Origin of the sequence: Bradyrhizobium sp. SZCCHNS3002 (assembly GCF_032377435.1) — a bacterium.
In the GTDB taxonomy this organism is placed as follows: Bacteria; Pseudomonadota; Alphaproteobacteria; order Rhizobiales; family Xanthobacteraceae; genus Bradyrhizobium.
On record NZ_JAUHHY010000024.1, the window covers coordinates 1 to 56,972 of the forward strand.

A 56,972-nucleotide genomic window follows, 5' to 3' on the forward strand; every position below is an offset into this window, starting at 1 on the left:
CAGATCAAGGCGCAGATCGAGGAGACCACCTCGGACTACGACCGTGAGAAGCTGCAGGAGCGTCTGGCCAAGCTCGCGGGCGGCGTCGCGGTGATCCGCGTCGGCGGCGCGACCGAGGTCGAGGTCAAGGAGCGCAAGGATCGCGTGGATGACGCGATGCATGCGACGCGTGCGGCCGTCGAGGAAGGCATCCTGCCGGGCGGCGGCATTGCGCTGTTGCGCGCCAGGCAGGCCCTGAGCCGGGTGTTCAGGAGCAAGAGCGAGCCGGACAGCATTTCCGACCTCGCGATGTCTGACACGCACGATCTGGGACGCTTGCTTCGTAAGCAGTCCTTGTTGAACAACAGGCTCTTGAACGAGATCTTCGCATCCATCGAGAAGCTGCTGAATTCCGACAGTCCGTTCGTCTATCCGGATTTCTTCTTTCAGCGTGTCCATCGTTTGCAGCTTCCCGATTCGCTCGAAGCCGAATTGATCGACTATCTGACAGAAATGATTCTCAACCTCAGAGAAAGGCGCGAATCCGCTCGCCGTCATTCGCGGACGCGGGGAGCGGGCTGGCAATCTGCTCGGCAAAATCCGGACATCATGCATGGCTTTGGTATCGTCATGAAGGCGTTGGAAGCACCGGTGCGCCAGATTGCGGCAAATGCCGGAGCCGACGGCTCCGTCATCGTCGGCAGATTGTTGGAGCGGGATCAATATGCTTACGGGTATGACGCACAGTCCGACGACTACGGGAACATGATCAGCAAGGGAATCATCGATCCGACCAAGGTCGTGCGGACCGCCCTGCAGAACGCTGCCTCCGTTGCGGGCCTGCTGATTACGACCGAGGCGATGGTCGCCGAACTCCCCAGAGAGCAGGCGGCGGCTCCGGCCACGCCGTCCGGCGGCAGGATGAGCGGAATGGATTTCTGAGGCTCGCCCGAAACTCAGTTCGTTCGCGACGACGTCACGAAGAACTGACGCCGCTTACGCAAGATCGCGATCCCAGGGCGGCTCCGGCGCGAAGGCCGCCGCGAGGTGGTCGATGAAGGCGCGCACCTTGGCCGAGGGCGTGCGATCCGGCAGGTAGACGGCATGCACCGCCAGCAGGTCCGATGGCGGCACCTCGAGCGTCAGCGGCACCAGCCGTCCCGCGCGGATCTCGTCGCCGACGATGAAGGTTGGCTGGTAGATCACGCCTTGCCCGGCGAGCGCTGCCGCGAGCAGCGCATCGCCATTGTTGGCGCGCAGATTGCCGCTCACGGTGACATCGACCGCGGCCTTGCCACCCATGCGCCAGCGCGACGGGCCGGCCGCCGCCAGCGTGTAGCCGAGGCAGTTATGGCTGCCGAGATCGGCCGTGGTGCGCGGTGTCCCATGCGCGGCGAGATAGGACGGCGCGGCGCAGACCATCATCCGGCACGGCGCCAGCCGCCGCGCCACCAGACTGGAGTCCTTGAGCGTGCCGATCCGGATCGCGAGATCCCAGCCTTCCTCGATCAGGTCGACCAGCCGGTCATTGAGCCCAAGCTCGACGCTGACGCCGGGATAGAGCGCGGCGAAGCTGGCGAGCAGCGGCGCGATCTGGCGCGTGCCGAAGGCGAGCGGGACATTGAGCCGCAACAGCCCGCGCGGCTCGACGCGGTCGGCCGCGATCGCGCTTTCGGCCGCCTCGAAGTCGCCGAGCACGCGCTCGGCAAGGTCGAGATAGCGGCGTCCGGCCTCGGTGATGGTCAGCCGGCGCGTGGTGCGGTGAAACAGCTTGGTGCCGAGCCGCGTCTCCAGCGCCGCGAGGTGCTTTGTCACCATGGTCGGCGACATGCCGAGCAGGCGGGCCGCGCCCGACAGGCTTCCGGAACCGGCCACCTTCGAGAGCACCTCCAGTCCGGTCAGCCGGTCCAACACTGGATCATCTCACTCTTTGGGTGTGAACTGATTTTCCATTCTATCGGATTATCGTCTTTCGGGAAATGATCCATATGCTGGGGATCCCCACCGGAGGTTCCGATGATCGATTCCCGTACCGCGCCCTATGCCGCGCTCCTGCTCCGCCTCACCCTGGGCGGGCTGTTTCTGGCCCATGCCAGCCTCAAGCTGTTCGTGTTCACCCCGGCCGGCACTGCCAAGTTCTTCGGCAGCATCGGCCTGCCGCCCGAGCTGGCCTATCTGGTGATCACGGCCGAGATCCTGGCCGGCATCGCGCTGATCCTCGGCATCTACACCCGCTGGGTGGCGCTCGCCGCCGTGCCGATCCTGCTCGGCGCCATCTTCACCGTGCATGGCTCCGCCGGGTTCTTCTTCAACAATCCGAAGGGCGGCTGGGAGTATCCGGCGTTCTGGGCCGTGACCCTGGTGATCCAGGCCCTGCTCGGCGACGGCGCCTACGCGCTGGGCGGCCTGCGCAGCAGCCTCGCCGGCGGTCAGTTGCGCAGCGCGCATTGACGTTGGATTCGGCGACTGTCGCCACACCTTCGCTGTCATCCCCGCGAACGCGGGGATCCATAACCACAGGCGGAACTGGTCTGAGCACGACGGTCGATACTCAGCCTGCCTCAAACCTCGATCACGCGGTATGGGTTCCTGCGTTCGCGGGGACGACAGCTGTGGTTTTGGCGCGCTATCTTGACGACGTGTCAGCAGCCCGAGGAGAGATGACATGACCCTGCCCAGCATCTTCCTGTCGCATGGCTCGCCGATGCTGCCGCTCACGGACTCGGCGGCCCGTGACTTCCTCGTCGGCCTCGGCGGCAGCCTGCCGCGGCCGAAGGCGATTTTGGTGATCTCGGCGCATTGGGAGACCGACATCCCCGCCGTCAATGCGGTCGCCACCAACGAGACGATCTACGATTTCTACGGCTTTCCCCGTGAGCTCTATCAGTTGCGCTATCCCGCGCCGGGAGCGCCCGATCTCGCGCAGGCCGTCGCGGCGCGGTTGCAGGCGGCCGGGCTGCCGGTCGGCATCGACCGCGAGCGCGGGCTCGATCACGGCGCCTGGGTGCCGCTGCTCCTGATGTACCCGCAGGCCGACATTCCGGTGCTGCAGCTCTCGATCCAGACCGAGCGCGGGCCGGCACATCATCTCGCACTCGGCCGCGCGCTGGCCCCACTGCGCGATGAGGGCGTGCTGATCATCGGCAGCGGCAGCTTCACCCACAATCTCGGCGAATTTCGCAAGCGCCGGCTCGACATCGACGATCCCGCGCCGTCCTGGGTGGTCGACTTCGCCGACTGGGTGCACAAGGCCGCGATCGAAGGCCGCGTCGACGACCTCGTCGACTACCGCCGTCTCGCCCCGCATGCGCGCGACAATCATCCGACCGACGAGCACTTCCTGCCGCTGTTCGCTGCACTCGGCGCCGCGGGAGAGGGCGCCCGCGTCGAACGGCTGCACAACAGCGCCAATTACGGCGTGCTGCGCATGGACGTGTATGCGTTCCATGGCGCCGACGAGGTCAAGGCCGCGGCCTGAGCCGCTGACTTGTTAGTTCGATCTGCATCTGCCCGTCGGGCCAATTTGCCCGACGGGTTACTTTGTCGCAGGTGATTTCGCTTGTGTCGTCGGGCAAATCACCGCGATCCTCTCGCGCATCCCGCCTCACTCTGAAGGGGCGTTGCGCGCGATCGTCACGACACGCGAGGCGGGGAGCGGTGGCCGCGAGAGCTCGCAGCATGTCCTTGGCAGCATGTCCTGGATGTGCGGACGAACGATGCTCTGGCGGACGTGAAGTTGCAGGGTTCTGATACCTCGACGCTGGTATCACCGCGCAACGCGTGAAACGCGTTGTCGCGCATGGCGGCCAACAAGCCGAGCGCCAGGAAGCCTGCATATAAGCGTGAAGACCATCGCGCAGGGAGGGCCGGGCGATCTCGGCTGAACCTGTGGTACCTGCCGCCTGCATTTTTTGAGCAGGCGGGCCACGGGCGCGGCCGGCGCCCGGCCTTCCCTGCGCCCTTCTATTCGAGGAGGGTGAGTGAGCAAGCAAAGCTCGGGCGCAGATCGCGCTGCGGGGACGTGCAGCCATGATCCGGCGAAGCTCGCCACATACGCGGTGTCGTCCCGGCCTTGAGCCGGGACCCATAACCACCGGCGGGAATGAGACGCGCAACTGTCAGCCATGTCCCTCGTGAGATCGCGCGGTATGGGTCCCGGCGCCGCGTGCGCAATTGCGCACTAGGCCGGGACGACAGCGGGGGGCAGAGGAACAGTGCACCGCACACATGACCTCGCAGGTAGCTGACACCGCCGTCACCCGCGTAGAAAATCCTTGACCCGTTCGCACGCAAATGGCGAAGGATGCACCAGGGAGTGAAACACAACAATGCGCCTGCCGTTCTACTATGGCTGGGTCATCGTCGCCGTGACCTTCGTCACGATGGCCGTCGGGGTCAATGCGCGCACCGCGTTCTCGCTGTTCTATCCGCCTGTTCTCGCCGAATTCGGCTGGGACCGGGGTGTCACCGCCGGCGCGTTCTCGTTCGGCTTCGTTGCCTCGGGCATCGTCAGTCCGCTGATCGGACGGCTGATGGATCGCACCGGGCCGCGCGCGGTGATGGAACTCGGCGTTGCCCTGATGGCCGGCGGTCTGCTGCTGGCGCCACTGACCTCGCAGCCCTGGCATCTCTACATCACCATTGGGGTGATGGTCGGCGCCGGCAGCGTCTGCCTCGGCTATTCCGGCCAATCCTTGTTCCTGCCGAACTGGTTCATCCGCCGGCGCGGCCTGGCGATCGGCATCGCCTTCGCCGGCGTCGGCATCGGTTCGATGACGCTGCTCCCGTGGGTGCAGCACATGATCGCGCAGACCAACTGGCGCACCGCCTGCACCGCGATGGGCATCGTCGTGCTGGTCGTGCTGGCGCCGATCAATCTCCTGCTGCGCAAGAAGCCGGAGGAGATCGGGCTTTGTCCGGACGGCGATGTCGCGCCGCTCGCCAGCGCCGCCAAGCCGGTCTCCAACGTGGTCGACGCCGCCTGGGCCGGCATCGATTGGACGCTCTCGCGCGCGCTGCGAACGGGCCGGTTCTGGTGGCTCGCGCTCGGCTATTTCTTCGGCCTCTACGTCTGGTACGCGGTGCAGGTGCACCAGACGAAATACCTGCTCGAGATCGGTTTCAGCTCGAGCGTCGCGGTGTGGGCGCTCGGCGCGGTCAGCCTGCTCGGGATCCCGGGCCAGATCGCGCTCGGCCATCTGTCGGACCGCCTGGGGCGCGAGGCGGTGTGGGGATTGGGCTGTCTCGGCTTCGCGATCTGCTTCGCCGCGCTGATCGCGCTCAAGGCCGCGCCGTCGCTCATGCTGATCTACATCATGGTGGCGACGCAGGGCGCGCTCGGCTACGGCCTGACCTCGGTGATGGGCGCGGTCGCGCTGGAGATATTCCAGGGCGCGCATTTCGGCAGCATCTTCGGAACGCTGATGCTGATCGGGCTATGCGGCGGCGCAGCAGGGCCGTGGGTGACCGGCGTGCTGTATGACTACACCCTGAGTTATACGCCGGGCTTCGTGATAGCCTTCCTCGGCGCCTTCGTCTCGGCGGCGGCGATCTGGATCGCGGCCCCGCGCCGGGTCCGCCTCGTTGCCGGCCAGTTGCACAGGTTAAAGACGGCGGGGGCTGCGGCATGATCTGTGAACTGGCCGGTTGCCATCGCGGCGCGGGCGTGAGCTAATCGGCCAATCCAGGGAGAGGGACCCCATGAACGAGCATGTTCAGGCCGCCAAGGCCGCGCCGCTGTTCAATCCGCTGTCGCCGGAGTTCATCCGCGATCCCTATCCCTTCTATGCGCAGCTGCGCGACAACGACCCGATGCATGTGACGCCGTTCGGGGCGTTCCTCGCCAGCCGGCATGCGGAATCGAGCCTGGTGCTGCGCGACAAGCGCTTCGGCAAGGACTTCGTCGCGCGTTCGATCCGGCGCTACGGCCCTGACATCATGAACGAGCCGATCTTCCGCAGCATGAGCCATTGGATGCTGCAGCAGGATCCGCCGGATCACACGCGCTTGCGCGGCCTCGTGGTGAAGGCATTCACGGCCCGCCGCGTCGAGGACATGCGGCCACGGATCCAGGCGATCGTCGATTCGACGCTCGACGAGATCATCCCGCGCGGCCGGATGGACCTGATCGAGGACTTCGCGTTCAAGCTGCCGGTCACCGTGATCTGCGACATGCTCGGAATTCCCGAGGAGCACCGCGAAGCGTTCTACAAGAGTTCGCGCGAGGGCGGCCGGCTGCTCGAGCCGGTGCCGCTGTCGAAGGCCGAGATCGCCGAGGGCAATGCCGGCAACGCGGTATCGAAGGCGTATTTCCAGCACCTGTTCGAGCTGCGCCGGAAACATCCCGGCGACGACCTGACGACGCAGCTGCTGCAGGCCGAGGAGGACGGCGCCAAGCTCAGCAATGAGGAGCTCACCGCCAACATCATCCTGCTGTTCGGCGCCGGGCACGAGACCACGGTCAACCTGATCGGCAACGGCCTGCTGGCGCTGCACCGCAATCCGGACCAGCTGGCGCTGTTGAAGGCGCGGCCGGAGCTGATCACCAACGCGATCGAGGAGTTCCTGCGCTACGATTCCTCGGTGCAGCTCACCGGACGGGTGGCGCTCGAGGACATCGAGGATCTCGGCGGCCGCCGGATCCCCGCGGGCGAGAGCGTGCTGTGCCTGCTGGGCTCCGCCAACCGCGATCCTGCGGTCTATCCGGATCATCCGGAGCAGCTCGACATCACCAGGGCCAACGTGAAGCCGCTGTCGTTCGGTGGTGGCATCCACCATTGCCTGGGGGCGCAGCTCGCCCGCATCGAGGCCGAGATCGCGATCGGAACCCTGCTGCGCCGGCTGCCGGAGTTGAAGCTGGACGATCCCGACAACCCGGAATGGCGGCCGACCTTCGTGCTGCGCGGCCTGAAGCGGCTGCCGGCGCACTGGTAACCATCTTCGTTAACGGAATTGTGCAACGCCCCCGGAAATACCGACAGCGCTGTGACTTCGCCATACTTAATCCTATATGATGCAGCGCTCCGGTATCGATGCCAGTGGGCCGCGGCCGTATTGGCTTTAAGGTTGGGACGCCGGAGCGTTGTCCTTTGAGGGAGACCCCGTGCAGACGACCCTGCTCGGCTTGGCGATTGCCTTCATCCTTGCGCTCCTTGCTGCGCTGATCGGCCCGTACTTCGTCGACTGGAACCAGTTCCGGCCGCAGTTCGAGGCCGAGGCGGGCAAGATCGTTGGCGTGCCCGTGCGGGTCGCCGGTGCGCTGGACGCACGGCTGTTGCCGACGCCGACCTTGCGGCTGCGCCAGGTCACCTTCGGCGGCGCCAACGATCTCGGCAAGCTGCGCGCCGACAAGCTCGACGTCGAGCTCAGCCTCGGCGATCTGATGCGCGGCGAGTGGCGGGCGAACGAGCTCACCATCGGCGGCATGGCGGCCGATCTCGGGCTGGATGCCAAGGGCCAGGTCGACCTGCCGGCCGCGTCGGGCCGGTTCAATCTGGCGGCGCTCGCGATCGACCGGCTCAACCTCACCGGCCGAGTCGCCCTGCACGACGCCGCCAGCCGCTCGACGCTGGAGCTGACAGACATCGTCTTCTCCGGCGACGTGCGTTCGCTGGCCGGCTCGCTGCGCGGCGACGGCGCGGTGTCGATCCGCGGCGGCCGCTACCCGTTCCGGGTGTCGTCGAGCCAGGACAAGGACTCCAACGGCCTGCGCGTCCACCTCAACATCGACCCGGGCGAGCGTCCCGTGATGGCCGACATCGAAGGCCTCATCAGCTTTCCCAACCGCTCGCCGAAGTTCGAGGGCGCGCTGACCCTGTCGTCGCCCCCGAAGGAGCAGGGCGCCGACAACGACAAGCCCGCCCAGTCAGCGAAGGAGCCACCGGCGAAGCAGGCCCAACAGGCCAAGGCCCGTCCGCTGAGCCAGGCTGGCGCGACGCCTTGGCGCATCGCCACCAAGGTCGTCGGCGACCAGGCGTCGGCCAAGCTCGACCAGATCGAGGTCAGCTTTGGCCAGGAGGATCGCTCGCTGAAATTCGCGGGCAGCGGCGACATCCGTTTCGGCGCCGCCCCCGTGCTGAAAGCCTCACTGTCCGCACGCCAGCTCGATGCCGACAAGCTCCTGGCCGGCGGGGACGACATCAAGGACCGGCGGGCGATCGCGCCCGCGCTGGTGCTGCCGGCGCTGCGCAACTGGATTGCACAACTGCCGACCTTGCCGATGCCGGCCAACGTGCAGTTCGCGACCGAGCAGATCATGCTCTCCGGCCGTCCGGTACAGAACTTCACCGCCGACCTGCACAACGAACCTTCGGCATGGAGTCTCGAGAAGGTCGACCTGCGCGCGCCCGGCTCGACGCGGCTGACGTTCCGGACCATCGGCATCTCGACCTCGGTGACATCGGGCTTCACCGGCGCGCTCGATCTCGAATCGTCGGAGCCCGACACGCTGGTGGCCTGGCTGCAGGGCCGCAGCGACGGCAGCTATCGCACCCAGCGCCCGCTGCGGCTGCGCGGCGACCTCAACGTGGCGCCGGAGCGGGTCGCGATCGACAGCCTCAAGGCCGATATCGACGGCGGCTCCGTCGACGGACGCGTCGCTCTCGTCAACCGGCCAGCGGGGCCGGGCTCGCGTTTCGAGGCGGTGCTGAAGGGCGATCGGCTCGATCTCGACGCCGCGATGGCCGTGACCCGCTCGCTGATCGGCGTCACCGGCGAGTGGCCGGCGGAGGCCAGCGTGGCGCTCGACGTCGCCCGCGCCAAGCTCAGCGGCCAGGAGCTGCGTCCGCTCACCGCGCGCTTTTCCTATGATCCCAAGACCATCGCCATCGACCAGATCAAGTTCGGCCAGAGCAGCGGCGTGACGAGCGAGGGCTCCGGCCGGTTCGATCGCGCCGACGCAACCGGACGGCTGGTGGTGACCTCGATGGCCGGCTCGCTCAAGGAGATCACGGCGCTGGTGCAGCCGCTCGCGCCGCAGATCGCCGCCCGCTTCGATGCGCTCAGTATGCCGCCCGGCGCCGCCCGGCTGAAGCTCACGCTCGATCTCGCCAAGGACCCAGCCAACGCCGATCGGAGCCAGGCCAAGGCGGTGCTCGATCTCGACGCGCCACAATTGAAGGGCTCGGCGACGCTGACGGCCAAACCCTCGGCCGCGGCGCTGCGCAGCTTCGAGGTCGATGCGATCGATCGAACGGAGCTTGGAATCGAGAGCCGGGTGTCGTCGGAGCAGGGCAGCGCCGTGCTGGCGCTGCTCGGGCTCGATCGCGTGGCGGCGGCGGGCACAGGTCCGGCCCAGTTCGATGCCAGCGTGACCGGCGGCTGGCGGGCGCCGCTGCGGGTGAATGCCAAGCTCTCCGGCGCCGGTCTCGATGGCGATGCGCAAGGCACTGTCGATCCCTGGGGCGACACCGCAAAGGCCAACGTCAATCTGCGCCTGCGCAGCGCCAACCTGTCGCCCTTGTTTGGATTGAAGCCGCAGGATCCGGGCGCGCAGAACGTCCGCCTGTTCAGCCGTCTCGGTCTTTCCAACAATCGCCTGACGCTCGACGACATCGACAGCACGGTGGGTGGATCGCGGCTGCGCGGCCGGCTCGCGCTGGTGCTCGACGACGACAAGCAGATCGAGGGCGAGCTCGGGCTGGATGCGCTCGACGTGCCGCAAGTGGTATCGGTGCTGATCGGAGCGGCCGGGCGTGAGCCCGCCGAGCCTCTCGGCGCAGGTCTCTTGAAGGGGTGGCGCGGGCGTGTCTCGTTCCAGGCCCTCAGCGGCGCCATTCTGAATGGCATTGATCTGCATCCGCTGGGCGGCGCCATCAAGAGCGACGGCCAGTCGCTGACCATCGAGAACCTCAAGGGCAAGCTCGGCGGCGGCGACGTCGCCGCGACCATCGATGCGCGCTCCAACGCGAATGGTCTCGTCCTGAACGGCCGCGTCGAGCTCGCCGGCATCGACGGCAACGCGCTGCGCTATCACAGCCTGAAGATGCCGGCCGGCAAGGTCTCGGCCCAGATGACGCTCGCCGCCGAAGGACGCAGCGTGCAGGCACTGGTCAATGCGCTCTCGGGCAATGGCACGGTGACGCTCGACAATGCGGCGCTCCCCAATCTCGACCCGCGGGCGTTCGATGCGGCGTTGCGCGCGGCCGACGCCGGCCAGGTGAGCGACGACGGCAAGTTGCGGCAGGTGATCGAGCCGGTGCTGACGTCGGGGACGTTGCCGGTCGCGTCTGCTCAGATCCCCTTCATCATCCGCGACGGCCGGCTGCGGGTCGGCGCCACCACGCTCGACGCGCAAGGCGCCCGCGTCATCGTGTCCGGCGGCTTCGACATTCCGGCGGACAATGCCGACATTCGCGCCAGCCTGAGCGCCAACACGGTCGGCAATGCCAACAGCCGTCCGGAGATCCAGTTGTTCGTGGTCGGGACGTCCGAGGCGCTGACGCGCGCGGTCGACGTCACCTCGCTGTCGTCGTGGCTGGCGGTGCGTGCCATCGATCGTGAGACGCGGCGGCTGGATGCGATCGCGCGCGGCGAGGTGCCGCCGGCCTATCCGTCGTCGACGGCGTCGCTGCCCGGTGCACCCGAGGCTGGCCCGGCGGCACCGAGCGCGGCCGACGTGCCGCTGCCCGGTCGTGATCCGCGGCGCGAGCCGCGCGCCAAGCCGGGTGGTCCGCGCGCCGTCGTGCCGCCGCTGACCCCGCCGCTCTCTGCTCCCGCCCCAGCGCCCCAGCCGGCGGCACCGATGGCATCGAGCCAGCCGCAGGTCGCGCCCTTGCCGCCGCCGGTCGAGATCAAGCCCGCGCCCGGTGCGCTGCCGCCGCGCCCACGGCCGGTGCCGCGTCCGCCGGTCGTGCTGACGCCGCCGGGCAGTCCGTGATTCCGGCCGAAGGCGTGCGGGGACCGCGCCGATGATGACCTTGCGACAGGTCGAGGTCATTCGCGCGGTCATGGTGACGGGCACCATCAACGGCGCCGCGCGCCTGCTGAAGGTGTCGGCGCCGGGTGTCAGCCGTCTGGTGAAATACACCGAGCGCTCGCTCGGCATCCGCTTCTTCCAGCGCCAGAACGGCCGCTACTTTCCGACGCCCGAGGCGCAGAACATCTTCGAGCAGATCAACAGCGTCTACGAGAAGGTCGACGATCTCAGCTACATCATCTCCAACATCGGCCGCGGCGCGCTGTCGGAACTGCGCGTCGGCTCGGTGCCCAGCATCTCCCAGGTGATGGTGCCGCGCGCGATCGAGCGCGTCCGCCGCCGCTATCCTGATTTGGGCATCGACATCAACATCCTCAAGATCGAGGAGGCGATCGACTATCTGATGCTGGGCAAGGGCGAGTGCGTGGCGATGAGCTATCGCCTCGATCATTCCGGGCTCGAATTCCTTCCTCTCGCCTCAGGCGAACTGTTCTGCATCGTCCCGCCAGGCCACGAGCTAGCCGGCCGCAAGCAGGTCTCCGCCGCGGAGATGACCCGCTATCCGTTGATCGGCATCGATCCCAATGACCCCTACGGCCGGATCATGGCCGAGATCTTCGCGCGCAACAAACTGAGCTACAACATCTCGATCAAGGCGCGCTTCGGCACCACTGTCTGCGCGCTCGTGAAGGCCGGGCTCGGCATCGCCGTCATCGATCAGTTCACCGTGGCACATGGCGGCTATCCCGGCATCGAGCTGCTGAAGATCGCCGAGCCGACGCGGTTCGACACCTACATCGCCGTCAAGCGCGGCACGCCGCTGTCGCTCTATGCGGAGCACTTCATCGACTGCCTGCGCGCCGAGATGCGCGCGCTGGAGCCGGGCCGGCGTCAGGTCGCGAAGCCGGGCAAGGCGGCGCTCGTCAAAAAATAACATGATGTTAGGTTCAGCGGATATTTGGGTAATTGTGTTAGCTGGCAGACGCGCTATCGTCCGCGACGCCATTCATCGCTCGTGCGGCGATCGCGTGAGCGGCAGCAGAGACTGAACCAACGTGCCCGATTTTTCCGCGCTCAAAGCCCGCAAATTCCTGACCGGCTTGATCGGTGCGCCGATCGCGCATTCGGCCTCTCCTGCCATGCACGAGCATGCGGCCGCGGTGCTCGGCGTGCGCTGCCACTACCAGCTCATCGAGGTCGCCGGCGCCGACCGGGCCGGTCTGTCCGCGCTGCTGGAAGGCGTGCGCCGGCTCGGCTTTGCCGGGGTCAACGTGACCTATCCTTACAAGGAAGCCGTGGTCGAGCTGCTCGACGAGCTCGCGCCGAGGGCGGCGGCGATGGGCGCGGTGAATACCGTCGTCGTTCGCGACGGCCGGCTGATCGGCCACAACACCGACACCACCGGGTTCGAGCGAGCCGTCGCGCCACTCATCAGCCAGACCGATCGCGGCGTCGTCGCGTTGGTCGGGGCCGGCGGGGTTGGCAAGGCGATCGCCTTCGCACTTGCAAACCTCGGAGTCGCCGGCCTGCGCATCTACGACACTGAGCGCACGCGCGCCGAGAAGCTGGCGAGCCTGCTGCCGGCTGGCAACACGGTAACGGTCGCGGACAGCGTCGAAGCGGCACTGCACGGCGCAGTTGGCGTCGTCAACGGCACGCCGATCGGGATGTTGCCGAACCGCGGTACGCCGGTGCCTGATCATTTGTTGCGCGCCGACCTCTGGGTCGCCGACGCGGTCTATTCGCCGCTCTGGACGCCGCTGCTGAAAGCCGCCAAAGCCAGGGGAGCCCGGGTCCTGCTCGGCCGCGAGCTCGCGATCTACCAGGCTGCGGACGCCTTCGAGTTGTTCACCGGCCTGGCGCCCTCGACCGAGGCGATGGGGGCTGCGTTCGACAACCACATGGCGGAGAGATATCCGGCGGTTGACGCCGCCTGAGCCGACGGTCAATACGCGCCGGAACAAGTCGTTCAAGCAAGAAACGCAAACAAGCGTTTAAGTCAGAGGAGGAAACAACGTGAGATCGATCATCCTGGCTGGCCTGTGCTCAGCCACGCTGCTGTCCGGTGCCGCCTACGCGCAATCCGGCGCCCCCATCAAGATCGCCGATGTCGCCGAGCTCTCCGGCGGCGGCGCGACCGTCGGCAACAACTGGAAGAACGGCATCGACCTCGCCGTCGAGGAAATCAACGCCAAGGGCGGCATCCTCGGTCGCAAGATCGAGGTGAGCCACGCCGACTCGCAGTCGAACCCCGGCGTTGCGCGTGCGCAGGTGCAGAAGGCGCTCGATGGCGAGCCCTACGTGCTGCTCGGGCCGGGCTATTCCGGCTCGGTGAAGGTGACGGCGCCGCTGGCGGCCGAGGCCGGCATCACCCAGATCATGGGCGGCGAAGCGGCCGAGCTCACGCAGGCCGGCAACAAGTTCCTCTTCCGCACGTCGTTCGGCCAGCAGTCCTCGATGCCGAAGGTCGCCAAGTACATCAACGACGAGCTGAAGGCGAAGTCGGTCGCGGTGGTCTGGGTCAACAATGATTTCGGCCGCGGCGGCCGCGACGTCATCACCAAGGAATTCAACCGTCTCGGCATCAAGGTCGCGGCCGATCTGTCGACCGAAGCCGGCCAGGCGGACTTCGCGGCCGACGTCAGCAAGATCAAGGCGGCGGCGCCGGACGCCGTCTTCATCTACGTCAACGAGGAAGAGAGCGCGCGCATCCTGAAGGAGATCAAGCGCCAGGGTGTGACTGTGCCGCTGATCGGCGAGACCACGCTGGTCGGCCAGAAGGTGATCGAGCTCGCCGGCGATGCCGCCAACGGCGCTCGCGGCCACGTCGGTCTCACCACCGACGCACCGATCGAGGCCATCAAGGCGTTCCGCGATCGCTTCGTGAAGAAGTACAACTACGTGCCCGATCACAACGGCATCAAGGGCTATCTCGCGATCTACATGGTCAAGGCCACGACCGAGAAGATGGGCAAGGTCGACTCCAAGGCGTTCGCCGACACGCTGCACGGCCTGACGATCAAGACCTCGGCCGAACCGAACATCCTGATGGATGTGACCTTCGACCAGAACGGCGACATCGATCGCCAGGGCTTCCTGGTCGAGGTCGTGGAAGGCAAGCAGGTCGTGAAGCAGGTGTTGCCGAAGCTCAACTGAGGACAACGGTCGATCGGCGGCGCCGGTGTGGTGATGTCCGGCGCCGCCGTCACCCAAGGGCTCACGGGGAAACCATGTCCAATCTGCTCGACCTGATCGTGGCGGGACTCGCCACCGGCGCCATCTACGCGCTGGTCGCCGTCGGCTTCACCTTGCTGTGGCAGACCTCGCAGACCATCAACTTCGCCCAGGGCGAGTTCGTGATGCTGCCCGCCTTCCTGATGCTCGCGGTCATGCATCTCGGCGCGCCGTTCTGGCTCGCGGTGCTCGCCGGCGTGCTGCTGTCGGCGCTGCTGCTCGGTCTCGCCTTCAAGATGCTGCTGGTCGATCCGATGCTGCGGCACGGCGTGCTGCCGCTGGCGATCGCCACCATGGCGCTGGCGATCGGGATCAAGGAGGCCGTGAAGCAGTTCTTCAGCGCCGAGGCCTCGCCGTTTCCGTCGATCGTTCCCGCGGGCGATATCAGCGTGCTTGGCCGTGTCATCTCGCTGCAGAGTCTCGGCGTGCTCGCCGTTGCAATCCTGGCCGTCGTCGGCCTGACCACGCTGCTCAATCGCACCTCGCTCGGCCACCAGATGCAGGCGGCGGCACAGAATCCGACGGTGGCGCGCATCATCGGCGTTCCCGTCGAGCGCATGATCCTGCTGACCTTCCTGATCAATGCCGTGCTGGTCGCGCTGGCCTCGCTGCTGATCACGCCGATCTATCTTGCCAAATTCTCGAGCGGCGAAGTGCTCGGGCAGGCGGCGTTCATCGCCGCGATCGTCGGCGGCTTCAACCAGGTGCGCGGCGCGATCGCCGGCGGTCTCCTGATCGGCGTCGTCGACAACCTCGCCGCGGCCTACGTCTCCACCCAGTATCGCGCGGCTGTTCCGATGGTGCTGCTGATCCTTGTCATCCTGTTCCGGCCGCAGGGCCTGCTCGGACGAGCCGAGGAGCGCACGGTATGACCCGCAACGGCAGACTGCTCCTCGCCGCGCTGGCGATCGTCGTCATCGCCGGCCTGATCATCATCCCGATGAACTTCAACCGCTACGGCCTCTATATCCTCAGCCAGTGGGCGGTGATGACCATCGCGGCGATGGGGCTCAACCTCACGCTCGGCTATGCCGGGCAGGTGTCGCTTGCGCAGGGCGCTTTCGTCGGCATCGGCGCCTACGGTGCCGCGATCCTCACTACCCATGGCTGGCCGCTGATATCGGCGCTTGGGCTCGTCATCGTCGTCTGCTTCGTCGTCGGCTGGCTGTTGGGCTATCCGGCGCTGCGCGTGCAGCATCACTATCTCGCCTTCGTCACGCTCGCGTTTTCGACCCTGGCGTTCCTGGTGTTCCGCAACGAGAGCTGGCTCACCAACGGCATCTACGGCATCAGCAACATTCCGCGCCCCGGGATCTTCGGCTTCCCGACCCGCAAGCCGTTGCCGTTCTACTATCTCTGTCTCGGCTCGCTCGGCCTCGTGACGCTGGCGATGTGGTGGCTGATCCGCTCGCCCTGGGGCCGCGCCTTCATGGCGCTACGCGAAAATCCGATCAGGGCGCAATCGCTCGGCATCGACACCAGACGCTACACGCTGATGGCGTTCGCGATCGGCTCGGTGCTTGGCGGCATCGCCGGCGTGCTCTATGCGCCGCTGACGCAATATGTCGATCCCGTGCCGTTCAACCTGCAGCTCTCGCTCGATCTCCTGATGATGGTGATCGTCGGCGGTGCCGGCTTCATGCTCGGGCCGTTCCTCGGCGCCATGATCGCGGTGCTGCTGCCGGAGTGGCTGCGCTTCGCCGAGGGCTATTATCTGATGCTCTACGCGGCCGCCGTGATCGTGCTGCTGATCTATTCGCCGAGCGGCATTCTCGGCATCCTCGACCGCTATCTCAGCTCACGGCGCACCCAGGCCGCATCCGCATTGCGGGCGGCGGCTCAATCCAACCTGGAGGCCGCGCGATGACCGCAGTCCTCGACGTTCGCGACGTCAAGAAGAGTTTTGGCGGCATCACCGCCGTCAACGGCGTCAGCTTCGACGTGCAGGAGGGCGAGATCCTCGGCCTGATCGGCCCCAACGGCTGTGGCAAGTCGACGCTGTTCAACTGCATTCTCGGCCAGCTCGTGCCGAGCGGGGGCGAGGTGAGGGTGGACGGCAAGCTCGTCACCGGCCAGCGTCCGTCCGAACTGAACCGCCTCGGCGTCAGCCGCACGTTTCAGCTCTTGCAGGTCTTCCCGAAGCTGTCGGTGCGCGACAACCTGATCCTCGCCGGCCAGGAGCATCGCGGCAGCATGCTGTCGCGCCTGTTTGGTCCGTCGGATGCAGGGCTCACCGAGACCGCCGATCAGATGATCGGCTTCTTCAAGCTGGAGCATCTCGCCAACGAGCCGGCCGGCGGCCTGTCCTACGGGCAGCAGAAGCTGCTCGATGCCGCGATGGCGTTCATGGGCGGTCCACGGCTGGTGCTGCTCGACGAGCCCGCCGGCGGCGTCAATCCGACCATGCTCGGCGATCTCAAGGACCGGCTGATCGCGATCAACCGCGAGCGCCGCGCCACTTTCGTCGTGATCGAGCACAACATGGAGTTCGTGATGTCGCTGTGCTCGCGCGTGATGGTGATGGCCGAGGGCAAGGTGCTGGCGATCGGCAAGCCCGACGAGATCAGGGCCAATCCGGCCGTGATCGAAGCCTATCTCGGACACTGACGGAGCCGACGATGAGCGATCCCATTCTCGACGTCCAGAACCTCGTCGGCGGCTACGGCAAGATGACGATCCTCAACGGCACGACGTTCTCGGTGCCGGCGGGATCGATCACCACCGTGATCGGTCCGAACGGTGCCGGCAAGTCGACGGTGTTCAAGGCGATCTTCGGCCTGCTCAAGCTGCGCGAGGGCAAGGTCGTGTTCAAGGGCCGCGACGTCACGGGCCTGAGCCCGCGCGCGCTGCTCGGTGCCGGCATCTGCTACATCCCGCAGGGCCGCAATATCTTCGGCGAGCTGTCGGTGCGTCACAACATCGAGCTCGGCGGCGTTGCCGCGCCGGCCAACATCGACCTCCCGTCTCGCGTCGAGGCGGCGCTCGACGTGTTTCCGGTGCTGCGCAAGAAGGCGGATCGGCAGGCCTCGACGCTGTCCGGCGGCGAGCAGAAGCAGCTCGAGATCGCGCGCGGGCTGCTGCTCGAGCCGCAGCTCGTGCTGATCGACGAGCCGTCGATCGGGCTGTCGCCGTTGATGGTGCAGCAGACCTTCGACATGCTGAAGCAATTGCGCGACCGCGGCGTCTCGGTGCTCCTGATCGAGCAGAATGCACGCTCGGCGCTGGAGATCTCGGACTACGGCATCGTGCTCGAGCTCGGTCGCACCCGCATCATCGACAAGGCCGATCGCGTGCTGGCCGATCCGCGCATCGGCCAGCTGTTCCTGGGCGGCGCGATGGAGGAGACGGCGGCATGAACCAGCGCTCGATCGCAACGGTCTCCATCTCTGGCGCGCTCGACGAGAAGCTCAAGGCGATCGCTGCCGCCGGCTTCGACACGGTCGAGATCTTCGAGAACGATCTGGTCGCGTTCGGGATGCGGCCGCGCGAGATCGGGCAGATGTGCCGCGACCTCGGCCTATCGATCTGCGCCTATCAGCCGTTCCGCGATTTCGAGGGCATGCCGGAGCCGCAGCGCGCGCGCAACTTCATCCGCGCCGAGCGCAAGTTCGACCTGATGCAGGAGCTCGGCACCGACCTGCTGCTGATCTGCAGCAGCGTGTCGCCGGCCGCGCTCGGCGGCATCGACCGCGCCGCCGCGGATTTCCAGGAGCTCGGCGAGCGCGCCGCGAGGCGCGGCTTGCGCGTCGGCTACGAGGCGCTGGCCTGGGGCCGCCATGTGCACGACTATCGCGATGTCTGGGAGATCGTGCGCCGCGCCGATCACAAGGCGATCGGCGTCATCCTCGACAGTTTTCATGCGCTGGCGCCGGCGCTGCCGACCAATGCGATCCGCGCCATTCCCGCCGACAAGATCTTCCTGGTCCAGTTGGCCGACGCACCCAAGCTCGAACTGGACGTGCTGTCCTGGAGCCGGCACTTCCGCAGCTTTCCCGGGCAGGGCGACCTCCCGGTCGGCGAGTTCATGGAGGCGGTCGCCGCGACCGGCTATTCCGGGCCGCTGTCGCTGGAGATCTTCAACGATCAGTTCCGTGCCGGCTCGGCGCCACGCACGGCGCTCGACGGCATGCGTTCGCTGCTGCTGTTGCAGGATGACCTCGCCGGAAAAATCCCCGCGGCGTCGGCAGAGCCCCGCTTCGCGCCTCGCGTGAAGAGCCACGGCATCGGCTTTGTGGAATTCGCGGTCAGCGAGGACAAGGCGGAGTCGCTCGCCGCATTGTTCGGGCAGCTCGGCTTCCGCAAAACCGGGCGGCATCGCAGCAAGGCGGTGCAGCGCTGGTCGCAGGGCGCGATCGAGCTGGTGATCAATTGCGAGCCGGCGAGCTTCGCGCATTCGCACTATATCACGCACGGTCCCGGCGTTTGCGCGTTGGCGTTGGATGTCGACAGTGCGGACCGTGCCATGGCGCGGGCGCAGTCCTTGAAGACGCGCACCTTCACCCAGCCGGTCGGGCCGGGCGAGCTGGAGATCCCGGCGATCCATGGTGTCGGCGGCAGCCTGCTGTATTTCCTCGATACCCACGGCCGTCACTGGGATGTCGACTTCGAACCGGTCGCCAGCGACAAGACGACTGATCGGCTCTTGGCCGTCGATCACATCGCACAGTCGATGCCGCATGAGGAGATGCTGTCCTGGCTGTTGTTCTATGCCGGGATCATCGACTTCTCGCGGCTGCCGCAGATGGAGATCGCCGATCCCAGAGGCCTCGTGCAGAGCCAGGCGATCGTCAACGGCGATCGCAGCCTGCGCTTCATCCTCAACGGCTCGACGGCGACGCGCACGCTGTCGTCGCGTTTCATCTCCGAGTTCTTCGGCTCGGGCGTCCAGCACATCGCCTTCGCCTGCGACGACATCTTTGCAGCCGTGGCCGAAATGCGCGCCCGCGGCGCCGGCTTCCTCGACATTCCCGACAACTACTACGACGATCTCGAAGCGAAATACGATCTAGCGCCCGAGACCATCGCGGCGCTCCGCGCCAACGAGATCCTGTACGACCGCGACGGCGACGCGGAGTTCTTCCAGGTCTACACCCACATTTTCGAGGAGCGCTTCTTCTTCGAGATCGTGCAGCGCCGCAACTACCAGGGCTTCGGCGCCGCCAACGCCGCGATCCGGCTGGCGGCGCAGGCGCGCGAGGTGCGGCCGGACACGATGCCGCGGCTGTAGCTCAGGGCTCCGGCCGAATCCCAGGCAGACTGACGATTGCCGCCGCCAGGTCTTCGATCACCAGCCGGACGCGCGCGATGCCGGCGCGCTCCGGGACGATCAGCATGTTGAGCGGCACCGACGGCAGCCTGTAGTCGGGCAGGAGCACCGTCAGCCTGCCCTCGGTGATGAGATCGTCGACCAGCCAGGCATGGGCTGCGGCGATGCCGCGCCCGGCCAGCACGGCTTCGCGCACCGCGAGGCCGTGATTGGTTCGGAAGCGGCCGCTGAAAGGCACCTCGTGGCGCTGGCCGTCGCCGGACATCAGCGCCAGCACGTCGCTGCCGGCGACATTGGGCATGCGGATGCCGTCATGGCCGAGCAGATCCTGCGGTACGCGCGGCGTGCCGCGTCCTGCCAGATAGCCCGGCGCCGCCACCAGCAGCCGGTGCGAATGGCCGAGTGCGCGCAGCTTCATCGAGCTGTCAGTGAGCGGCGCGAGACGGAGCGCGATGTCGACGCCCTCGCGCACCAGATCGATGCGCTCGTCGGTCAGATTGAGATCGATCGCGATGTCCGGATAGCGGTCCTGGAACGCGAACACCAGCCGGGTGATGTGCAGGATGCCGAACGCGGCCGTGCAGGAGATGCGGATCGTGCCGCTGGCGGCTCCACGCGTGCCGCGCGCCTCGTCGCCGGCCTGCTCGATCAGGCGCAGGATCTGGACGCAGTTGGCATAATAGAGGCTGCCCTCGGTGGTCAGGGTGACGCGCCGGGTGGTGCGGCTCAGCAGGGGAACGCCGATCGCGTCTTCAAGCTCCTGGAGATGACGCGAGATGGTGGACTGACCCAGCCCAAGCTCACGCGCGACGGCCGACAGGTTGCCCCGTTCGGCGACGCGAACGAAGCTGCGCATGTTGACGATGCTGACGTCCAACTTATCCATAATTCGGCATAATGTTATCGATAGCAGCCATATAGTGGATGAACGAGGCCGGGTCTATCTCCTGGATTGTTCCAGCCAAGGGATCAAGCCATGAATGTGCTGCTCGTCTTCGCCCACCCCGAACCCCGCTCGCTGAACGGCGCCCTGCGCGACGCCGCTGTCGCCGAGCTTCGGTCGCAAGGTCATCAGGTCAGGGTCTCGGATCTCTATGCGATGGGCTGGAAGGCGGCCGCCGACCGCGCCGACTTTCCGCAACTGCCGCCCGATGTGCGCCTCAACGTCGCCACGGCCTCCGGCGAGGCGTTCAAGACGCACTCGCTCACCGACGACGTCAGGGCGGAGCAGGAGAAGCTCCTATGGGCCGACGCGGTGATCCTGCAGTTTCCGCTGTGGTGGTTCACGATGCCGGCGATCCTCAAGGGCTGGGTCGACCGGGTCTATTCCTACGGCTTCACCTACGGCGTCGGCGAGCACAGCGACAAGCGCTGGGGCAACCGCTATGGCGAGGGCGTGTTCGCCGGCAAGCGCGCGATGCTCGTGGTGACCACCGGCGGCTGGCAGGAGCACTATTCGGAGCGCGGCATCAACGGGCCGATCGACGATCTCCTGTTTCCCATCAATCACGGCATCCTGTTTTATCCCGGCTTCGACGTACTGCCGGCCTTCGTGGCGCACCGGGTGAACCGGCTCGACGAGGCGGGCTTCGCGGACATCGCCGCGCGGCTCCGCGCGCGGATGCGGACGCTGTTCACGGATCAGCCGATCCCGTACCGGCGGCAGAACCGCGGCGATTACCTGATCCCGTCGATGCAGCTGCGTCCCGAACTCGGGCATGCCGACGCGCACGGCTTCGGACTGCATGTCGACGCCGCGCGGTGACGTCGCCGCGGCGCGGGCTCAGCCCGCGCCCATCGCGACCGCGATGTGGTAGGTCGCGAACGCCGCCGCGTAAGCGAGCGCGAACATGTAGAAGAAGGTCACGGCCATCCAGCGCCAGCTGCCGGTCTCGCGGCGGATGACGGCGAGCGTCGAGGCGCATTGCGGGGCGAAGATGTACCAGGCGAGCAGCGCCAGCGCCGTGGCGAGGCTCCATTTGCTCGCCAGCACCTGGCCGATCTGCTCGGCCGCCTCCTTGCCGCCCTCGATCGCATAGACGGTGCCGAGCGCGGCGACCGCGACCTCGCGGGCGGCCATGCCGGGCACCAGCGCCACCGCGATCTGCCAGTTGAAGCCGACCGGCGAGAGCAGGGGGGCGATCGCCTGGCCGATCATCGCCGCAAGGCTGTAATTGATCGCCGGCTCGGTCGCGCCCTCCGGCGGCTGCGGGAACGACGCCAGGAACCAGATCAGCACCATCATCGCGAAGATCGTGGTGCCGGCGCGCTGCAAGAACATCTTGGCGCGGGTGTAGACGCCGATCGCGATGCTGCGCAGCCGCGGCATCTTGTAATCCGGCAGCTCCAGCATGAAGGGCGCCGGCTGATAGTCGCGCATCAGGAAGAACTTGACGAGGAACGAGACCAGGAGCGCGCTGATGATCCCGGCGGCATAGAGCCCGAACATCACCAGTCCCTGCAGGTTGACCAGGCCCCAGACCTTGGTCGGCGGGATGAAGGCCGAGATGATCAGCGTATAGACCGGAATCCGCGCCGAGCAGGTCATCAGCGGCGCGATCAGGATGGTGGTGAGCCGATCGCGGCGGTTGTCGATCACGCGCGTTGCCATGATGCCGGGAATGGCGCAGGCAAAGCTCGAGAGCAGCGGGATGAATGCGCGGCCATGCAAGCCGGCGCCGCCCATGATGCGGTCCATCAGGAACGCCGCGCGCGCCATGTAGCCGAAATCTTCCAGGAGCAGGATGAACAGGAAGATGATGATGATCTGCGGCAGGAAGACGATGACGCTGCCGACGCCGGAGATCACGCCGTTCTGCAGGAAGCTCTGCAGCAGGCCCTCGGGAAGCTCGTCGTGAACGAGCTGGCCGAGCGCATCGAAGGCCGCCGACAGCACCTGCATCAGCGGCTGCGCCCAGGCGAACACCGCCTGGAACATCACGAACAGGATCGCCAGCAGGATGAGCAGCCCGCCGACCGGATGCAGCGCGACCGAATCGATCCGGGCGGTCCAGGTGTCCGGCCGCTCGGGCAGGCTGACCGTCTCCGCGATGATACGGTCGGCCTCGCGCTGGGTGGCGCGCAGCTCCGGAACCGTGAGCGGACGCCAGGTGTTGGCGCGCTCTCCGGTGGCCGCGGCCGCCTGGGCCAGGAGCTCGTCGGTCAGCTGCAGCAGGTCGTCGGTGCCGCCCTTGCGCACGGCGATCGACGTCACCACCGGCACGCCCAGCGCCTGCGACAGTGCGGGAACGTCGACCGTCACGCCCCGCCGCTTGGCGATGTCGAACATGTTGAGCACGAGCGCCAGCGGCCGGCCGGTGCTCTTGAGCTCGAGCAGCAGCCGGATCGTCAACCTGAGGTTGGTCGAGTCGGCAACGCACAACACCAGGTCGGGCAGGACCTCGCCGGTGGCGCGTCCCAGCACGAAATCCCGGGTGATTTCCTCGTCGGGGCTGCGGCCGCGCAGCGAATAGGTGCCGGGCAGGTCGACCAGCGAGACCTGGCGGCCCTGCGGGGTGACGAAGCCGCCCTCTTTGCGCTCGACCGTGACGCCGGGATAATTCGCGACCTTCTGGCGGCTTCCCGTCAGCGCGTTGAACAGCGAGGTCTTGCCGCTGTTGGGCGTACCCACCAGGGCCAGATGCAGCAGAGGGCTTTCCATGACGACGCTTTCCGCGCGGCCTATGCCACGATGACGGCCATGGCCTCGCGCCGGCGGACCGCGACGGTGATGTTGTCGACACGGACGGCGATCGGGTCTCGCCCGACGATCCCCTCATGCAGGATTTCGACCCGGGCGCCCTCGACGAAGCCCAGTTCGATCAGCCGGCTCTCCAGCTCAACGTCCGGCAACGACGACGCCGCGCCGCCAGCGGCCAGATGCTGGATCGTTCCGGTATAGCCCCTTCGGGCCAGACCGAGCGGCTGAGGCGGCCGTGTATCGCAGATTTCGCTCATAGCCTGTATTTTCAATCGCGTGCCAAGAGGTCAAGCGCGGCATGTTAAATGCCGCGGCATCTTAGAGCGATTTTAAACAGACCGGGCGGGCCGCCGTCTGATCTGCCTCAAGGAGCGGCAGCGGCGGCCGTGTGCCGGGTGTCCGCCGCCGCCTTCGGCTCGATGCCTGAAGACGCTGCGGCGCGGCTCTTGAAGTGGTCGAGCACGAACAGCCGGATCGCCGACGACAGGTTGCCCTGCTGGCGATTGTTGTCGATCTCCCCGACCAGTTCGGACAGGGTCATGTTACGGAGACCCGAAATCTCCTTCATGCCGTTCCAGAAGGCCTCTTCGAGGCTGACGCTGGTCTTGTGACCTGCGACCACGATAGAACGTTTTACGACGGGCGACTTCATCACGCGTCCTCGCCATTGATACGATGTTGATCGAGTAATTCGTTCGCGCGCTTGTCGCGTTGGGCGTCAGTTGCGCGTTCGGACTTCGTCCTGCCGAAGCGAGCGCGGTTGCCTTCGGCGACCTTTGCTGCCTGATCGCGCTCCACGCGCTTTCTGAAACGCTTCAAGTTGATGATGTCACCCATGCTTGCTCCAATCATCTAAGGCATCGAACATCACGACGAGAGCATGCGCATTGCGCGGATGAGCTCAGGCGTTCTCCAGACAATCACGTCATCGCTCCCTGATAGTTCGATGGCCATTCGCGTCGTTGCGAGCTGGATTTGTTTACTCACCAAACGCAGCAGAACTTGTAGTCGAGAGTATCCTTTAGGGGTTAACAGCGAGAATTGCATCACCCCCCGTAGTACTACGGGACTACCGCTACGCTCGCCCCGGCCTCGTCATCCTCTCGGGTTGAACGAGGCGGTCGAATTCCTCTTCGGAGACGAGACCGAGCCGCAAAGCTTCCTGTTTCAGCGTTGTGCCGCGCTGATGCGCTGATTTCGCGACTTTGGCGGCGTTGTCGTAGCCGATCTTCGGCGCAAGCGCCGTCACCAGCATCAGCGAGCGCTCCATCAGCTCGCGAATGCGAGCAGTGTCGGCCTGGATTCCGGTCACGCAATGTTCGCTGAATGAACGTGCTGAATCACCTAGTAATTGTATGGACTGCATCATGCAATGTGAGAGCAATGGTTTGTAGACGTTCAGTTCGAAATGACCCTGGCTGCCGGCCATGGTGATCGCCGTGTGATTGCCGAACACCTGGCAGCACACCATCGTGAGCGCTTCGCATTGCGTCGGGTTCACCTTGCCCGGCATGATCGAGGAGCCCGGCTCGTTCTCCGGCAGGATCAGTTCTCCCAATCCGGAGCGGGGGCCTGATCCGAGGAAGCGGATGTCGTTGGCGATCTTGAACAGGCCGGTGGCCGCCGCATTGAGCGCGCCATGGGCGTAAACATAGGCGTCGTTGGACGCAAGCGCCTCGAATTTGTTGGCGGCACTGGTGAAGGGCAGGCCGGTGGCGTCGGCAACATGCTTGGCGAACAGCTTCGCGAACTTCGGATCCGCGTTCAGGCCAGTGCCCACGGCGGTGCCGCCCTGCGCCAGCGGCAGGAGATCCCGCGCCGCGATCTCGATTCGTGCGATCGCGTTCTCGACCTGCGTGGCGTAGCCGGAGAACTCCTGGCCGAGCGTGAGCGGCGTGGCGTCCTGGGTGTGGGTGCGGCCGATCTTGACGATGTCCGCGAACGCGTCCTGCTTGGCACGCAGCGCCGCCAGCAGCTCCGACAGCGCCGGCACCAGATGGCCCGCGATCGCGCGCGCCGCGGCGATGTGCATCGCGGTGGGGAACGAGTCGTTGGACGACTGGCTCATGTTGACGTGGTCGTTCGGATGAACGGGCTTCTTGGTGCCGCGCTCGCCGCCCAGCAGCTCGCTGGCGCGATTGGCGATCACCTCGTTGAGGTTCATGTTGCTCTGGGTGCCCGAGCCGGTCTGCCAAACGACCAGCGGGAAATGGTCGTCGAGCTTGCCGTCGATGACCTCCTGCGCCGCCTGGACGATGGCGTCCGCCATGCGTGGCTCGAGCAGGCCGAGCTCGCGGTTGGCCTGGGCCGCGGCCAACTTCACCAGCGCGAGCGCGCGCACGATGCCGATCGGCATGCGGTCGTGGCCGATGCGGAAATTCTGCCGGCTGCGCTCGGTCTGCGCGCCCCAATAGCGGTCGGCGGCGACCTCGATCGGGCCGAAGCTGTCGGTCTCCGTGCGCGTCGATCCGTGCGATGATGAATCAGCTGAATGTGCCATGAAGCATGCCCATGATTGATGGTGAACCGGCGTCGACCGGTTCAAGCATGCTTCAATCTAGTGGTCCAACCGCCGTTCCGCGCGCGGCGAATGGGCCTATTTCTTGCGGAAACGGTCCAGGCGCACGACCTCGGCGCCTTCCCCCGGCGAGGTCGGCGGGAGCGGCTTGTCGTCGCTGGTCTCGGCCGGCGTCGCAGGCAGCGGCCCGGCGATGGCCGATGGCGTCGGTGCGGCCGGCAGCTTCGGCGCGGCCGGCGTCTCGGCAATCGCCTCCGACGGCTCGAACTGCAGTCCGAATTGCACGGACGGATCGAAGAAGCTCTTGATCGCGTGGAACGGCACCACGAGGCGCTCAGGGATGCCGCCGAACGACAGGCCGACCTCGAACCGGTCCTCCGAAACCACCAGATCCCAGAACTGGTGTTGCAGGATGATCGTCATCTCCTCCGGATATTGCGCGAGCAGCCGCGGCGACAGCTTGACGCCCTCGGCCTTGGAGATGAACGTGATGAAGAAATGGTGCTCGCCCGGGAGCCCGTGGGCGGCAGCGTCGGTCAGCACCCGGCGCAGCACCCCGCGCAACGCGTCGCGCGCCAGCACATCGTATCGAATATGATCCGTCGCCATGATCGGTCCTGTGTCGTGAGGGCTGCGCCCGACGTGTCGAGCCGCCGCGCCCGGCAGGCAGCAGCATTCCCGACTCGCGTCAGTCACATCGTACCCGGCATCGGCGCCGAGGTCAGCAGCCATGCCGGTCGATCGCCAGATATGGGAACGGGTAGAAGCTGGCGGAAGTCCGGTCAACGGCGGAATGAACGGGTGCCGCGCCAAAAAACTGGGGACGGCACAGCCCGTGGAAGGAAACCGGTTAACGTGGAGGCAGGTGAAAGTGGAGGCTTCTGTTGCCAGGTGCCTCCGAACCCCGCCTAACGGAGCTTAACCCGTTAGGACTTTAAGGTGGTCTTTCAAACTGCGTTACGCAGCCTGAGCAACCGGAGCAAAGTTGTCGTTGGCAACTATTGCAGTAGCCCGATAACGGCGGAACAATACCGGGAAAAAGCTCGCCCTTTACGCCCTCGTCGATCCTATTTCGCCCCCGCCAAAACCCATCTGTCGGTGGGTTTTGGTGGAGGCGCCGGGTACCGCCCCCGGGTCCGAATGGTTTATTTCGACGGCGATTTATTTCCATAGCCGGCAAGCCGGCCCCCCCTATATAGGCCGCCGGCCAGCGGATGCACAGGGCCGAAACGCCGCGGCGCGCGACAAAAATGTGGGCGGCTGCCGGGAACCTCTGGTTCGACCTTGGCAGCCTGGTTTTCGTCCTCCTACAGTGCGGCATGCCTCCCGAAGTTGCGCAGGTTGCCTCTCCCGCGGCCGACATCGCCAGACACCCGCCCAGCCTCCGCACGCTCTTCTTCGCATTCGCGAAAATGTCGCTGTCGGGCTTCGGCGGCGTGCTGGTGTTCGCGCGGCGTGCGATCGTCGACGAGCATCGCTGGATGACGGCGGAGGAGTTCAACGCGACCTTCGCGCTCTGTCATTTCCTGCCCGGACCGAACATCGTGAATTTCTCCGTGGTGTTCGGCGCGCGATTGCGCGGTGTCGCGGGCGGAATCGCTGCGTTTGCCGGCCTGCTCGGACCCCCGATGCTGCTGATCACCTCTCTCGGCGCCATCTACGGTCATTTTGGACAAGCCGACACGTGGCGACGGGCGCTTGCAGGCGTGTCCTGCGTGGCCGTTGGCCTGCTGGCGTCGGTGGTGTTTCGCATGATCTCGCCGCTCCTCAAGAAGAGCGACGTGGCGGGCGTTGTCGTCGTCGCTGGCGTGTTCGTGGCGATCGGGCTGGCGCGCCTGCCGCTTCAGGAGGTTCTGCTGGTGGCCGTGCCGCTCAGCCTTGCCGTCACCTATGCCAAGACGCGGTGGGCACGATGAGCGGGGACGACAATCCGTTGTTCCAGCTGTTCTGGACCTTTGCGTTGATCTCGCTGTTTGCGGTTGGCGGCGCCGTGGCGGCGATTCCCGAACTGCAACGTGTTGCAGTCGAGGCCCGGCACTGGATGACGGACAAACAGTTCGCCGACCTGTTCGCACTGTCGCAATTGTCGCCCGGGCCCAACGTTCTGATCGTCACCCTGATCGGCTATTCGGTCGCAGGCGTGGCAGGTGCGGCGGTCGCGACGATCGCGATGTGCGGTCCCACTGCCGTGCTCTCCTATTTCGTCAGCCGTTGGCTCTCGAATGCGCGGGATGCGCGCTGGCCCGCCATGCTGCAGGCGGCGCTGGTGCCGTTGTCGATCGGCTTGATGGCGGCGAGCGCATGGATTCTCGGTCAGGCTTCCGACCAGACGTGGCGGGCGTTCGCGCTGACGGTCCTTGCCGCACTCGTTGCATCTATGACGCGACTCAATCCGCTCTGGCTGCTCGCCGCAGGCGGCTGCCTTGGTTTCGCTGGCCTTCTCTAGGGAAAGCCGCTAGCAAAACAGAAGCGCGACCGGTTTGCTCCGGGCCGCCGAACGAAAACAGTGCCGGCCATCAAGGCCGATCGGGGAGGGCGAGGCATGGCCGAGACCACGGGCCAATTGTCGGGCGAAACGGCGGGCATGCCGGCCGCCCGCAGCGTGACCGCCGCATCGATCATTCTGGTCCTTGCCTTCGCGCCACAGATCATCGAGCTGCTGATTGCCTTGGCCGGTCTTGTCGGTCCACTATCCGGACGCGGTCCGCTACAGGTCATTGCGGCCCATGCGTCGGCCTTGTCGATGGCGATCCCGAGCCTGGCGCAGCAATATGCCGCAAGCGGCAAGACCTCGCTGTCTTCCGATGTTCTGCTGGCTCTCATCTACACCTATCCGCTGATCGCGGTCGCAGTGTTCACATTCATGGTCCGTCCGCGCGCGGCGCAGGACTATTTCGGCGGCGTCGTGCTGATGGCGATCGCGCTGTTCGCGTTGTGGGCCTCCAGCGATCTGCAGGGCATGCGCGGCTTCTCGTTCGGTGCCGGAACTGCGCCGCGGATGTTCGGTCTGCTGCTGCTAGGGCTCGGAGCCGCCGTGGCCGTGATCGGCGTCGTGAGTGAAGGCGCGCAGCTTGCGACCTATCACTGGCGCGGACCGCTGTTCGTCTCGCTCGCGATCCTGACCTTCGCCGTCTCCATTCGCCCGCTCGGACTCTTGATCACGGGGCTTGCAAGCTTCCTGATCGCGGCGATCGGCAGCCCGGAGACGCGCTGGCGCGAGGCCCTGATCGTCGGCATCTGCCTGACCGGCGGCTGCGCGCTGCTGTTCCCCTACGTGCTGGGGTTGCCGATGCCGCTGTTGCCGCGTTTCCTTTTGCAGTGAGGGCGTGATGGATCTGTTTGCAAATCTCGCCCACGGTTTCGTCGTCGCGTTGTCGCCAATCAATCTGCTGATGTGCCTGATCGGCGCGCTGGTCGGCACGCTGGTCGGGGTTCTCCCGGGCATCGGGACCATCGCCACGGTGGCGATGTTGCTGCCGATCACCTTCGGCCTGCCGCCGGTCGGCGCGCTGATCATGCTGGCCGGTATCTATTACGGCGCGCAGTATGGCGGCTCGACCACGTCGATCCTGGTCAACATTCCCGGCGAGGCGACGTCGGTGGTGACCGCGCTCGACGGCTTCCAGATGGCGAAGCAGGGCCGTGCCGGTCCGGCGCTGGCGATCGCCGCGATCGGCTCGTTCTTCGCCGGCTGCGTTGCCACCGTGCTGATTGCGATCCTCGGCGCGCCGTTGACCAAGCTCGCGCTGGCGTTCGGCCCGGCCGAGTATTTCTCGCTGATGGTGCTGGGCCTGATCTTCGCGGTCGTGCTGGCGAAGGGCTCGGTGCTGAAGGCGATCGCGATGATCGTGCTCGGCCTGCTGCTGTCGATGGTCGGCTCGGACATCGAGACCGGTGTGTCGCGCATGGCCTTCAACATTCCCGAGCTCGCCGACGGCCTCGGCTTCGCCACCGTCGCGATGGGCGTGTTCGGCTTCGCCGAGATCATTCGCAATCTCGATGCCGGCGCGGAGATGGACCGCGACCTCGTGCAGAAGAAGATCACCGGCCTGATGCCGACCAGGAAGGATCTGAAAGACTCCACGCCGGCGATCCTGCGCGGCACGCTGCTCGGTTCGATCCTCGGCATCCTGCCGGGCGGAGGTGCGGTGATCGCCTCGTTCGCGGCCTATACGCTGGAGAAGAAACTCGCGCGAGATCCGTCGCGGTTCGGTCGCGGTGCGATCGAGGGCGTCGCGGCGCCGGAGAGCGCCAACAACGCGGCGGCGCAGACCTCCTTCATTCCGCTGCTGACGCTCGGCATTCCGCCGAATGCGGTGATGGCGCTGATGGTCGGCGCGATGACCATCCACGGCATCGTGCCGGGCCCCCAGGTGATGCAGAAGCAGCCTGATCTGGTCTGGGGCATGATCGCCTCGATGTGGATCGGCAATCTCATGCTGATCATCATCAACCTGCCGCTGGTCGGCATCTGGGTGCGGCTGTTGCGCGTGCCATACCGGCTGATGTTCCCGTCAATCGTGATCTTCTGCGCGATCGGCATCTATTCGGTGAACAACGCGCCGGTCGACGTGGTCCTGGCGGGCGCGTTCGGCCTCGTCGGCTACTGGCTGATCAAGCATGATTTCGAGCCGGCGCCGCTGCTGCTCGGCATGGTGCTGGGCCCGCTGATGGAGGAGAACCTGCGCCGGGCGCTGCTGATCTCGCGCGGCGACTGGTCGGTGTTCCTAACGCGGCCGCTGTCGGCCGTGCTGCTCGCGATCGCGGCGGGGCTGCTCGTGCTGGCGGTGCTGCCGACGCTGCGCCGCAAGCGCGATGAGGTCTTCGTGGAAAGCGAAGGCTGACCAGCGTCGGCGGACCGGACGCCGGAGGCGCTCGGGACCCTGGTCAAGGGCGAGATCGTCAAATGGTCCGCGGTCCTCAAGCCGGCGAGCTGGTACGGAACGGCCATGGATCGGGAGGAGGGCGGAACGTGCGGTCCCGCCCTTGTCAATTGCGGCTGCGGCCGACATTTTTCGGGGTATAATTGGCGACCGGGCCGAGTCGAGGCTAGGGCCGGGCGATCCCTGCCGTTACATTCGCCGCCTTCCGCGAAAGGCCGCCAGCGCGCACCATGCACCAGTATCACGACCTGCTCGAACGCATCCTGTCCGACGGCGCCGAGAAGCACGACCGCACCGGCACCGGCACGCTGTCGGTGTTCGGTCACCAGATGCGCTTCAACCTTGCGGCCGGCTTTCCGCTGGTGACCACCAAGCGGCTGCCGCTGAAGGCGATCGTGCATGAGCTCTTGTGGTTCCTCAAGGGCGACACGAACATCAAATATCTGCACGATCACGGCGTGACGATCTGGGACGAGTGGGCCGATGGCAATGGCGATCTCGGCCCCGTCTACGGCTATCAGTGGCGCTCGTGGCCGACGCCGGACGGCGGCCATATCGACCAGATCGGAGGCGTGATCGACATGATCAGGCGCAATCCGGATTCGCGCCGGCTGATCGTGACGGCCTGGAACCCGGCCGACGTCGAAAAGATGGCGCTGCCGCCGTGCCACTGCCTGTTCCAGTTCTATGTCGTGAACGGCAAATTGTCGTGCCAGCTCTACCAGCGCTCGGCCGACGTCTTTCTCGGCGTGCCCTTCAACATCGCATCCTATGCGCTGCTGACGATGATGGTGGCGCAGGTGACGGGGTTGAAGCCCGGCGAATTCGTGCACTCCTTCGGCGACGTGCATCTCTATTCCAATCACATCGAGCAGGCCCGCCTGCAGCTCACCCGTGCGCCCCGTCCGCTGCCGACCATGACGCTCAATCCGGACGTCAAGGACATCTTCGGCTTCCACTACGAGGACTTCGCGCTCGCCGGCTACGATCCGCATCCGCATATCAAGGCCGAGGTCGCGGTCTGACGCATGCCGGTTTCGATCCGTAGCGCCGGGCCTGACGACATCGGAAGCGTATTCGCGCTGATCCGGGAGCTCGCCGACTACGAGAAGCTCTCGCACGAGGTCGGCGCGAGCGAGGCCGACATCGCCGCCGCGCTGTTCTGCGAGCATCCGACGCTGTTCTGCGATCTCGCCGAATGGAACGGCGCGGTGGCGGGCTTCGCGGTCTGGTTCGTCAACTTCTCGACGTTTGCCGGCAAGCCAGGGATCTATCTCGAGGACCTGTTCGTGCGGCCGGCGTTTCGCCGCAACGGCATCGGCCAGGCCTTGCTCGGCCATCTCGCGCGCACCTGCATCGAAAAGGGCTGGGCGCGGCTGCAATGGTCGGTGCTCGACTGGAATGCTCCTTCCATCACTTTCTACAAATCGCTCGGCGCCGAGCTCATGGACGAGTGGACGCTATGCAAGGTGACCGGCGAGGCTCTGGCTCAACTGGCGGAGAGGGCGCCGTGATCGAGATCGTGCTGATCGTCGCAGTCGCCGACAACGGCATCATCGGCGCCGCCGGTGCGATCCCGTGGCGGCAGAAGAGCGACATGCAGCGCTTCAAGGCGATGACCATGGGGCGCCCGATCGTGATGGGCCGCAAGACCTTCATCTCGTTTCCGCGCCGGCCGCTGCCGGGCCGCACCAACATCGTCGTCACCCGCAATGCCGAGTTTCGCGCTGATGGCGCGATCGTGACCCATACCGTCGATGAAGCGCTCGTCATCGCGCGTGGTGATGCGCTGCGGCGTTCAGCCGCGGAGATCGCGGTCATCGGAGGCACCGAACTCTTTGCTGCAACGATGCCGATCGCCGACCGGCTGGAGATCACCGAGGTGCATGCGAGCCCGCCTGGCGATACCGTGTTTCCGGCGATCGACCCGGCCCGATGGGAGGAGGTGGCGCGGCAGCGCCATGCCTCGGGGCCTGACGATCAGGCCGAATTCTCCTACGTCACCTATCGCCGGCGGCGGTGAGCGTTTCGCCGGCGGGATCGACGCGACGGCCCGTCCAAGACCATCCGTTAATGATGAAGTCGCGCAGTTTGGCCGTGTGGCGGAGCTGAGGCCGCGGCAAACCGGCGCTTCCGGCCCTGTTTACATTGACAAAACCCGGTTCGGGCTTAGCTGGAGCGCTACGTTGTAAGGGGCGGGGCCGTCCCTTATAACCCGGCGACCGTCGGGGCCGGCGTTGGTGTACACTCAGCCTCTCGGAGGAGATCGATCGATGGCGTGGAAGAATCAGGGCGGAGGCCCGTGGGGTCAGGGTCCGAAGGGGCCCTGGGGCTCGGGACCGCAACCGGTCGGTCCAAGGCCGCCCGACCTGGAAGATCTTCTGCGGCGCGGCCAGGACCGGCTGCAGCAGTTCGTGCCGGGCGGCGGCTTCGGCACCGCGGGCGTGCTCCTGATCGTGCTCGGCGCCATCATCATCTGGCTCGCCTCCGGCATCTACCGCGTGCAGTCCGAGGAGCTCGGCGTCGTGCTGCGCTTCGGCAAATATGTCCGCGATGAGCAGCCGGGCCTGCGCTATCACCTGCCTTATCCGATCGAGACCGTGCTGCTGCCCAAGGCGCTGCGCGTCAACTCGATCTCGATCGGCATCACCGCCAATGATGATCCCGGCCGGCGCGGCCGCAGCGGTCGCGATGTCCCCGAGGAAAGCCTGATGCTGACCGGCGACGAGAACATCGTCGACGTCGACGTCACCGTGCTCTGGCGCATCAAGCCGAAGGGCGCGGCCGACTTCCTGTTCAACATCCAGAACCCCGAGGGCACCGTGAAGGCGGTGGCCGAGAGCGCGATGCGCGAGGTGATCGGCCGCTCCAACATCCAGCCGATCCTCACCGGCGCCCGCACCGTGATCGAGCAGAACGTGCAGGAGCTGATGCAGAAGACGCTCGACAATTACGGCTCCGGCATCCAGATCACCCAGGTGCAGATGCAGAAGGTCGATCCGCCGGCCCAGGTGATCGAGGCGTTCCGCGACGTCCAGGCGGCGCGTGCCGACCTCGAGCGTCTCCAGAACGAAGCCCAGACCTACGCCAACAAGGTGGTGCCGGATGCGCGCGGTCGTGCCGCGCAGATCCTGCAGGTCGCCGAAGGCTACAAGGAGCAGGCGATCGCCGAGGCCAAGGGCCAGAGCGCGCGCTTCCTCAAGGTCTATGACGAGTACAAGAAGGCGCCCGACGTGACCCGCGAACGGATCTATCTCGAGACCATGGAGCGCGTGCTCGGTGGTTCGGAGAAGCTCGTGCTCGACTCTGGCGCCACCGGCGGCCCTGTGCCGCTGCTGCCGCTCGGCGATCTCTTGCCACGCCGACCGGCGCCGGCCGCTCAGCAGGGAGGCGTCCGATGAGGTCCCCCGTTGCAGGCATCGTCGCGCTCGTCGCCGTGCTCGTGCTCGCCGTCATCGGCTACAGCTCGCTGTTCACCGTGAACCAGACCGAGCAGGCGCTGGTGGTGCGGTTCGGCAAGCCGGTCGACGTCGTCACCGAGCCCGGCCTGAACTTCAAGGCGCCGTTCATCGACAACGTGATCTCGATCGACAAGCGCATCCTCGACCTCGAGAACCCCTCGCAGGAGGTGATCGCGTTCGACCAGAAGCGGCTCGTGGTCGACGCCTTCGCGCGCTACAAGATCAAGAACGCGCTGCAGTTCTACCAGAGCGTCGGCTCGATCCAGACCGCCAACGTCCAGCTCGGCACGCTGCTGAACGCCGCGCTGCGCCGCGTGCTCGGCGAGGTCACCTTCACGCAAGTCGTGCGCGACGAGCGCGAGGCGCTGATGCGCAAGATCCGCGATCAGCTCGACAAGGAGGCCGACGCCTATGGCATCCAGGTGGTGGACGTCCGCATCCGCCGCGCCGACCTGCCGGAGGCCAACAGCCAGGCGGTGTACAACCGGATGAAGACCGAGCGGCAGCGTGAGGCCGAGGAGTTCCGGGCGCTCGGCGGCCAGAAGGCCCAGGAGATCAGGTCCAAGGCCGATCGCGAGGCTACCGTGATCGTCGCCGAGGCCAACTCGCAGGCGGAGCAGACCCGCGGCGCCGGCGATGCCGAACGCAACCGGCTGTTCGCCGAGGCCTACAGCAAGGACCGCGACTTCTTCGCCTTCTACCGCTCGATGACGGCGTATGAGAACGGCCTGAAGTCCGGCGACACCCGCTTCCTGCTGCGGCCCGATTCGGAGTTCTTCCGCTACTTCGCCAACCCCTCGGGGAAGTCGGCCGCGGAGACGCCGTCCACCGCCAGCAGCTCGACCGCGGCGGCCGCGGTGCCGGCGCCCAAGCCCTGATGCATCGGCCCCGATGACCAGGGCGGTTGATCCGGGTGAATAAGAGTTGACATGGACGGGGCGAAGCCGTTGCTTCGCCCCGTTACATATCAAGAAGATCGAACGGGAGGTCCGGGTCCGATGAGGTCCATTGCGTTTTCCGATTTCCTCATCGGATTAGGTATCCTGTTCGTGCTCGAAGGCCTGTTGTTCGCGGCCAGTCCGGAGTGGATGCGGCGGGCCATGAAGACCGCTATGACCACGCCCGACAATGTGCTGCGCGCGGTGGGCATCGGCTCCGCGGTGGCCGGGCTGGTTCTGATCTGGGTGATCCGGCGGCCGATCTGAACGGCCGATCGTCGTCCGCTTGCGCGCCTGCCGCATGGAAAGCCCGGCGCGCAGGAACGAGTCCCGGCCTCGGTAATTGCGGTTCGTCGCCCGCCCAACGCCATTGTGAGGCGATGGCTGTGCCATTTTGCCGTATTAGGTCGCCTTCAATGATGAATCTGCCGTTTGTTCCGGCCTGCTTGCGTCCCCGGCCGGTTCCGGCGCACTGTAACGGTTGAATTTGCCGACTTTTCTGGAGATCCGCCCGATGACCGCGACCCTTGCTTTCCGCCGTCGACTGCGTCCGATCCTGACCGCGGCGGTTCTTGCCGCGGGCTGGGCGCTCGCGCCGGTCCCGGCCTCGGCGCGGGGGCCGGAGGGGATCGCCGATGTCGCCGAAAAGGTGATCGACGCCGTCGTCAACATCTCGACCTCGCAGACCGTCGAGCCCAAGGGCGGCTCGTCCGAGAACCGCAACGCCAATCCGCAGGTGCCGCCGGGATCGCCGTTCGAGGAGTTCTTCGACGATTTCTTCAAGAACCGCCGCGGCGGTCCGGGCGGCCGGGGTGGGGCCGACAACTCGCCGCGCCGCACCAACTCGCTGGGCTCCGGCTTCATCGTCGACGAGTCCGGGGTCGTGGTCACCAACAATCACGTCATCGCCGATGCCGACGAGATCAACGTGATCATGAACGACGGCACCAAGATCAAGGCCGAGCTGGTCGGCGTCGACAAGAAGACCGACCTTGCGGTGCTCAAGTTCAAGCCGCCGCGGCCGCTGACGGTGGTCAAGTTCGGCGATTCGGACAAGCTGCGGCTGGGCGACTGGGTGGTCGCGATTGGCAACCCGTTCAGCCTCGGCGGCACCGTGACCGCCGGCATCGTCTCGGCCAAGAACCGCGACATCTCGTCGGGCCCCTATGACAGCTACATCCAGACCGACGCCGCCATCAACCGCGGCAATTCCGGCGGCCCGCTGTTCAACCTCGATGGCGAGGTCATCGGCGTCAACACGCTGATCATCTCGCCGTCCGGCGGCTCGATCGGCATCGGCTTCGCCGTGCCCTCGAAGACCGTGGCCGGCGTCGTCGACCAGTTGCGCCAGTTCGGCGAGCTGCGCCGCGGCTGGCTCGGCGTCCGCATCCAGGGCGTGACCGACGAGATCGCCGAGAGCCTCAACATCAAGCCGGCGCGCGGCGCGCTGGTCGCCGGCGTCGACGACAAGGGACCGGCGAAGCCGGCCGGCATCGAGCCCGGCGACGTCGTCGTCAAGTTCGACGGCCATGACATCAAGGAGCCGAAGGACCTGTCGCGCATCGTCGCCGACACCGCCGTCGGCAAGGAGGTCGACGTCATCGTCATCCGCAAGGGCCAGGAGCAGACGCTCAAGGTCAAGCTCGGCCGGCTCGAGGACAACGAGAAGGTGCAGCAGGCGGCGATCAAGAAGGACGAGCCGGCCGAGAAGCCGGTGACCCAGAAGGCGCTCGGGCTCGATCTTGCCGCGCTGTCGAAGGACCTGCGTACCCGCTACAAGATCAAGGACAGCGTCAAGGGCGTCGTCGTCACCGGCGTCGACCAGGCCTCCGACGCCGCCGAGAAGCGGCTGTCGGCCGGCGACGTCATCGTCGAGGTCGCCCAGGAGGCGGTGACCTCGGGCGCCGACATCAAGAAGCGCGTCGACCAGCTCAAGAAGGACGGCAAGAAGTCGGTGCTGCTGCTGGTGTCGAACGCCGACGGCGAGCTGCGGTTCGTGGCGTTGAGCCTGCAGTAGGGCACGATGCAGTAGGGTGGGCAAAGGCGCGCCACCGGAGCGTCCTTGAGACGAGGACCCATCGCGCGCCGTGCCCACCACATCTGGCTCCGAGCTCGCGGCACGACGGTGGGCACGCGACCGCCCTGCGGGCGGCTGCTTTGCCCACCCTGCGGCAGCTACAAACTCCGCTGTCGTCCCGGCCTTGCGCCGGGACCCCTAGCCACAGGGAGTGGTTTGAGGCAGGCGAGCCGTTATCAGCTCGCCCATGACCTCCGCCGCGGAGTATAGGTCCCGGATCGGCGCCGTGCCGCGCTGGAGCGCGTCACGGCTTGTCCGGGACGACGGTGGAGAAACATCCGATTTACATCTCAAACAGCGCAGGCGACGCTATCGGCATGAGGACGTAAGATCACATTCCCGCGGCGCATGGCGCCCGAGGTCTGCGATCAGTTCGTCCCTCTCGAAATGCAGAGGGCGCAGGGAATGCCGGGTGAAGGCCTCACCCATGGCCCGCCTGCGAAAAAAATGCAGGCGGCAGGTACCACAGGTGGTGCCGAACACTCCGGCATTCCCTGCGCGACGGTCTTCACGCTTATACGCAGTCTCCCTGGTGCGCCGGGCTTGTTGGCCACCATCACCACGCGGCACATCAGCGCCATCGCGGCTTGATACCAGCGTCGGGGTATCAGGACGCTGCGATTTCACGTCCGCAGCAAAGCCGTTCGTCGGCGTGCCCGAAGACACGCTGCGGCTTCATCGCGGCCATCGCATCCCCACCTCGCGTGTCGTGACGATCGCGCGCAACGCCCCTCCGCAGTGAGGCGGGATGCGGGGAGATAATCATGATTTCAGATAAAGCGCAAGAAAATTATTTTTTTCAGAAGCTCCTGCAGCGCCTCCGCCGGCCGGCGACGACGTTCCGGGCAGCGTGGAGCGCGCGGCCGGAGCCTCACAGCGATCGCTGGTTGACCCGCGTCGACAGCGCCTCGGCATTCTCCTTGCGCTCGGAATAGCGGTCGACCAGATACTCCGCCCGGTCGCGCGTCAGCAGCGTGAACTTGACGAGCTCTTCCATCACGTCGACGACGCGATCGTAATAGGGCGACGGCTTCATGCGGTCAGCGTCGTCGAACTCCGCGAAGGCCTTCGGCACCGAGGACTGGTTTGGAATGGTGATCAGGCGCATCCAGCGGCCGAGGACGCGCAGCTGATTGACGGCGTTGAACGACTGCGAACCGCCGCTGACCTGCATCACGGCCAACGTCTTGCCCTGCGTCGGCCGGACGGCCCCGAGCGACAGTGGGATCCAGTCGATCTGGGTCTTCATCACGCCGGTCATCGCGCCGTGCCGCTCCGGCGAGCACCACACCATGCCTTCGCACCAGGTCACGAGATCGCGCAGCTCGCGGACCTTCGGATGATCGGGCTCGGCGTCGTCGACCAGCGGCAAGCCATGCGGATCGAAGCTCCGTGTCTCCGCGCCGAAGCGTACGAGAATGCGCGCCGCTTCCTCGGTCAGCAGCCGGCTGAACGAGCGCTGCCGGAGCGATCCGTAGAGCAGCAGGATTCGCGGAGGGTGGGAGGAGAGCGCGGGCTCCAGCAGCTTGGCGCGGTCGATGAGATGGAAGGAGGTTTCGTCCAATTGAGGCATCGTGTCAGACAACGCGGTATCCTCCGGCAAAATGATCGGCGTCGGCCGTCCTCGTTCGAGATCCGCCGGCACAAGCGCTCGGAACGCCAAGCCGCCCAGAACGCCAAGAGCTCAGAATGCGATGTCCGCGGCGACGGCTTCGATGCCGGCCTTCGCGCAGATGTCGTCGTTGTCGCCTCCGGGCGCACCGGATACGCCGATCGCTCCGACCTGCTGGCCAGCAGCCTCTATTGGCATGCCGCCGCCGACCATGACAACGCCGGGAACGTTGACGATCGTCGCCCGTTCCGCGGCGTCCGGTCGTGCCAGCCGGGCTGCGAGCGTGCTCGTCGCCTCGCGCCAGCTCGCGGCCGTCCTCGCCTTGCCCGTCGCGGCCTCGAGGGTATGCCAGCCTGCGAAACGGTCGCGCAGGGTGACCAGCGCAAGCCCCGACGGATCGCTCACGGTCACGGCGGCCTGCCAGCCGCGTTTGCGGCACTCGGCGAGCGCCGCCTGTGCCGCCTTGAGCGCCGTGTCCGGCGCGATGATCCGCCGCGTCCACGTGGGCTCATCGGCGCGCGCAACGACAACCGGGCCGAGCAGGAGGACGGCTGCGAGCAGCAGACGCAACATCACGTCGACAGCCATTTCGCCATGTCCTCTGGTTTCGGCAGGCCGCCCGCATGGACGACCTTGCCGTCGATCACCACGCCCGGCGTCGAGGCGATGCCGAACCGGGCGATATCGGCGAAGTCCGTGATCTTTTCCAGCTCGATCTCGATGCCGAGCTTGCTTGCTTCCGAGGAGGCCATGGCAGCGGTCTGAACGCAGCGCTTGCAGCCGGAGCCGAGAATCTTGACGTTCTTCATGGGGCTTGTCCTTTCATCAGAACAGGGCGTTGAAGAGATAGCCGACGGCGACGATGCCGGTCGCCACCACGCCGGCGAAGACGGCGATCAGCCGGAGCGTCAGCACCTTGCGCAGGATGAGCATTTCGGGAAACGAAAGCGCGATGACGCTCATCATGAAGGCGAGCACCGTCCCCAGCGCCGCACCCTTGCCGAGCAGTGCCTCGACGACCGGAATGATGCCCGCAGCGTTGGCGTACATCGGCACGCCGATCAGCACCACGGCCGGCACGGACCACCATTGGTCCTTGCCCATGATCGAGGCGAGCAGGTCGTTCGGGACATAGCCGTGAATGAATGCGCCCGCCGCGATGCCAATGATGATCCAGGCCCAGACGCGGCCGACGATGTCGCGCACCGCGTCGATCCCGGCCCGGATCCGATCGGCGACGGTCTGTGAATCCGGCTGCAGCTCCGCCTGTCCTGCGCGCACGTTGCGAACCCATTCCTCGAGCCAGCCTTCGAGATGCAGTCGTCCGATGATCCATCCCGCCACGATCGCGACCGCCAGGCCGAAGGCCAGATAGATCGCGGCGATCCTCCAGCCGACCAGCGCGAACAGCAGGCCGAGCGCGACCTCGTTCACCATTGGCGCCGCGATCAGGAACGAGAAGGTCACGCCGAGTGGGACGCCAGCCGAGACGAAGCCGACGAAGAGCGGCACCGCCGAGCACGAGCAGAAGGGAGTGAATACGCCGAGGATTGCAGCCGCGACATTGCCGAGGCCCTCGCGCCTGCCGGCGAGCAATGCGCGAGTTCGCTCGGCTGAAAAGAAGCTGCGCACGACGCCCATGCCGAACACGACCAGCGTCATCAGCATCAGGACCTTGGGCGCGTCGAACACGAAGAACCGCGCGGCTTCTTCCAGATGGCTGTCGCGGGACACCGGCAGCAACGACACCAGCCATGCCGAGAACGCTTCCAGCTGCCAGTAGACCGCAAACCAGATCGCGACCGCAGCGGCCGTCGCGATGATCCAGATCACGGCCGATGCCGATCCGTCAGGATAGGTTGAAGTTTCGGTTTTCATGCTGCGCTCCTGTTCGGCTCGGGCATGGCCGCCATGACGGCGTCGAGGATGGCGCGGCGATCGGGCGCCAGGTCAGGGTTCAGCCGATACCGGACCCACTGGGCGTCACGCCGGTCGACGACGAGACCGACGGCCTTGAGGGCGGACATGTGCCGGCTCATGCGCGATGCGCTGGCTCGGAGCTGCCGCATGAGCTCGCAGACGCAATGCTCGCCGCCATCCCACAGGATGCGGAGGGCCGCGAGGCGGGTCGGCTCGGCCAGAGCGGCGAGCAGCGGGACGGGATCGGACATGGCGGCGATATATGCGTATTTTCGTATTTGCGCAATAGCGCATATGATATCCTTTGTCTTGGCACGCCGCTGCCGGCGATGACAATTCCCGGACCCGTCGAGGGGATGATGCAAACTGGGCTCAGCGGCTTGCGGGCTGTATGTCTGCGCGCACCGGCGATGCCGGATCAGGCGAGCTGAGTGATGTCAGGCCAATGCACGCGCAGGACGGTCTTTCCGTCAGCCGCGGGAATGCTGGAGGGCTTGGTGTCGACGATGCGGCCGCCAAGCCGCCTGTAGAACCGGAGGCCGGCGACATTGGCCTCGAAGACCCAGAGGTGCAATCCAGAGTGTGACGCGCCTGCCGAAAGCAGGCGAGCCGCGCCGCGAAGCAGCCGCTCTCCAAGCCCCGAGCCTCTGGTCTCGGCCGCGACGTGAAGATTGTCGACCAGATGTCCCCACACCGGGTCGGCGTCGCGATAGCAGCAGATGAAGCCGCGCATCAACCCGGCCGGGTCGCGTGCGACGTTGACGAGTTGATCCACGGCCGGCGTGCCGAGCCGCTGCGTCCAGACCGCGCGCCGGTCGGCGTCGATGGCGCTGCTGAGAAACTCCGGCGCGAGGATGTTGGCATAGGCGTCGCGCCAGCTCGCCGCATGGAGCGCCGCGACGGCCGGCGCGTCTTCGCTGGTCGCGGCGCGGATGATGATGTCACTCAAGAAATCTTCTCCATATCCTGTCTACGCATCACTCACTATCGGAGAGCAGCGCTGCTTCGCTCGCGAGCCAGTTCGTGAAAAACCGGACGCGCGTATCGCTGCTGAGCACGGCCGGCCAGCGCACGACATGCACCTTGCTGGACGGCACGTCCCATTCGGCCGAAACGACGCGCGTCAGGCGGCGCTCGGCCAGTGCGTCATGCACGAGCAGCGATCGTCCCAGCGCCACGCCGGCGCCCTCGATCGCTGCGGCGAGCGCCAGGCTGATCGTATCGACCCGAATGCCGACGGGAGCCTCCGCGCCGAGGCCGAGCCTCTCGAACCATGCGGGCCATGACCATTCAGCGCCGTCGTCGCGGCCGGCGCGCCCCTTGTGAATGATGGGGTAGTTCGCGAGATTGCGGACATCGTGCAAGGCGCGGCCGCGCGGCAACAGGCGCGGCATGGCGACCGGAAAGACGCGCTCTCTGAACAGCAGCCGTTGCGTCGAGCTCGCGCGCGCCGCAGCCTTCGGCAACCACAGCACCTGGAGATCGACATCAGCTGCGCGCGCCTGAGCCTCGCTCTCGGCGACGACGAGTTCGACGCCGACATCGCCGTGTCTGGACAGAAAGCCGGGCAACCGACGCACCAGCCAGTAGTGCGACAAGGCTGCGCTCACGCCGACCTTCAACACCGCGGGCTGCGCGGCGGCGCGGTAGCGCGCGCGCAGCAGCGCCATCTCGTCGAGCAGACCAACGATCTCCGTGAGCAGCGAGGTGCCGGCCGTCGTCGGCGACAGTCCGGTCCCGCTGCGGTGGTTGAACAGCTTGGCGCCGAGATAGGTCTCGAGCTTGCGCAGCCGGTGGCTGACAGCACTCTGCGTCAGCCCGAGCTCCGTCGCTGCCAAGGTCATGCTACGGTGGCGGGCGGTGGCCTCGAAGGCAACGAGACCGTCGAATGGCGGAAGAGATCGCATCGGCCAAGTATGAACGAGATTCATGCTGACGTGAATGGGTGCGCCGGCCATATCTTTGGCCCGTCCCTCTCCATGACGAAGGCCGCCAAATGCCGACAGCCCGTTCCACGTCATCGTCGGCCGACGTCGCAACGGCGCCGTCCATGTGGCCGGCGCTCGCCCTGAGCCTGGCGGCTTTCCTCACCAATTTCGATGTGACCGCCGTGGTGGTGGCCTTGCCCACCATCGCGGACGAGCTAGGGCTTGGGATCGCCGGCCAGGCCTGGATGATGGACGGCTACAGCCTCGCCTTCACGGCGGCGCTTCTGGTCGCGGGCGCTCTCGCCGACAGCCTGGGCCGTCGCCGAGCGATGCTCGGCGGCAACCTCGTTTTTGCCGCCGCATCGGTCGTGTGCGCGCTGTCGGCCGACGGCCTGACCCTCGGGCTCGCGCGGGTGTTGCAGGGACTGGGCGCGGCTTTCGTGATGACCGGCGGCATTGCGCTGATTGCCGCTCTCTATCCGCAGGCCGCCTTGCGCACGCGCGTGTTGGGGGGGCTCGGCGTCGTCTCGGGCGTTGCGATGGCGGTCGGACCGAGCATCGGCGGCGGCATTTCCGCGTGGATCGGTTGGCGCTGGATCTTCGCCGCCAATCTGCCGGCGTGCCTGCTGGCGGCCTGGAGCATTCCCCGGCTCGTTCCCGAAATGCGCAGTTCGGCGCGGCGTCCGCTCGATTATCTCGGGATGGGTCTTCTTAGCGCGGCGCTCTGCATGCTGATTGCAACCCTGCTGCACGGTCACGGCGGACCGGAACTGATCCTGGGGGTCGTGCTGGCGGCGCTTTTTTGGGCGACCTTCCTCTGGCAGCAGCGGCGCCGCACGCAGCCGATCTTCGATCCAGCGATCTTCCTCAACCGCGCGATGGTTGCCGTCGCGCTGCTGTTGAATGCCGTATCGCTCGGCTACTGGGCCGTGCTGGTCTTCCTGCCGGGTTTTCTCCGTGCGACGTTCGGCTGGACTGCCTCCGAATGCGGGTTTGCGATGCTCGCGGCGACGTTGCCGATGCTGGTCTTGCCGCCGCTCGGTGCAAGACTGGTCGTCCGGTGGGGATGGCGGCGGCACTTCACGGTCGCGCTGGCTATCATCGCCCTGGGCAATCTTGTCTTCGTCGGCGCGCTGGCCATGCCCGATCCGGCGCTCCGGTCGTGGCTCGTGCACATCGCAATGGCCGTGATCGGAAGCGGAGCCGCGCTGGCCCATCCGCAATTGTCGGGGGCCGTGGTTGCGCTGGTCCCGGCCGATCAGGCTGGGATGGCCGCGGCTGTGACGGTCGTCATGCGCCAAGCCGGCTTTGCGATCGGCATCGCGGTGCTCGGCGCGGTGTTGGGGAGATCAGGCGAAGTACCGAACTACGCGTGGGTATTCTGGGTCGCTGCGCCGGTCTGCGCGGCGGCGAGCGCATCGGCACTCCTGCTGCTGCCCTCGGCCACGGTCGCGCCGACCTGCGGGGAGAAGCAGCAGCAAGTTGCCTGATGGCGGAGACGGCCTGTCGATCAGTTGCGAACGCTGCCGACGGTCGCCGGCACGGCGAGAGCGGCGCTGCGACGATGCTGGGTGAGCACAGAGAGCTGGACCGGGGTGGCGGTGCTGTCCGCATTGATCGCAACGGTCTGCTGCGCGGCGGATGCGCCGATGACGGAGAGCTGGTGCGGGGACGCCGGCAGCGCGCCCACTTCGTAGCTCGGCAGCTCGCCGGCTACGGCAGCGCTGCTCAGCAGCGCGAGGGCAAGGAGAGAGCCGGGAATGATGTGCTTGATGGTCATCGAGAGGTCCTTTTGTGACGATGATCGATTGCATCACCTGCAATCGCTTTCGCTTCCTTGGACACTCCCTAGCGTTGTCAGCTTTATATGCGCTGCAGCATGATTTGACAATTCATGGATTGGTGATGCGGTTAAAATGGCAGTTCGCGTGCCGCCTTGATGCGGAAGGTGAATGATGTGATTTGCGATCTGAAATGAGATTGGAATGGAGTTGCGTGCGAGTGCGCTGGATTGAAACAAAATCCTGATCATGCGCTGATCGAGAGCCGATGAAGGCAGGGCTTTGGTAACGGCTTTGCTTGGGCGGCGATTCGCCCATGGACAATACGACTGCAATCTTCGAGCGTTCGCAAAACCATTGATTAATGGCCTGCCGCGCGGCCGCAGTCTCGTCAGTCCACGAACTGATCGCGCGTGTAGCCCTGGGCATAGAGCAGGGCGGTGAGGTCGCCGTGGTCGATGCGGGCCGAGGCTGCGGCAGAGACCGCCGGCTTGGCGTGATAGGCGACGCCGAGACCGGCCGCCTCGATCATGCCGAGGTCGTTGGCGCCGTCGCCGACCGCGAGCGTGTCGATCGCGTCGAGATCGAACGACTCGCGCAGCTCGATCAGGGTGGCGAGCTTGGCGTCGCGGCCGATGATCGGCTCGCGCACCTCGCCGGTGAGCTTGCCGCCGTCGACGACGAGCTCGTTGGCGCGGTTCTCCTGGAAGCCGATCTTGGCCGCGATGGCGCTGGTGAACAGCGTGAAGCCGCCGGAGATCAGGCAGGTATAGGCGCCGTTGGCGCGCATGGTCATCACCAGATGACGGCCGCCCGGCGTCAGCTTGATGCGCTTGGTCAGGACTTCGTCGACGACGCTCACCGGCAGGTCCTTCAGCAATGCGACGCGTTCGCGCAACGCCGGCTCGAACGCGATCTCGCCGCGCATGGCGCGCTCGGTGATGGCGGCGACGCGCGGCTTCAGCCCGGCGAAGTCGGCGAGCTCGTCGATACATTCCTGGCCGATCATGGTCGAGTCCATGTCGGCGAGAAAAAGCTTCTTGCGCCGGACCGCTTCCGCCTGCACGACGATGTCGATCGGCATGTCGCCGCGCAGGTCGCGCAGGCGCGCCTCGAGCTTGTGGACCTCGCCGTCGTGGGCGAACGGGATGTCGATCGCGACCTCGTCGAACAGCCAGCGCGGCGTGCCCGGCGACGGCAGCACGGCCAGGAAGGCCTCCACGATCGTGGTATCAAGCGCGGGATCGGCGGGATTGCAGATGAAGGTGGCGACGAGAGACATCAGGTGACTTTGCCAGGGATCAACAAAGCGGTGCTTATCGCAGGGCCGACCGCCAGCGGCAAGTCGGCGCTGGCGATGGAACTTGCGCAAAAAGCGGGCGGGGTCGTCATCAATACCGATTCCATGCAGGTCTACGGCGATCTGAGGGTGCTGACGGCAAGGCCGACCTGCGACGAGGAGGCCGCCGTGCCGCACCGGCTCTACGGCCATGTTGATGCCAGCGTGAACTACTCGGCCGGCCATTTTGTCCGGGATGCCGCCGAGATCCTGGGCGAGGTGCAGCGGGTCGGGCGGCTGCCGATCTTCATCGGCGGCACCGGCTTGTATTTCAAGGCGCTGACATCAGGGCTGTCCGCGGTGCCGCCCGTGCCGGATGAGGTGCGCGACGCGGTGCGCCTCAGGCTCGATCGCGACGGCGTCGAGGCCTTGCATGCCGAGCTGGCGCGACGCGATCCGGCGGCGGCCGCGCGGCTGAACGTCCGCGACCGCACCCGCGTGGCCCGCGCGCTGGAGGTGATCGAGGCCACCGGTCGGCCATTGGCCGACTGGCACGCGGAGACGACGCCACCGCTGCTGCCGGCGGGCAGCTATCGGGCGCTGTTCATCGCTCCCGAGCGCGAGGCGCTGTATCAGCGGATCGACGCGCGGTTCGATCTGATGCTGGACCGCGGCGCGTTGCAGGAGGTCGAGCGGCTGGCGGCACGCGGCCTCGATCCGCTGCTGCCGGCGATGAAGGCCCACGGCGTGCCGGCGCTGATGCGCTATATCAGAGGGGAGATCACGCGGGAGCAGGCGGCCACCATCGGCAAGGCCGACACCCGCCATTACGCCAAGCGGCAGTTCACCTGGTTCCGGCACCAGTTGCCGGAGTTCGAGTGGATGAGCCCCGAGGCGGCGCGGGCGTGGGTGGCATCCCTCTGATCGTCATCGCGAGGAGCGCAGCGACGAAGCGATCCCGAGTTGTCGAGTGGGGCCCCTGGATTGCTTCGCTTCGCTCGCAATGACGGCGTGATGGCCAAATTACCGCTCGCCGAACGGAAAATTCCGCGTTAACATCCATAAATCGCGCAGCAGAGCCGGCTTTGCCTTGACATCGAGGCAACCATGGCTATGTTTCGCGCAACCTTTGGGAAGCTTGCTCGGCATCATGCGCAACTTTATTGCCCTCCTTATCGTAGTCGTACCCAGGCGCATCGCCGGGGATGGCTAGCGGCCATCCATGATCCGAGCGGTGCGCAGGGCCTTCCAGGGCCCTTTTTTATTGCCCGAAGCGACCCGACCACGCTGAACCAACAGAAAACCAGCCGACCGAACCGACCGACCAAAACGACAAGCCGCTGAGACCCAGCGATCCGGAGCCCACCATGACCGACAAGAGCCACGATCCGAACCAGATGACCGGCGCCGCGATGATCGTGCGCGCGCTCATCGACCACGGCGTGCAGCACATCTTCGGCTATCCGGGCGGCGCGGTGCTTCCGATCTATGACGAGATCTTCCAGCAGAGCGAGGTTCAGCACATCCTGGTCCGCCACGAGCAGGGCGCCGGCCACGCCGCCGAAGGCTATGCGCGCTCGACCGGCAAGCCGGGCGTCGTGCTGGTGACCTCGGGCCCCGGCGCGACCAACATGGTGACGCCGCTGGCGGACGCACTGATGGATTCGATTCCCCTGGTCTGCATCACCGGCCAGGTGCCGACGCACCTGATCGGCAACGATGCGTTCCAGGAATGCGACACGGTCGGCATCACCCGGCCCTGCACCAAGCACAACTGGCTGGTCCGCGATGTCAACGACCTCGCCAAGGTGCTGCACGAGGCGTTCTACGTCGCCACCACGGGCCGTCCCGGCCCGGTCGTGGTCGACGTGCCGAAGGACGTGCAGTTCGCGACCGGCACCTATCATCCGCCGCGCAAGTCGGACGTCCACGTGTCCTATTCGCCGCGCGTCAAGGGCGACGCGATGCAGATCCGCAAGGCCGTGGCGCTGCTGGCCTCGGCCAAGCGGCCGGTGATCTATTCCGGCGGCGGCGTCGTCAATTCGGGCCCCGAAGCCTCGAAGCTGCTGCGCGAGCTGGTCGAGGTGACGGGCTTCCCGATCACCTCGACCCTGATGGGGCTCGGCGCCTATCCGGCGTCGGGCAAGAACTGGCTTGGCATGCTCGGCATGCACGGCACCTACGAGGCCAACATGGCGATGCATGATTGCGACGTCATGCTGTGCGTCGGCGCGCGCTTCGATGACCGCATCACCGGGCGCACCGATGCGTTCTCGCCCGGCTCGAAGAAGATCCACATCGACATCGATCCGTCCTCGATCAACAAGAACATCCGCGTCGACGTGCCGATCATCGGCGATTGCGGCGATGTGCTCGCCGACATCCTGCAGGTGTTCAGGGCCGAGGCGAAGAAGCCGGACATCAAGTCGTGGTGGCAGGAGATCGCCGTCTGGCGCGCGCGCAACTCGCTGGCCTACAAGCCGAACCGCGACGTGATCATGCCGCAATATGCGATCCAGCGGCTGTTCGAGCTGACGCGCGGGCGCGATACCTACATCACGACCGAGGTCGGCCAGCACCAGATGTGGGCGGCGCAGTTCTACGGCTTCGAGGAGCCGCACCGCTGGATGACCTCGGGCGGCCTCGGCACCATGGGCTACGGCCTGCCGGCGGCGATCGGCGTGCAGGTGGCGCATCCCGACAGCCTGGTCATCGACATCGGCGGCGACGCCTCGGTGCAGATGACGATGCAGGAGATGTCGACGGCCGTGCAGTACGAGCTGCCGGTCAAGATCTTCATCCTGAACAACCAGTACATGGGCATGGTGCGCCAGTGGCAGCAGCTGCTGCACGGCAACCGCCTGTCGCATTCCTACTCGGAGGCGCTGCCGGACTTCGTCAAGCTCGCCGAAGCCTATGGCGGCGTTGGTCTGCAGGTCAGCAAGCCCGGCGACCTCGACGGCGCGATCAAGGAGATGATCTCGGTCAAGAAGCCGGTGCTGTTCGACTGCCGCGTCGCGGCGCTGGAGAACTGCTTCCCGATGATCCCGTCGGGCAAGGCGCACAACGAGATGATCCTGCCGGCGGAAGCGTCCGATCCGGCGGCGGCGTTCGCCGGCGGCAAGGCGCTGGTGTGAGTTCGACAGGAGTGATGGTGCGGTGATGGCACGCGCGTTCGGCAGTCTGGCTCTCAACCTCTCCCCGCTTGCGGGGGCGCGACGAGCTTCGCTCGCGCTGAGAGGTCGGATCGCATCGCCAGATGCGATCCGGGTGAGGGGGTACAGGTCTCACCACGCGCAAGTCCCGTGCGTCTGCCCCTCACCCCGACCCTCTCCCCGTAAGAACGGGGAGAGGGAGCGCAGCGGCGCCTGGAGCTGTCCGCTTCTGACAAATGAGCAATTCCATGTTCGCGCTCGCTGAGCTCGAAGCCGCCCACGCCATCGTCGCCGCCGCGGTGCCGGCGACGCCCGCGCATGCGTGGCCGTTGCTGGCGCAGCGGCTGGGGACGCACGTCGTCGTCAAGCACGAGAACCACACCCCAGCCGGGGCCTTCAAGGTGCGCGGCGGGCTGGTCTATGTCGACAGCCTCAAGCGCACGCAGCCCGATGTCCGCGGCCTGATCACCGCGACGCGCGGCAATCATGGCCAGAGCATCGCCTTCGCCGGCCGCCGCAACGGCCTGCCGGTGACGATCTACGTGCCCCGGGGCAACTCGGTCGAGAAGAACCGCGCGATGGCGGCGTTCGGCGCTGCGCTGATCGAGCATGGCAGCGACTTCCAGGAGGCGCGCGAGGAAGCCGGGCGTCACGCTGCGCGCGACGGCCTGCACATGGTGCCGTCGTTCCATCGCGATCTCGTGCGCGGTGTCGCCACCTACGCGCTGGAGCTGTTGCGCAGCGCCCCCGATCTCGACGTGCTTTACGTCTCGATCGGGCAGGGCTCCGGCATCTGCGGCTGCATCCTCGCGCGCGATCTCCTGGGCCTGAAGACCGAGATCGTCGGCGTGCAGTCGACCGAGGCGCCGTCCTACGCGCTGTCGTTCGCCGCGCGGACGGTGGTGACGACCAACAGCGCCGACACCCACGCCGATGGTCTCGCCACGCGCAGCCCGGATGCGGATGCGCTCGCGATCATCCTGAAAGGCGCCTCGCGGATCGTGCAGGTCAGCGACGCCGAGATCGCCGAGGCCGTGCGCATCCTGTGGACCGACACGCATAATCTCGCCGAAGGCGCTGGTGCGGCGTCGCTCGCAGCCGCCTTGCAGGAAAAGGGCAGGCTGGCCGGCAAGCGCGTCGGTCTGGTGCTGACCGGCGGCAACATCGATCTCGATTTGTTCAGGCGCTGGGTGCTGCCGGCAGCAACCGAAGAAATGGCGGAGTTGTCGTAATGGGCACTCCGCTCACTCCACATACCGCCGTCATGCCCGGGCTTGACCCGCCTGCGCGGCCGAAGCCGCTTCGGCGCGGCGAAGGCCCGGGCATCCACGATGCCGCACGCGCGACGCTCGACGTGGATGGCCGGGACAAGCCCGGCCATGACGGATGAAATTCTAAGGGGACACCAATGAACCAGCCAGCCTCCGCCTATTTCATCGAAGACCGCCACGATCCGAACGAAACGCACACGCTTGCCGTGCTGGTGCAGAACGAGCCCGGCGTGCTGGCGCGGGTCATCGGCCTGTTCTCGGGGCGCGGCTACAACATCGAGAGCCTCACCGTCTCCGAGACCGAGAGCCAGAAGCACCTGTCGCGCATCACCATCGTCACGACCGGCACGCCGATGGTGATCCAGCAGATCAAGCATCAGCTCGACCGCATGATCCCGGTCTATCGCGTCGTCGACATGACGCTGACGAAACGCGCGATCGAGCGCGAGCTGGCGATGGTCAAGGTGCGCGGCATCGGCGAGCCGCGCGTCGAGGCGCTGCGGCTGGCGGATGCGTTCCGCGCCCGCGTGATCGACGCCACCACCGAGAGCTTCGTGTTCGAGATCACAGGCAACACCGACAAGATCACGCAATTCATCGATCTGATGCGTCCGCTGGGCCTGGTGGAAGTCGCCAGGACCGGCATTGCGGCGATCGGGCGGGGACCGGAAGGGATGTGAGCCATGCTGGCGCGCGACTGGTACTACAACGAACGCAACCGGATCGGTCTCGATCATGCCGTGGCCTCGATCTACGGTTCGGGCGACGATGCCGACGAGCGTGCGCGCGCCGCGTTGAAGATGCTCGGTGTCAAGCCGGGCTGGCGGGTGGCCGACATCGGCTGCGGCAATGGCGTGCTGGCGACGGAAGCGGCGCTGATGGGGGCCGTGGTGGACGCCATCGACATCTCGCCGGCGATGCTGGCGCTGACCAAGATCTACACCCGCGACCGCCGTACCGCGGTGCGGATGCATTCGGCGGGGCTGCTGTCGTTCGCCTATGAGCCTGCCACCTATGACCTGATCGCCAGCGAGTTCACGCTGCACCACCTGCCGGATTTCTGGAAGGCGGTGGCGCTGGCACGGATCTTCGCGGCGCTGAAGCCGGGCGCGCAGTTCTTCCTGCGCGACATCGTCTATGTCTCCATGCCCGACGGCGCGGAGCGCTCGGTTGAGCAATGGGCGGATTTCAACATCAAGAACCACGACCTCGCCCGCGACAGCGTCATCACCCACATGCGCGACGAGAACTCCACCTTCGCCTGGGTGATGGAGCGCATGCTGACCGAGGTCGGCTTCGTCACGGTGTCCGCCGACTATCACGCCCCGATGCACGCGACCTACGTGCTGCAGAAGCCGGCGGGGCAGGGCTAGCTATGAGCGGCAGATTGGTGAGTCTCACTTTCGCGCAGGCGACGGTGCGCTCCCTCTCCCCGTTCTTACGGGGAGAGGGTCGGGGTGAGGGGCAGCCGCACGGGGAGCGTTCGCCGTTAGACCTGTACCCCCTCACCCGGATTGCATCTGGCGATGCAATCCGACCTCTCCCCGCAAGCGGGGCGAGGTTGCACTGCCCGCGCCGCGACAGGCGCGGCCGCCATGCGCAGGTGACCGCAAGTCAGTGCTTGCTTGCGGCGAGAACGTCCTGATGTCCCAGCAGCTCCTCATCGCCTTCGTCACCTTCGCCTTCGTGATGGCGTTCACGCCGGGGCCGAACAACATCATGCTGCTGTCGTCGGGCGTGACCCATGGCTTCCGCCGCACGGTGCCGCACATGATGGGCGTCAGCTTCGGCTTCGCCTTCATGGTCGGCGCGGTCGGCTTCGGGCTGGCCACGGTGTTCATCCGCTACCCGGTCCTGCAAGACGTTCTGAAATATCTCGGCGCGGCCTATCTGATCTACCTGGCGGTTGCGATCGCCTTGTCCGGATCGACCAAGCCTGAGGACACCACGCCGCGCGGCCCGATGTCGTTCTGGGGCGCGGCGCTGTTCCAGTGGGTCAACGCCAAGGGCTGGGTGATGGTGATCAGCACCATCACCGCCTATGCCGCGATTGCCAGCTTTCCGGCCAATGTCGGGCTGCAGGTCGCGATCAGCTTCGTGATGGCGATCGGCTCGACCATCACCTGGACCCTGTTCGGCACCGCACTGCGGCCGCTGCTGAGCTCCGACCGTGCGGTCCGCGCCTTCAACATCCTGATGGCCGCGCTGCTGCTTGCCTCGCTCTATCCCGTCTTCATGGACGCATGAAGGACGCCGCCGCCATGCGAGATCGGGGTTTCCAACGGGACCCAAAATGCTCTAGACACGGGCCGGATTTCGTCCGGGCGCAGCCGCCCGTGCCTCACCCAAGCGTCTGACTTTTCAGCCAATTCCGGCCATCTCAAAGAGGAAACGACAATGCGTGTCTACTACGATCGCGACGCCGATCTGAACCTGATCAAGGGCAAGAAGGTCGTCATCGTCGGCTATGGCAGCCAGGGCCACGCCCACGCGCTCAACCTGAAGGATTCCGGCGTCAAGGACGTCGCGATCGCGCTGCGCAAAGGCTCGGCCTCGGCCAAGAAGGCCGAAGGCGCCGGCTTCAAGGTGATGGAAGTCGCCGAGGCCGCGAAGTGGGCCGACCTCGTGATGATGCTGACCCCGGACGAGCTGCAGGGCGACATCTACCGCGAGCACCTGCACGACAACATGAAGCAGGGCGCCGCACTGGTGTTCGCCCACGGCCTGAACGTCCACTTCAACCTGCTCGACCCGCGCGCCGATCTCGACGTGCTGATGATCGCGCCGAAAGGCCCCGGCCACACCGTCCGCTCCGAGTACCAGCGCGGCGGCGGCGTGCCCTGCCTGATCGCGATCGCCAAGGACTCCTCGGGCAACGCCCATGACCTCGGCCTGTCCTACGCCTCGGCGATCGGCGGCGGCCGCGCCGGCATCATCGAGACGACCTTCAAGGAAGAGTGCGAGACCGACCTGTTCGGCGAGCAGGCGGTGCTGTGCGGCGGCCTGGTCGAACTGATCAAGGCCGGCTACGAGACGCTGACCGAGGCCGGCTACGCGCCGGAGATGGCCTATTTCGAGTGCCTCCACGAGGTCAAGCTGATCGTCGACCTGATCTATGAAGGCGGGATCGCCAACATGAACTACTCGATCTCCAACACCGCCGAGTACGGCGAGTACGTCACCGGCCCGCGCATCATCACGCCGGAGACCAAGGCCGAGATGAAGCGCGTGCTCGACGACATCCAGTCCGGCCGCTTCGCGCGCGACTGGATGCTGGAGAACAAGGTCAACCAGACCTCGTTCAAGGCGACCCGCGCCAAGCTTGCCCAGCACCCGATCGAGGAAGTCGGTGCCCGCCTGCGCGACATGATGCCCTGGATCAAGAAGGGCGCGCTGGTCGACAAGAGCAAGAACTGAGCTGTCATATTCGACGGTTGGGACCGCGGTAGCGCGGTCCCCGCCATCGGCTCAATCAAAAGCCTCCGTCCTTGTCGGGCGGAGGCTTTTTCGTGGCTGCGACGGCGAAGCGTGGTTCAGCCCGGCCGTTTGCAACACCCACAGCTGTCGTCCCTGCGAACGCAGGGACCCATAACCACCGGCTTTTGTTTTGCGAAGGACGATGATCCAGACCGTTTCCGCCAACTCACATCACGCGGTATGGGTCCCCGCGTTCGCGGGGACGACGGCAGTGGGCGGGAAGACGACGAGCGCCTAACCGCTGATGCTGGTTCGGTCAGGACGCCGTGTGCCGCGAAGCCAGCGGCGTGAGCAGGCGGACGATCTCACTGACCGCGACGAGGCCGACCAGCCAGGCGGCGCTGGTCAGGCCGAGGCGGGCGACGATCGGGAGCGCGAAGCTTGCGGCCCCGCCGAGTGCGGGCGTGGCGGCCAGCAGCACCAGCTCATAGGCCGCGTAGGCACTGAGGAGCGCGACGGCAAACGCGGCCGGCGCTGGTGCCGTGCGCAAGGCCGCCAGCGCCATGCGGGCGACGAGCGTGGCACCCAGCGCCGCAACGCCGATCATCGCGCCCCAGGCCAGCGTGTTGGCATCCACCGGATAATGCAGCGCGCCGAAGCCGATGCCCTGGTTGACCAGCCAGGCGCCGAGCATCACCGGCAGCGCCATGCGCAGCGGCAGCATGGCGGCGGCGATCACGGCGAAGGCCGCAAACGGCGTCGCGCAGGCGAACACGAAGCTCGCCAGCGCGCAGGCAGCTGTCAGCAGCGCGAAGCAGAACGCAGCGGCATGCCGTTGCGGAACGGGCGCGAGGCGAGCCTCGGAACCAGATCGGGCGAGAACGTCGAGAGTCATGGAACATCTCCTTCTGTTGCGATTGTAGTCCATTTCGGCAGCTTCTGTCAGCCGCCGGGAAGTTGGCCGGCAGCGTCACTGCACGCCGAAGCTCGCCACCCGGATGCCGCCGAACGCGCCGAAGCCGGGCGCCAGGAATCCGGTCGGGTTCTGGGCGTGACGGTTGAAGAGGTTGTCGATCCGGCCGAACAGCTTGACCTGGTCGGACAGCGCGTAGTCGCCGCGCAGGTTGACGACCGTGTAGCCGGGTGCGACGAGGCCGGTGGTCATGCCGTCGCGGCTGACATCGAGCCAGTCGCTGATCCTCAGCACGGTGGCCGACAGGCTGAGCGCATCGACCGGCAGCCAGATCGCGGTTGCGCTCCATTTCTCCTTCGGCCGTCGCAATAGCTGCTGACCGGTGGCCGCATCGACTGCGCGGGTGAAGGTGTAGTCCGCGCGCAGCGAGATCCGATCGGTGAGATCAGCCGTCACGAAGCTCTCGGTGCCTTCGGTGGTCGCGAGGCCCACATTGGCATAGGAGGTGAAGGTCGCGTTGAAATTGATCAGGTTGGTGATGCTGTTGTGGAAGTAGGTCGTGCCGAAGCGGATGCGATCCGAAAACAGCGGCTGCTCGAAGCCGGCATCGTAGCCGGTGCTCTCTTCCGGCTTCAGGTCCGGATTGGCGAAGAAGTTGAAGGCCGGAAAATCCTGGTGCAGCTGGCTCAAGGTCGGTGCCTTGAAGCCGGTGCCGTAGCTCGCCTTCAGCTTGGTCTCGGTGAGCGGCAGGATCACCGCCGGCGCGATGCGGTAGGTGCCATGGCCGCCGAACTGGTCGTTGACGTCGTTGCGCAGGCTCGCCACCACGAACCAGCGCTTGGCGAGCTCCGTCTGCAGCTCGACGAAGCCGGCCTTGTTGCCGTTCTCGGCGGAAAGATCGGTTGTTTTCAGCCGCTCGGTCTGCTGCTCCAGCCCGACGACGAGATTGTTGTGCGGCGCCAGTTCGGTCACCGCGTGCCAGTCATATTTGATGCGCTCCCCCGTGGCGACCGCGGCCACGGGATTGCCGGCCGTCAGATCGGACGACCAGTTGTTCACGTAGTTGACGCCGAAGTAGTTCCTGATGCGGCCCCCGAGCAGCGACCACACGGCTTCCTGGCGCGTTGCCAGCTGGTGGACGGTGTGTTTGCTCCTGATCGCATCGGGAACGCTGGGAAAGCCGCTGTCGCCGGTGAACAGCAGGGTGGCGTCGGTGTAGCGGACAACCGAATTCAGTGTCCAGGCCTCGTTGAGATCGACGCCGAGCTTGGACGAGGCGGTCACGTTGTCGTAGGCGTTGCCGATCGCCTTCTGCCCGGCCGGGAGCAGTTGCCATGGCGTCACCGGCACGTCGCCGGCGTGCAGATGCGCGACGTTGACCGCGTAGTTGACATTGTTTTGTGAGCCGCTGACGCCGGCCGACTGGTTGAAGGTCTTGAACGAGCCGGTCTCGACCGAGGCGGTCGCCCGCGCCGGGCCGTCGCCCTTGCGCGTGATCACCGAGATCACGCCGCCGATCGCATCGGAGCCGTACAGCCCGCTCTGCGGCCCGCGCAGCACCTCGAGCTGCTGGATGTCGGCGGCGAGCAGATGCGCGAAATCGAACGCACCGTTGCTGTTGGTGACGTCGCCGACGTCGATGCCGTCGATGATGAGCTTGGTGTGGTTGGCATTGGTGCCGCGCATGAAGACGTTGGTCTGGCCGCCCGGGCCGCCGGCCTGCACGACGTTCAATCCGGGGACGGTGCTCAGGATGTCCGGCACCGTGCGGGCCTGCTGCGCGGCGATGTCCTTGTCGGTCACCACCGTGATCGCATTCGCGACGTTGGCGACCGGCGTCACGATGCCGGCCGGGCTGACCGCGACGGGCGGGCTGGCCGGCGATTCCGGCTTTGCCGCCGGCATCTGTTGATGCGCGGCGTTGCCGGCTCTGCGGGGGATGGCCGGTTTCGGAGCGATCGGCCGGTGCGGCGGGTCGACCTCGACCGGCGGCAGCAGATCGGGCGAGGCGGATTGCTGCGCCGTTGCGGGGGAGGGACCGAGCAGCGCGAACGACGAGAGGAGGTAGAACGACGACAGAAGGGCGCGACGGCGCCTGGCATGGGGAACGGGAGACACGAGTGACCTCGGCATGACGTCAGTGGCACGTCACCGCGAACGAGGTCTCATGCACGCCTTTGCAGGCCTGCCTGAAAACGATGCCAATAACGCCCCGACCGGCATCCTCGCGTGTGACCACGGCTGACGGCAGGTCTCCTGGCTCGCGGGTCGTCACCTCCACGTCGCCTTCCCGGGACCGAGATTTCCCAGTGGCCTCTGACGCGAGATTCGCCGCTTACAGTTGCGGGGGCAGCTGCGGCCTTCGGTCACGTCCCTTGCGAGACGTCTCCGGCACCGCATTCCCTATTGAGCCCCGGTCGAGGGGCACCGTCGCCGTCACCGTAGGAGTGCGGGCGCACCAAAGTCAATCCGGCGCCCGGTGATCTCCTGGCGATAACGCGCTGGCGTGGATTGCGTGTGGCGAACTCTCTCGGCTGCCGCGTTCGGCATGAGATACCCGGCACCCGCGACGCCCCACAGCTGTCGTTCGCAGGGACGACAGCGGGGTGTGAGGCGCGAATCAATTCCGGCGCGGATCGCTTTTGCGAGCGCCGCTTACTTCTCGACCTTGTTGTGCACCATCCAGAACCGCAGGGTGCGCTGGGCGGTGTCGAGGGACAGGCGG

The 56,972-nt window shown here is 66.3% G+C and carries 54 protein-coding genes, 1 other RNA gene and 1 riboswitch (1 of these 56 running past the window's edge); of the genes, 34 read left to right on the forward strand and 21 right to left on the reverse strand.

Annotated features, from left to right (window positions below; genetic code table 11):
- Positions 1-921: TCP-1/cpn60 chaperonin family protein (locus QW845_RS32135; protein ID WP_315805526.1), on the forward strand; the 921-nt coding region annotated here is incomplete at its 5' end.
- Positions 922-975: 54 nt separating this feature from the next.
- Here the strand turns inward: QW845_RS32135 and QW845_RS32140 are convergent.
- Positions 976-1,893: a LysR family transcriptional regulator gene (locus tag QW845_RS32140; protein WP_315805527.1), complete on the reverse strand. Its 918-nt coding sequence runs from the start codon at positions 1,891-1,893 to the stop codon at positions 976-978.
- A 102-nt stretch (positions 1,894-1,995) separates the two neighbouring features.
- On the opposite strand from QW845_RS32140, the gene QW845_RS32145 reads away from it, so the two are divergent.
- From QW845_RS32145 to QW845_RS32205, 13 genes are all read left to right on the forward strand, one after another.
- Positions 1,996-2,430, forward strand: a complete 435-nt coding sequence (locus tag QW845_RS32145) for a DoxX family protein (protein WP_315805528.1) — start codon at positions 1,996-1,998, stop codon at positions 2,428-2,430.
- Between the two features lie 214 nt (positions 2,431-2,644).
- A complete protein-coding gene (locus tag QW845_RS32150; protein WP_315805529.1) occupies positions 2,645-3,457 on the forward strand; it encodes a class III extradiol ring-cleavage dioxygenase in 813 nt (270 codons plus the stop codon).
- Positions 3,458-4,307: 850 nt separating this feature from the next.
- Positions 4,308-5,609: an MFS transporter gene (locus QW845_RS32155; RefSeq protein ID WP_315805530.1), complete on the forward strand. Its 1,302-nt coding sequence runs from the start codon at positions 4,308-4,310 to the stop codon at positions 5,607-5,609.
- Between the two features lie 70 nt (positions 5,610-5,679).
- Positions 5,680-6,912 (forward strand): cytochrome P450, encoded by a 1,233-nt coding sequence (locus QW845_RS32160; RefSeq protein ID WP_315805531.1) that lies wholly within the window; start codon positions 5,680-5,682, stop codon positions 6,910-6,912.
- Between the two features lie 169 nt (positions 6,913-7,081).
- Positions 7,082-10,855: an AsmA-like C-terminal region-containing protein gene (locus QW845_RS32165; protein ID WP_315805532.1), complete on the forward strand. Its 3,774-nt coding sequence runs from the start codon at positions 7,082-7,084 to the stop codon at positions 10,853-10,855.
- A 31-nt stretch (positions 10,856-10,886) separates the two neighbouring features.
- The gene (locus tag QW845_RS32170; RefSeq protein ID WP_315805533.1) at positions 10,887-11,828 is read left to right on the forward strand and encodes a LysR family transcriptional regulator; all 942 of its coding nucleotides are present in this window, start codon (positions 10,887-10,889) and stop codon (positions 11,826-11,828) included.
- Between the two features lie 121 nt (positions 11,829-11,949).
- Positions 11,950-12,831, forward strand: coding sequence for a shikimate dehydrogenase (locus QW845_RS32175; RefSeq protein ID WP_315805534.1), 882 nt, complete (start codon positions 11,950-11,952; stop codon positions 12,829-12,831).
- 79 nt (positions 12,832-12,910) lie between these two features.
- Positions 12,911-14,050, forward strand: coding sequence for an ABC transporter substrate-binding protein (locus tag QW845_RS32180; RefSeq protein WP_315805535.1), 1,140 nt, complete (start codon positions 12,911-12,913; stop codon positions 14,048-14,050).
- A 74-nt stretch (positions 14,051-14,124) separates the two neighbouring features.
- On the forward strand, positions 14,125-15,000 hold the full coding sequence (locus tag QW845_RS32185) for a branched-chain amino acid ABC transporter permease (protein WP_315805536.1): 876 nt from the start codon (positions 14,125-14,127) through the stop codon (positions 14,998-15,000).
- Positions 14,997-15,995, forward strand: a complete 999-nt coding sequence (locus QW845_RS32190; protein WP_315805537.1) for a branched-chain amino acid ABC transporter permease — start codon at positions 14,997-14,999, stop codon at positions 15,993-15,995. Before QW845_RS32185 ends, QW845_RS32190 begins: the two co-directional genes overlap by 4 nt.
- The gene (locus QW845_RS32195) at positions 15,992-16,735 is read left to right on the forward strand and encodes an ABC transporter ATP-binding protein (RefSeq protein ID WP_315805538.1); all 744 of its coding nucleotides are present in this window, start codon (positions 15,992-15,994) and stop codon (positions 16,733-16,735) included. Before QW845_RS32190 ends, QW845_RS32195 begins: the two co-directional genes overlap by 4 nt.
- A gap of 11 nt (positions 16,736-16,746) precedes the next feature.
- Complete coding sequence (locus tag QW845_RS32200; RefSeq protein ID WP_315805539.1) at positions 16,747-17,484, forward strand: ABC transporter ATP-binding protein; 738 nt, start codon at positions 16,747-16,749, stop codon at positions 17,482-17,484.
- Positions 17,481-19,355, forward strand: coding sequence for a bifunctional sugar phosphate isomerase/epimerase/4-hydroxyphenylpyruvate dioxygenase family protein (locus QW845_RS32205; RefSeq protein WP_315805540.1), 1,875 nt, complete (start codon positions 17,481-17,483; stop codon positions 19,353-19,355). The genes QW845_RS32200 and QW845_RS32205 overlap by 4 nt, the downstream gene beginning before the upstream one ends.
- Before the next feature lies 1 nt (position 19,356).
- Here the strand turns inward: QW845_RS32205 and QW845_RS32210 are convergent, their stop codons facing one another.
- On the reverse strand, positions 19,357-20,280 hold the full coding sequence (locus QW845_RS32210) for a LysR family transcriptional regulator (RefSeq protein WP_315805541.1): 924 nt from the start codon (positions 20,278-20,280) through the stop codon (positions 19,357-19,359).
- A gap of 90 nt (positions 20,281-20,370) precedes the next feature.
- Here QW845_RS32210 and QW845_RS32215 point away from each other — a divergent pair, with 90 nt between their 5' ends.
- Positions 20,371-21,159, forward strand: a complete 789-nt coding sequence (locus tag QW845_RS32215; RefSeq protein WP_315805542.1) for an NAD(P)H-dependent oxidoreductase — start codon at positions 20,371-20,373, stop codon at positions 21,157-21,159.
- Between the two features lie 18 nt (positions 21,160-21,177).
- Here QW845_RS32215 and feoB read toward each other — a convergent pair whose 3' ends face one another.
- The 7 genes from feoB to ssrA all read right to left on the reverse strand — a co-directional run bounded on the left by feoB (position 21,178) and on the right by ssrA (position 26,837).
- Entirely contained in the window at positions 21,178-23,055 is a 1,878-nt protein-coding gene (gene feoB, locus QW845_RS32220; RefSeq protein WP_315805543.1) for a ferrous iron transport protein B, read from the reverse strand.
- 20 nt (positions 23,056-23,075) lie between these two features.
- A complete protein-coding gene (locus QW845_RS32225) occupies positions 23,076-23,351 on the reverse strand; it encodes a ferrous iron transport protein A (RefSeq protein ID WP_315805544.1) in 276 nt (91 codons plus the stop codon).
- 107 nt (positions 23,352-23,458) lie between these two features.
- Positions 23,459-23,746, reverse strand: coding sequence for a ribbon-helix-helix domain-containing protein (locus QW845_RS32230; RefSeq protein WP_315805545.1), 288 nt, complete (start codon positions 23,744-23,746; stop codon positions 23,459-23,461).
- Positions 23,746-23,931: a DUF4169 family protein gene (locus QW845_RS32235; protein ID WP_315805546.1), complete on the reverse strand. Its 186-nt coding sequence runs from the start codon at positions 23,929-23,931 to the stop codon at positions 23,746-23,748. The genes QW845_RS32230 and QW845_RS32235 overlap by 1 nt, the downstream gene beginning before the upstream one ends.
- Before the next feature lie 238 nt (positions 23,932-24,169).
- Positions 24,170-25,594: a class II fumarate hydratase gene (fumC, locus tag QW845_RS32240; RefSeq protein ID WP_315805547.1), complete on the reverse strand. Its 1,425-nt coding sequence runs from the start codon at positions 25,592-25,594 to the stop codon at positions 24,170-24,172.
- Positions 25,595-25,690: 96 nt separating this feature from the next.
- Positions 25,691-26,221, reverse strand: coding sequence for an SspB family protein (locus QW845_RS32245; RefSeq protein WP_315805548.1), 531 nt, complete (start codon positions 26,219-26,221; stop codon positions 25,691-25,693).
- Positions 26,222-26,482: 261 nt separating this feature from the next.
- Positions 26,483-26,837, reverse strand: a transfer-messenger RNA (tmRNA) gene (gene ssrA, locus QW845_RS32250).
- A 94-nt stretch (positions 26,838-26,931) separates the two neighbouring features.
- Here ssrA and QW845_RS32255 point away from each other — a divergent pair.
- The 11 genes from QW845_RS32255 to QW845_RS32305 all read left to right on the forward strand — a co-directional run bounded on the left by QW845_RS32255 (position 26,932) and on the right by QW845_RS32305 (position 36,911).
- The gene (locus tag QW845_RS32255; protein ID WP_315805595.1) at positions 26,932-27,528 is read left to right on the forward strand and encodes a chromate transporter; all 597 of its coding nucleotides are present in this window, start codon (positions 26,932-26,934) and stop codon (positions 27,526-27,528) included.
- Complete coding sequence (locus QW845_RS32260) at positions 27,525-28,058, forward strand: chromate transporter (RefSeq protein WP_315805596.1); 534 nt, start codon at positions 27,525-27,527, stop codon at positions 28,056-28,058. Before QW845_RS32255 ends, QW845_RS32260 begins: the two co-directional genes overlap by 4 nt.
- 96 nt (positions 28,059-28,154) lie before the next feature.
- The gene (locus QW845_RS32265) at positions 28,155-28,934 is read left to right on the forward strand and encodes a tripartite tricarboxylate transporter TctB family protein (protein WP_315805549.1); all 780 of its coding nucleotides are present in this window, start codon (positions 28,155-28,157) and stop codon (positions 28,932-28,934) included.
- Positions 28,935-28,941: 7 nt separating this feature from the next.
- The gene (locus tag QW845_RS32270; RefSeq protein ID WP_315805550.1) at positions 28,942-30,456 is read left to right on the forward strand and encodes a tripartite tricarboxylate transporter permease; all 1,515 of its coding nucleotides are present in this window, start codon (positions 28,942-28,944) and stop codon (positions 30,454-30,456) included.
- A 269-nt stretch (positions 30,457-30,725) separates the two neighbouring features.
- Positions 30,726-31,520, forward strand: coding sequence for a thymidylate synthase (locus tag QW845_RS32275; protein WP_315805551.1), 795 nt, complete (start codon positions 30,726-30,728; stop codon positions 31,518-31,520).
- A gap of 3 nt (positions 31,521-31,523) precedes the next feature.
- Complete coding sequence (locus QW845_RS32280; protein ID WP_315805552.1) at positions 31,524-32,009, forward strand: GNAT family N-acetyltransferase; 486 nt, start codon at positions 31,524-31,526, stop codon at positions 32,007-32,009.
- The gene (locus QW845_RS32285; RefSeq protein ID WP_315805553.1) at positions 32,006-32,518 is read left to right on the forward strand and encodes a dihydrofolate reductase; all 513 of its coding nucleotides are present in this window, start codon (positions 32,006-32,008) and stop codon (positions 32,516-32,518) included. Before QW845_RS32280 ends, QW845_RS32285 begins: the two co-directional genes overlap by 4 nt.
- A gap of 250 nt (positions 32,519-32,768) precedes the next feature.
- Positions 32,769-33,896 carry an FtsH protease activity modulator HflK gene (gene hflK / locus QW845_RS32290; protein WP_315805554.1) on the forward strand — a complete coding sequence of 376 codons (1,128 nt, stop codon included), beginning with the start codon at positions 32,769-32,771 and terminating at the stop codon, positions 33,894-33,896.
- The gene (hflC, locus tag QW845_RS32295; protein WP_315805555.1) at positions 33,893-34,834 is read left to right on the forward strand and encodes a protease modulator HflC; all 942 of its coding nucleotides are present in this window, start codon (positions 33,893-33,895) and stop codon (positions 34,832-34,834) included. Before hflK ends, hflC begins: the two co-directional genes overlap by 4 nt.
- Positions 34,835-34,954: 120 nt before the next feature.
- Positions 34,955-35,161 (forward strand): DUF2065 domain-containing protein, encoded by a 207-nt coding sequence (locus QW845_RS32300; RefSeq protein WP_315713359.1) that lies wholly within the window; start codon positions 34,955-34,957, stop codon positions 35,159-35,161.
- A 247-nt stretch (positions 35,162-35,408) separates the two neighbouring features.
- Positions 35,409-36,911, forward strand: coding sequence for a Do family serine endopeptidase (locus QW845_RS32305; protein WP_315805556.1), 1,503 nt, complete (start codon positions 35,409-35,411; stop codon positions 36,909-36,911).
- A gap of 931 nt (positions 36,912-37,842) precedes the next feature.
- Here the strand turns inward: QW845_RS32305 and arsH are convergent.
- From arsH to QW845_RS32340, 7 genes are all read right to left on the reverse strand, one after another.
- A complete protein-coding gene (arsH, locus tag QW845_RS32310) occupies positions 37,843-38,544 on the reverse strand; it encodes an arsenical resistance protein ArsH (RefSeq protein ID WP_315805597.1) in 702 nt (233 codons plus the stop codon).
- A 111-nt stretch (positions 38,545-38,655) separates the two neighbouring features.
- Entirely contained in the window at positions 38,656-39,171 is a 516-nt protein-coding gene (locus QW845_RS32315; RefSeq protein WP_315805557.1) for a heme-binding protein, read from the reverse strand.
- Positions 39,156-39,392 (reverse strand): thioredoxin family protein, encoded by a 237-nt coding sequence (locus tag QW845_RS32320; protein WP_315805558.1) that lies wholly within the window; start codon positions 39,390-39,392, stop codon positions 39,156-39,158. The genes QW845_RS32315 and QW845_RS32320 overlap by 16 nt, the downstream gene beginning before the upstream one ends.
- 16 nt (positions 39,393-39,408) lie before the next feature.
- Positions 39,409-40,461, reverse strand: a complete 1,053-nt coding sequence (locus tag QW845_RS32325) for a permease (protein ID WP_315805559.1) — start codon at positions 40,459-40,461, stop codon at positions 39,409-39,411.
- Positions 40,458-40,754, reverse strand: a complete 297-nt coding sequence (locus tag QW845_RS32330) for a metalloregulator ArsR/SmtB family transcription factor (protein ID WP_315805560.1) — start codon at positions 40,752-40,754, stop codon at positions 40,458-40,460. The genes QW845_RS32325 and QW845_RS32330 overlap by 4 nt, the downstream gene beginning before the upstream one ends.
- Before the next feature lie 167 nt (positions 40,755-40,921).
- A complete protein-coding gene (locus QW845_RS32335; protein WP_315805561.1) occupies positions 40,922-41,452 on the reverse strand; it encodes a GNAT family N-acetyltransferase in 531 nt (176 codons plus the stop codon).
- 28 nt (positions 41,453-41,480) lie between these two features.
- Positions 41,481-42,410 (reverse strand): LysR substrate-binding domain-containing protein, encoded by a 930-nt coding sequence (locus QW845_RS32340; protein WP_315805562.1) that lies wholly within the window; start codon positions 42,408-42,410, stop codon positions 41,481-41,483.
- Positions 42,411-42,553: 143 nt separating this feature from the next.
- Between QW845_RS32340 and QW845_RS32345 the strand changes: the two genes are divergently transcribed.
- On the forward strand, positions 42,554-43,921 hold the full coding sequence (locus tag QW845_RS32345) for an MFS transporter (protein ID WP_315805563.1): 1,368 nt from the start codon (positions 42,554-42,556) through the stop codon (positions 43,919-43,921).
- Positions 43,922-43,941: 20 nt separating this feature from the next.
- Here QW845_RS32345 and QW845_RS32350 read toward each other — a convergent pair whose 3' ends face one another.
- Together QW845_RS32350 and serB are read right to left on the reverse strand one after the other, a co-directional pair.
- A complete protein-coding gene (locus QW845_RS32350; protein ID WP_315805564.1) occupies positions 43,942-44,211 on the reverse strand; it encodes a hypothetical protein in 270 nt (89 codons plus the stop codon).
- Positions 44,212-44,603: 392 nt separating this feature from the next.
- Positions 44,604-45,494: a phosphoserine phosphatase SerB gene (serB, locus tag QW845_RS32355; RefSeq protein WP_315805565.1), complete on the reverse strand. Its 891-nt coding sequence runs from the start codon at positions 45,492-45,494 to the stop codon at positions 44,604-44,606.
- 3 nt (positions 45,495-45,497) lie between these two features.
- On the opposite strand from serB, the gene miaA reads away from it, so the two are divergent.
- From miaA to ilvC, 7 genes are all read left to right on the forward strand, one after another.
- A complete protein-coding gene (gene miaA / locus QW845_RS32360) occupies positions 45,498-46,415 on the forward strand; it encodes a tRNA (adenosine(37)-N6)-dimethylallyltransferase MiaA (RefSeq protein WP_315805566.1) in 918 nt (305 codons plus the stop codon).
- Between the two features lie 443 nt (positions 46,416-46,858).
- The gene (locus tag QW845_RS32365; RefSeq protein ID WP_315805567.1) at positions 46,859-48,628 is read left to right on the forward strand and encodes an acetolactate synthase 3 large subunit; all 1,770 of its coding nucleotides are present in this window, start codon (positions 46,859-46,861) and stop codon (positions 48,626-48,628) included.
- Between the two features lie 266 nt (positions 48,629-48,894).
- Positions 48,895-49,878 (forward strand): threonine dehydratase, encoded by a 984-nt coding sequence (locus QW845_RS32370; RefSeq protein WP_315805568.1) that lies wholly within the window; start codon positions 48,895-48,897, stop codon positions 49,876-49,878.
- Between the two features lie 176 nt (positions 49,879-50,054).
- On the forward strand, positions 50,055-50,597 hold the full coding sequence (gene ilvN, locus QW845_RS32375) for an acetolactate synthase small subunit (protein WP_315805569.1): 543 nt from the start codon (positions 50,055-50,057) through the stop codon (positions 50,595-50,597).
- Positions 50,598-50,600: 3 nt separating this feature from the next.
- Positions 50,601-51,290, forward strand: coding sequence for a class I SAM-dependent methyltransferase (locus QW845_RS32380; protein WP_315805570.1), 690 nt, complete (start codon positions 50,601-50,603; stop codon positions 51,288-51,290).
- A gap of 271 nt (positions 51,291-51,561) precedes the next feature.
- A complete protein-coding gene (locus QW845_RS32385) occupies positions 51,562-52,164 on the forward strand; it encodes a LysE family translocator (RefSeq protein ID WP_315805571.1) in 603 nt (200 codons plus the stop codon).
- A 150-nt stretch (positions 52,165-52,314) separates the two neighbouring features.
- Positions 52,315-53,334, forward strand: a complete 1,020-nt coding sequence (gene ilvC / locus QW845_RS32390; RefSeq protein WP_315713342.1) for a ketol-acid reductoisomerase — start codon at positions 52,315-52,317, stop codon at positions 53,332-53,334.
- Positions 53,335-53,650: 316 nt separating this feature from the next.
- On the opposite strand, the gene QW845_RS32395 is transcribed toward ilvC, so the two are convergent.
- The 3 genes from QW845_RS32395 to QW845_RS32405 form a co-directional block, all read right to left on the reverse strand.
- Positions 53,651-54,229, reverse strand: a complete 579-nt coding sequence (locus tag QW845_RS32395) for a hypothetical protein (RefSeq protein ID WP_315805572.1) — start codon at positions 54,227-54,229, stop codon at positions 53,651-53,653.
- A gap of 75 nt (positions 54,230-54,304) precedes the next feature.
- Positions 54,305-56,365, reverse strand: a complete 2,061-nt coding sequence (locus QW845_RS32400) for a TonB-dependent receptor domain-containing protein (protein ID WP_315805573.1) — start codon at positions 56,363-56,365, stop codon at positions 54,305-54,307.
- A gap of 110 nt (positions 56,366-56,475) precedes the next feature.
- Positions 56,476-56,694: riboswitch (cobalamin riboswitch) on the reverse strand.
- Between the two features lie 208 nt (positions 56,695-56,902).
- Positions 56,903-56,972, reverse strand: partial view of a DUF2336 domain-containing protein gene (locus tag QW845_RS32405; protein WP_315805574.1) — the end only. It continues 1,043 nt past the right edge of the window; the window shows 70 of its 1,113 coding nt (coding positions 1,044-1,113); its start codon lies beyond the right edge, outside the window — the gene reads right to left on this strand; the stop codon is at positions 56,903-56,905.

Excerpts from the sequence above, each read along its gene's own strand:
- QW845_RS32270 (WP_315805550.1), top strand. The coding sequence starts at position 28,942 with ATGGATCTGTTTGCAAATCTCGCCCACGGTTTCGTCGTCGCGTTGTCG.
- fumC (WP_315805547.1), bottom strand. The coding sequence starts at position 25,594 with ATGGCACATTCAGCTGATTCATCATCGCACGGATCGACGCGCACGGAG.
- QW845_RS32200 (WP_315805539.1), top strand. The coding sequence starts at position 16,747 with ATGAGCGATCCCATTCTCGACGTCCAGAACCTCGTCGGCGGCTACGGC.
- QW845_RS32185 (WP_315805536.1), top strand. The coding sequence starts at position 14,125 with ATGTCCAATCTGCTCGACCTGATCGTGGCGGGACTCGCCACCGGCGCC.
- QW845_RS32330 (WP_315805560.1), bottom strand. The coding sequence starts at position 40,754 with ATGTCCGATCCCGTCCCGCTGCTCGCCGCTCTGGCCGAGCCGACCCGC.
- QW845_RS32265 (WP_315805549.1), top strand. The coding sequence starts at position 28,155 with ATGGCCGAGACCACGGGCCAATTGTCGGGCGAAACGGCGGGCATGCCG.
- QW845_RS32150 (WP_315805529.1), top strand. The coding sequence starts at position 2,645 with ATGACCCTGCCCAGCATCTTCCTGTCGCATGGCTCGCCGATGCTGCCG.
- QW845_RS32245 (WP_315805548.1), bottom strand. The coding sequence starts at position 26,221 with ATGGCGACGGATCATATTCGATACGATGTGCTGGCGCGCGACGCGTTG.
- QW845_RS32325 (WP_315805559.1), bottom strand. The coding sequence starts at position 40,461 with ATGAAAACCGAAACTTCAACCTATCCTGACGGATCGGCATCGGCCGTG.
- QW845_RS32280 (WP_315805552.1), top strand. The coding sequence starts at position 31,524 with ATGCCGGTTTCGATCCGTAGCGCCGGGCCTGACGACATCGGAAGCGTA.
- QW845_RS32350 (WP_315805564.1), bottom strand. The coding sequence starts at position 44,211 with ATGACCATCAAGCACATCATTCCCGGCTCTCTCCTTGCCCTCGCGCTG.
- hflK (WP_315805554.1), top strand. The coding sequence starts at position 32,769 with ATGGCGTGGAAGAATCAGGGCGGAGGCCCGTGGGGTCAGGGTCCGAAG.
- arsH (WP_315805597.1), bottom strand. The coding sequence starts at position 38,544 with ATGCCTCAATTGGACGAAACCTCCTTCCATCTCATCGACCGCGCCAAG.
- ilvC (WP_315713342.1), top strand. The coding sequence starts at position 52,315 with ATGCGTGTCTACTACGATCGCGACGCCGATCTGAACCTGATCAAGGGC.
- feoB (WP_315805543.1), bottom strand. The coding sequence starts at position 23,055 with ATGGAAAGCCCTCTGCTGCATCTGGCCCTGGTGGGTACGCCCAACAGC.
- QW845_RS32195 (WP_315805538.1), top strand. The coding sequence starts at position 15,992 with ATGACCGCAGTCCTCGACGTTCGCGACGTCAAGAAGAGTTTTGGCGGC.
- QW845_RS32215 (WP_315805542.1), top strand. The coding sequence starts at position 20,371 with ATGAATGTGCTGCTCGTCTTCGCCCACCCCGAACCCCGCTCGCTGAAC.
- ilvN (WP_315805569.1), top strand. The coding sequence starts at position 50,055 with ATGAACCAGCCAGCCTCCGCCTATTTCATCGAAGACCGCCACGATCCG.
- hflC (WP_315805555.1), top strand. The coding sequence starts at position 33,893 with ATGAGGTCCCCCGTTGCAGGCATCGTCGCGCTCGTCGCCGTGCTCGTG.
- QW845_RS32155 (WP_315805530.1), top strand. The coding sequence starts at position 4,308 with ATGCGCCTGCCGTTCTACTATGGCTGGGTCATCGTCGCCGTGACCTTC.
- serB (WP_315805565.1), bottom strand. The coding sequence starts at position 45,494 with ATGTCTCTCGTCGCCACCTTCATCTGCAATCCCGCCGATCCCGCGCTT.
- QW845_RS32190 (WP_315805537.1), top strand. The coding sequence starts at position 14,997 with ATGACCCGCAACGGCAGACTGCTCCTCGCCGCGCTGGCGATCGTCGTC.
- QW845_RS32145 (WP_315805528.1), top strand. The coding sequence starts at position 1,996 with ATGATCGATTCCCGTACCGCGCCCTATGCCGCGCTCCTGCTCCGCCTC.
- QW845_RS32255 (WP_315805595.1), top strand. The coding sequence starts at position 26,932 with ATGCCTCCCGAAGTTGCGCAGGTTGCCTCTCCCGCGGCCGACATCGCC.
- QW845_RS32340 (WP_315805562.1), bottom strand. The coding sequence starts at position 42,410 with ATGCGATCTCTTCCGCCATTCGACGGTCTCGTTGCCTTCGAGGCCACC.
- QW845_RS32380 (WP_315805570.1), top strand. The coding sequence starts at position 50,601 with ATGCTGGCGCGCGACTGGTACTACAACGAACGCAACCGGATCGGTCTC.
- QW845_RS32365 (WP_315805567.1), top strand. The coding sequence starts at position 46,859 with ATGACCGACAAGAGCCACGATCCGAACCAGATGACCGGCGCCGCGATG.
- QW845_RS32300 (WP_315713359.1), top strand. The coding sequence starts at position 34,955 with ATGAGGTCCATTGCGTTTTCCGATTTCCTCATCGGATTAGGTATCCTG.
- QW845_RS32305 (WP_315805556.1), top strand. The coding sequence starts at position 35,409 with ATGACCGCGACCCTTGCTTTCCGCCGTCGACTGCGTCCGATCCTGACC.
- QW845_RS32170 (WP_315805533.1), top strand. The coding sequence starts at position 10,887 with ATGATGACCTTGCGACAGGTCGAGGTCATTCGCGCGGTCATGGTGACG.
- QW845_RS32235 (WP_315805546.1), bottom strand. The coding sequence starts at position 23,931 with ATGGGTGACATCATCAACTTGAAGCGTTTCAGAAAGCGCGTGGAGCGC.
- QW845_RS32395 (WP_315805572.1), bottom strand. The coding sequence starts at position 54,229 with ATGACTCTCGACGTTCTCGCCCGATCTGGTTCCGAGGCTCGCCTCGCG.
- QW845_RS32260 (WP_315805596.1), top strand. The coding sequence starts at position 27,525 with ATGAGCGGGGACGACAATCCGTTGTTCCAGCTGTTCTGGACCTTTGCG.
- QW845_RS32275 (WP_315805551.1), top strand. The coding sequence starts at position 30,726 with ATGCACCAGTATCACGACCTGCTCGAACGCATCCTGTCCGACGGCGCC.
- QW845_RS32225 (WP_315805544.1), bottom strand. The coding sequence starts at position 23,351 with ATGAGCGAAATCTGCGATACACGGCCGCCTCAGCCGCTCGGTCTGGCC.
- QW845_RS32370 (WP_315805568.1), top strand. The coding sequence starts at position 48,895 with ATGTTCGCGCTCGCTGAGCTCGAAGCCGCCCACGCCATCGTCGCCGCC.
- QW845_RS32320 (WP_315805558.1), bottom strand. The coding sequence starts at position 39,392 with ATGAAGAACGTCAAGATTCTCGGCTCCGGCTGCAAGCGCTGCGTTCAG.
- QW845_RS32205 (WP_315805540.1), top strand. The coding sequence starts at position 17,481 with ATGAACCAGCGCTCGATCGCAACGGTCTCCATCTCTGGCGCGCTCGAC.
- QW845_RS32315 (WP_315805557.1), bottom strand. The coding sequence starts at position 39,171 with ATGGCTGTCGACGTGATGTTGCGTCTGCTGCTCGCAGCCGTCCTCCTG.
- QW845_RS32230 (WP_315805545.1), bottom strand. The coding sequence starts at position 23,746 with ATGAAGTCGCCCGTCGTAAAACGTTCTATCGTGGTCGCAGGTCACAAG.
- QW845_RS32160 (WP_315805531.1), top strand. The coding sequence starts at position 5,680 with ATGAACGAGCATGTTCAGGCCGCCAAGGCCGCGCCGCTGTTCAATCCG.
- QW845_RS32345 (WP_315805563.1), top strand. The coding sequence starts at position 42,554 with ATGTGGCCGGCGCTCGCCCTGAGCCTGGCGGCTTTCCTCACCAATTTC.
- QW845_RS32210 (WP_315805541.1), bottom strand. The coding sequence starts at position 20,280 with ATGGATAAGTTGGACGTCAGCATCGTCAACATGCGCAGCTTCGTTCGC.
- QW845_RS32385 (WP_315805571.1), top strand. The coding sequence starts at position 51,562 with ATGTCCCAGCAGCTCCTCATCGCCTTCGTCACCTTCGCCTTCGTGATG.